We start from the raw sequence: 55,529 nt of genomic DNA, 5'->3' as shown, positions 1-55,529 counted from the left end.
CTTCTTTGACTCGCTTCAAGTTATCCCGGAATTTCGCCCCGCGACGCAAAGTGAATCCGGTCGCCAGCACATCAATGACCGTCAGTTGCGCAAGCCGGGACACCATCGGCATATAGATATCTGTATCTTCAGGGACATCTAGCGTGATAGCAAGGGTTGCTTCGCGCGCCAGCGGCGTTCCCGCCGAGGTCAGCGCAATCACCATGGCATCATTTTCACGCGCCAGATGCGCCAGCTCCACCAGGCTTTTTGTGCGGCCGGTGTGGGAAATCAGCATAACGACGTCATCATCGCTACAATTCATACAGCTCATGCGTTGCAGCACAATGTCATCGGAGTAGACCACCGGCACGTTGAAGCGGAAAAACTTGTTCATCGCATCGTGGGCGACGGCCGCGGAAGAGCCCAGACCGAAGAAGGCTATTTTTTTCGCCTGCGTCAGCAGATCGACGGCGCGATTAACCGCTGCCATATCAAGGGACTGACGCACATGATCGAGGCTTGCCATCGCCGACTCGAAGATTTTGCCGGTGTAGGCTTCTACACTGTCATCTTCATCGACATTTCGATTAACATAGGGCGTGCCGTTGGCGAGGCTCTGGGCCAGATGCAGTTTAAAGTCAGGGAAGCCGCGCGTGTCCAGACTGCGGCAAAAGCGGTTTACCGTCGGTTCGCTGACCTCCGCTTGTTGCGCAAGTGCGGCGATGCTGGAGTGGATAGCCAGCTGCGGCGCGGTGAGGATCACTTCCGCGACTTTTCGTTCTGATTTGCTAAGGTGTTCCAGTCGGGACTGGATTTTTTCCAGCATATTCATAGGCGTTAATGCGCTCCTGGTGAAACGATTACACTGATTGCGCGAATCGTTACGCAGTTTGCGTCGATATTACGCCTGCGCAGGGTAGAAAGGTAAGTGATACGCTGAAATGTTGTTGTTTTTTTTCATAACATGATCAGAGTCGGATTTTCGCCAGCGGCTGGTGGGCAAATAAGCCGCGCAAACGGCGCAAATATGCGCATTTTTCATGACAACCCAATAACGCACTTCCTGACAAGGCCTGATAGTTTCGGGAATTACGTAAAAGCAGTACAGTGCAGTGTAATAAAATTACAACTGAAGCGGATGACAGCTTCAGGATAGCTAACTGAGGAGAGTGACATGGCGGTAGTCCAAACAGCCCAGGCGTGTGACCTGGTCATTTTCGGCGCGAAAGGCGATCTCGCACGCCGGAAATTGCTGCCTTCCCTGTACCAGCTGGAAAAAGCCGGTCAAATTCATGATGAGACGCGGATTCTCGGGGTCGGCCGCGCCGACTGGGATAAAGCAGCCTACACCAAAGTGGTCCGTGAAGCGCTCGAAACCTTTATGAAAGAGAAGATCGACGAGAGCTTGTGGGACAAGCTGAGCGGTCGTCTCGATTTCTGCAATCTCGATGTCAACGACACTCCCGCCTTCAAACGCCTCGGCGCGATGCTGGATCAGAAAAACCGTACCACCATCAACTACTTCGCGATGCCGCCGGATACCTTTGGTGCCATCTGTAAAGGGCTGGGCGCCGCGAAACTTAACGCCAAACCGGCTCGCGTCGTGATGGAGAAACCGCTCGGTAACTCCCTTGAGACCTCCCGTCAGATCAACGATCAGGTGGGCGAGTATTTTGAAGAGTGCCAGGTTTACCGTATTGACCACTACCTCGGTAAAGAGACGGTGCTCAACCTGCTGGCGCTGCGTTTTGCCAACTCCCTGTTCGTCAATAACTGGGATAACCGCACCATTGATCATGTGGAGATCACCGTGGCGGAAGAGGTGGGTATCGAAGGGCGCTGGGGCTATTTTGACCAGGCCGGACAGATGCGCGATATGATCCAGAACCACCTGCTGCAGGTGCTCTGCATGATCGCCATGTCACCGCCGTCCGATCTCACTGCTGACAGTATTCGCGACGCGAAAGTGAAGGTGCTTAAATCCCTGCGCCGTATCGATCGTACTAACGTGCGTGAAAAAACCGTACGCGGTCAGTACACCGCCGGTTTCGCCCAGGGCAAGAAAGTGCCGGGCTACCTGGAAGAAGAGGGCGCGAACAAGTCGAGCCATACCGAAACATTTGTCGCGATCCGCGTGGATATCGACGACTGGCGCTGGGCGGGCGTGCCGTTCTACCTGCGCACCGGTAAACGTCTGCCAACCAAGTGTTCAGAAGTAGTGGTCTACTTCAAAAACCCGGAACTCAATCTGTTTAAGGAGTCCTGGCAGGAGCTGCCGCAGAACAAGCTGACCATTCGCCTGCAGCCGGATGAAGGGGTGGATATCCAGATCCTCAATAAAGTGCCGGGGCTGGATCATAAACACAATCTGCAGACCACTAAGCTTGATCTGAGCTACTCCGAAACCTTCAACGAGACCCATCTGGCGGATGCTTACGAGCGCCTGCTGCTGGAATCCATGCGCGGTATTCAGGCGCTGTTTGTACGCCGCGATGAAGTGGAAGAGGCGTGGAAATGGGTCGACTCCATTACCGAAGCCTGGGCTGCGGATAACGACTCACCGAAACCGTATCAGGCCGGCACCTGGGGCCCGGTAGCCTCGGTTGCGATGATCACCCGTGATGGCCGTTCCTGGAACGAGTTCGAGTAAGCATCGGGGCTCATGTTGCGCAATTTTACCGGTAACATGATCTAACACAGCTCTGCGAACAATTTTTCTTTTTCAAAGCCCTGCTGGATTCACCAGCGGGGCTTTTTTTATTACACTGGCTGCAGTGATTTTGCCTTTGGGGCGCGGCGCTCGGGTGTTTTCAGCTTGTTACGTATAATGAAAAACACGGTTAGCGCGGTGTACCCGAACAGATAAATTTCAGGAGCCTCTATGAATCCAGTAATGTTACGCGTAACAAATCGCATTATTGAACGTTCACGCGAAACCCGCTCAGCCTACCTGGCGCGCATTGAGCAAGCGAAAAGTAACACCGTGCGTCGTTCGACGCTCGCCTGCGGTAACCTGGCGCACGGTTTTGCCGCCTGCCAGCCTGAGGATAAAGCCTCGCTAAAAAGCATGTTGCGTAACAACATCGCCATCATCACCTCCTACAACGACATGCTCTCCGCGCATCAGCCTTATGAAGTCTATCCCGACATTATTCGCAAAGCGCTGCACTCGGTGAATACAGTCGGCCAGGTGGCGGGTGGCGTACCGGCAATGTGCGATGGCGTGACCCAGGGTCAGGATGGGATGGAGCTGTCGCTGCTGAGCCGCGAAGTGATCGCCATGTCCGCCGCGGTGGGGCTGTCACACAATATGTTCGACGGCGCGCTCTATCTTGGCGTTTGCGACAAAATTGTCCCGGGGCTGGCGATGGCGGCGCTGTCGTTTGGTCACTTGCCCGCGCTGTTCGTGCCGTCAGGCCCGATGGCGAGCGGTCTGGCTAACAAAGAGAAGGTGCGTATTCGTCAGCTTTATGCAGAAGGTAAAGTGGATCGCATGGCGCTGCTGGAGTCGGAAGCCGCTTCCTATCATGCGCCAGGCACCTGTACCTTTTACGGCACCGCCAACACTAACCAGATGGTGATTGAGTTTATGGGCATGCAGTTGCCCGGCTCCTCCTTTATTCACCCGGATGCGCCGCTGCGTAAAGCGCTGACTGAAGCTGCTGCCCGCCAGGTAACGCGTTTGACCGGCAACGGCAACGAGTGGATGCCGCTCGGCAAAATGATCGATGAAAAAGTGGTGGTTAACGGCATCGTCTCACTGCTGGCAACCGGCGGTTCGACTAACCACACTATGCACCTGGTGGCGATGGCGCGCGCGGCAGGCATTATCATCAACTGGGATGACTTCTCCGAACTCTCTGAAGTGGTGCCGCTGCTTGCCCGTCTCTACCCGAACGGCCCGGCAGACATCAACCACTTCCAGGCGGCGGGCGGTGTGCCGGTATTGATGCGTGAACTGCTGAAGGGCGGTTTACTGCATGAAGAGGTGAATACGGTGGCCGGTTTCGGTCTGACGCGCTACACCCAGGAGCCGTGGCTCAACAATGGCGAGCTCGACTGGCGTGAAGGCGCTGCTGCGTCGCTGGATGATTCGATTATCGCCACCATTGATAAACCGTTCTCGCAGCATGGCGGCACCAAAGTGCTGAGCGGCAACCTTGGGCGCGCGGTGATGAAGACCTCCGCCGTGCCGGTAGAGAACCAGGTTATTGAAGCGCCTGCGGTAGTGTTTGAGAGTCAGCATGACGTGTTACCGGCCTTTGAGGCGGGTCTGCTGGATCGCGATTGCGTGGTGGTAGTTCGTCACCAGGGGCCGAAAGCCAATGGCATGCCAGAATTACATAAACTGATGCCGCCACTTGGTGTATTATTGGACCGCCGTTTCAAAATTGCCTTAGTTACCGATGGACGGCTGTCAGGGGCATCAGGTAAAGTGCCGTCGGCAATCCATGTGACACCTGAAGCTTACGACGGTGGGTTGCTGGCAAAAGTGCGTGATGGCGACATTATCCGGGTTAACGGGCAGACAGGTGAGTTGACCCTACTGGTTGCTGACAATGAACTTGCCGCACGTCAGCCGCATATTCCTGACCTTAGCGCGATGCGCGTGGGCACAGGCCGTGAAATGTTCGGCGCGCTGCGAGAGAAGCTCTCCGGCGCAGAGCAGGGCGCAACCTGTATCACTTTTTAAGACGACAAGATTTTATTCTGGCGAGAGAAAAGATTGATGAAAAACTGGAAAACAAGTGCAGAAGCCATCCTGAAAACCGGCCCGGTTGTACCGGTGATCGTGGTAAACAAACTGGAGCACGCTGTTCCGATGGCGAAAGCGCTGGTTGCAGGTGGCGTTCGCGTCCTGGAAGTGACGCTGCGCACCGCATGCGCGATTGACGCTATCCGCGCTATTGCAAAAGAAGTTCCTGACGCCATTATTGGTGCCGGCACCGTGCTGAATCCGCAACAGCTGGCGGAAGTTACCGAAGCGGGCGCGCAGTTCGCCATCAGCCCGGGTCTGACCGAGCCGCTGCTGAAAGCCGCCACCGAAGGTACCATCCCGCTGATCCCGGGGATCAGCACCGTTTCTGAACTGATGCTGGGCATGGATTACGGCCTGAAAGAGTTCAAATTCTTCCCGGCGGAAGCGAATGGCGGCACCAAAGCGCTGCAGGCGATTGCCGGCCCCTTCTCCCAGGTGCGTTTCTGCCCGACCGGCGGCATCTCTCCGGCTAACTACCGCGACTACCTGGCGCTGAAAAGCGTGCTCTGCATCGGCGGCTCCTGGCTGGTTCCGGCCGACGCGCTGGAAGCAGGCGATTACGATCGCATCACCAAACTGGCGCGCGAAGCCGTTGAAGGTGCGAAGCAGTAATCAGCAGGCGGGTATGAAACCCGCCTGATAACAAGCCCGGACGCACTGCGCACCGGGCTTTTTTTATCCGTTGACCTGCACCGCGTTAGCTGAGGCCACGGCGCGGGCGACCGCAATCTCAACATCCTCAGCAACCGCCAGCGCTACGCCCAGACGGCGCGATCCTTCAATCTCCGGCTTGCCGAACAAGCGCAACTGCACACCTGCATCAACGGCGTGGTGCAGATTATCAAAGGTGACATTCTGGCTATGCATGCGCGGCAAAATCACCGCAGAGGCGGCCGGGCCGTACTGGCGGATCGCGCCAATCGGCAGGCCTAAAAAGGCGCGCACATGCAGGGCAAACTCGGAGAGATCCTGCGAAATCAGCGTCACCATTCCGGTGTCGTGCGGGCGCGGAGAGACCTCGCTGAAAATGACCTCATCGCCGCAGACAAAGAGTTCGACGCCGAACAGGCCATATCCGCCGAGTGCCAGCACCACCTCGCGGGCAATCTGCTGGGCGCGCTCAAGCGCGGTCGCCGACATTTGCTGCGGCTGCCAGGACTCACGATAATCACCATCCTCCTGGCGGTGGCCAACCGGCGCGCAGAAGTGAACGCCATCCACTGCGCTGATGGTCAAAAGGGTTATCTCAAAATCAAACTTCACTACGCCTTCGACAATCACGCGACCGGCACCGGCGCGGCCACCCTGTTGCGCATAGGCCCACGCGCTTGCCAGCTGGTCGGCAGATTTAATAAAGCTCTGCCCTTTACCTGAGGAGCTCATTACCGGCTTCACAATGCAGGGCAGGCCGATTTCGCTCACCGCCAGGCGGAAGCTCTCTTCGCTATCGGCAAAACGGTAGCTCGACGTGGGAAGCTGCAACTCCTCAGCCGCGAGGCGACGGATCCCTTCGCGGTTCATGGTCAGTTTTGTGGCGCGCGCGCAGGGAACCACACGCTGACCGGCGGCTTCCAGCTCAATCAGCGCATCGGTGGCGATGGCTTCGATCTCCGGTACGATAAAGTGTGGCTTCTCCTCGGCGACCAGCGCTTTTAACGCTTCGCCATCCAGCATGTTAATCACATGGGATCGGTGTGCCACCTGCATCGCGGGTGCGTCCGCATAGCGGTCAACCGCAATCACTTCGATACCGAGCCGCTGACATTCGATAGCCACTTCTTTGCCCAGCTCGCCTGAGCCTAATAACATCACACGCGTGGCTGCCGGACGCAGCGCAGTTCCTAAAAGAGTCATAGCGAAGTACCATTAGAAAAAAGTGGGCGCAGTATAACGAAAACGTTTGCGTCTGTCTTTTTCACTTGCGGTGGTTTTTTCATCGCGCTATTATACTGTACAAATACACAGTAAAACGAGGCTGCATCATGGCGGTAGAAGTTAAATACGTAGTCATTCGCGAAGGTGAGGAAAAGATGTCTTTTGCCAGCAAAAAGGAAGCCGATGCTTACGACAAAATGCTCGACCTGGCGGAAGTGCTGGGCGACTGGTTAGGCACCGGTCCGGTAGCTCTGGAAGAGGAGACCCGTGAACGCATGGCGATGTGGCTCGCCGAGCAAAAAGATGCGCTTAACGGCATTCTGAAATCCGGCAAACTGCCCGGCACAGAGAGCGAAGAGGGCGCACCCTCGGCAAAATCCGCTGAGGATGAATCCTCTGACGCAGTCGATATTAAAAGCGCCAGCAAGCGGGCGAAAGTCGCCTGATCTTGCACCGCCAGCAATTTGTACCATGCTTTGAATGGGTATTAACCAGGAGATAAGCATGAAAATAGCAGGGGTAGTAACCGGTCTGTTTTTGCTGGCGGGCAGTATGGCGGCTCATGCCGCCACAGAGAAGGTGGTGAAGTTTCCTTCCTGTGAAGGGCTTAACGCTGAGGGCATTTCCGCCAGCGTTAAGCGCGACTATCTGCAAAACCGCATTGTGCGTTGGGCAGACGATCAGAAAAAAATTGGTCAGGCGGATCCTGTGGTATGGGTTAATCCGCAAGAGGTGACTGGCAAAGGTGATAAGTGGACGGTGCCGCTCACCGTGCGGGGTAAAAGCGCGGATATACACTACCGCGTAATGGTCGACTGTCCGGCAGGCAGCGCGGAGTACAAACCGCAGTCGTAGCGCCGAAATTTTCCTGATCTTTCCAGATACAGACACTTCCTGACATCCCCCTCGCTTACTCTTGCCTGACAACAGAGCTTAAGCGAGGGAAAATTATGAACTGGTTAAATCAATTACAGTCGCTGCTGGGTCAGAAAGGCGGTGCGTCGACCTCATCCTCCTCAGAAGGACAGGGGCTAAATAAACTTCTGATGCCCGGAGCACTGGGCGGCCTTGCCGGTCTGCTGGTTGCCAATAAATCATCACGCAAACTGCTCGCCAAATATGGCACGGGCGCGCTGCTGGTGGGCGGCGGGGCGGTTGCCGGTACGGTGCTGTGGAATAAATATAAAGATCGTATTCGCGAAACCCATCAGGATGAGCCGCAGTTTGGGCAGCAGCAGTCGCCGCTGGATGTACGCACCGAGCGCCTGATTCTGGCGCTGGTCTTTGCGGCGAAAAGCGACGGTCATATTGATGAGCAGGAGCAGGCGGCAATCGAGTCGCAGTTGCGCGAAGCGGGCATTGAAGACCAGGGGCGCGAGCTGGTGGCGAAAGCGCTGGAGCAGCCCCTCGATCCGGCGCGGCTGGCGCAGGGCGTTAAAAATGAGGAGGAGGCGCTGGAACTCTACTTCCTCAGCTGTGCGGTTATCGACATCGATCACTTTATGGAGCGCAGCTATCTTAACGCGCTGGGCGATGCGCTGAAGGTACCGCAGGACGTCCGCGAGGGCATCGAACAGGATCTTCAGCAGCAAAAACGCGCCCTTACATCCTGAGCGCCATAACGTTTCGCTTGCAACGCGCGTTTGTTTTGCCACCCTTATAGGTATGGAAAACAGAAAAAAGATAAGTGCTATGTTGCCGAAAGCAAAACAGATCCCCCACGCCATGACCGTTCATGGCGATACCCGCGTCGATAATTACTACTGGCTGCGGGACGACACGCGCTCCCACTCAGAGGTGCTTGATTATCTGCATCAGGAGAATGACTACGGACGGGAAGTGATGGCCTCCCAGCAAGCCCTGCAGGATGACCTGCTGCAGGAGATCATCTCCCGTATTCCGCAGCGCGAAGTCTCCGCGCCCTATATTCGTAACGGCTATCGTTACCGGCACATTTATGAGCCGGGCAATGAGTACGCCATCTATCAGCGCCAGTCGATGCTCAGCTCCGAATGGGATGACTGGATCACTCTGCTGGATGCCAACCAGCGCGCCTCGCACAGCGAGTTCTACACCATGGCTGGCCTCGACATCTCGCCCGACAACACCATTATGGCGTTGGCGGAGGATTTCCTCTCAAGGCGGCAGTATGGTTTACGTTTTCGCAATCTGGAGACCGGCAACTGGTATCCGGAGGTGCTGGATAACGTCTCGCCAGATTTTGTCTGGGTGAACGATTCCGAGACCGTCTACTACGTGCGTAAACATGCCACGACGCTGCTGCCTTACCAGGTCTGGCGGCACACGGTTGGCTCGCCGATGCAGCAGGATGAGCTGGTTTACGAAGAGAAAGATGACACCTTTTATGTGGGGCTGAGCAAAACTACTTCGCAGCACTACATCACCATTCACCTTGCCAGCGCCACCACCAGCGAAGTTCTGCTGCTTGACGCGGAACTGCCGGATGCGCAGCCGCTCTGCTTTCTACCGCGGCGCAAAGAGCATGAGTACAGCCTCGATCACTACCAGCACACCTTCTATCTGCGCTCCAACCGCGATGGCAAAAACTTCGGCCTCTATCGCACCAAAGTGCGCGATGAGCGGCGCTGGGAAGCGCTAATCCCCGCCCGCGATCACATTATGCTCGAAGGCTTCACGCTGTTTACCGACTGGCTGGTGGTTGAAGAGCGACAGCGCGGTCTGACAAGCCTGCGGCAGATCAACCGTAAAACCCGGGAGGTGATCGGCATCGCTTTTGACGATCCCGCCTACGTTACCTGGCTGGCCTACAATCCCGAGCCGGAAACCTCGCGGCTGCGATACGGTTACTCCTCGATGACCACGCCAGATACCCTTTTCGAGTTGGATATGGACACCGGCGAGCGGCGCGTGCTGAAGCAGACGGAAGTGGCGGGCTTTGATGCGAGCGACTATCGTAGTGAGCATCTTTGGGTGGTGGCACGGGACGGCGTGGAAGTGCCCGTCTCGCTGGTATACAACCACAACCATTTCCGCAAAGGCGAGAATCCGCTGCTGGTCTACGGCTACGGCTCCTACGGGGCGAGTATTGATGCCGACTTCAGCAGCAGCCGCCTGAGTTTGCTGGATCGCGGCTTTGTCTGCGCGATAGCGCATATTCGCGGCGGCGGCGAGCTGGGTCATGCCTGGTACGAAGAGGGGAAATTCCTCAACAAGCAAAACACCTTCAATGACTTTATTGACGTTACCGACAGTTTGCTGGAGCAGGGCTACGGCTCGCCGCAATACTGCTATGCGATGGGCGGCAGCGCAGGCGGTATGCTGATGGGCGCGGTGATCAATATGCGCCCCGCTCTCTACCATGGCGTGATCGCCCAGGTGCCCTTTGTCGATGTGGTGACCACCATGCTCGATGAGTCGATCCCCTTAACGACCGGCGAGTTCGAGGAGTGGGGTAATCCGCAGGATGAGACCTATTACCACTATATGAAGGGCTACAGCCCGTACGACAATATTGGCGCGCACCCCTATCCGCATATGCTGGTGACCACCGGCCTGCATGATTCGCAGGTGCAGTACTGGGAGCCGGCAAAATGGGTGGCGAAACTGCGGGAATACAAGACCGACGATAATCTGCTGCTGCTCTGCACCGATATGGATTCCGGGCACGGCGGTAAATCGGGGCGTTTTAAATCCTATGAAGGCGTGGCGCTGGAGTACGCGTTTCTGATCGCGCTGGCGCAGGGGACGCTGCCCGGCAAAGGGTAATTACCCCTCGCCAAGGTAGTGTTTGAGCGTTAAACGCAGCTCCGGACTCATGCTGTTAAGGTTGTTAAACAGCCAGCGCAGGTAGCCCGGATCGCGGTCAGCGATCTCGGCAACCGGTTTGCCGCGGTATTTACCAAAGGTAAAAGTGGTCATCAGCGCCGGGCGTCCGGTGATGGTGGCCATCTGTTCCGCTGTCCAGCCAGAGACCTGCATAATGTCAATCAGCAGGGCGGCGGTGATATAGCAATCATAGAGCGCGCGGTGGTGATGCAGACCGGCAGGCGTTTCTACGCTGAGCTTGCGCGAGTTATAGAGCGCCATATTGCTGTATTTGATCCCCGGCCATAAACGACGTGCCAGCTTCATGGTGCAGATCCACTCACCTGACATCTCTGGCAGCACGCGGCGGTCAAAGCTGGCGTTGTGTGCCACATACCACTCACTGCCGTGATAATAGGGGACAACTTCTTCGATCCAGGGCTGATCCGCCACCATCGCTTCTGTGATGCGGTGGATGGCCATCGCCTGCGGGCTGATGGGGCGATCCGGGCGAACCAGGTGGCTCTGCGGGTTCACGATTTTTCCGTCGACCACGTCCACCGAGGCGATCTCGACGATACCTCCCTGCAAATCGCAGGTTTCTGTATCGATAACACGTAACATAGTCGGCTCCATTATTTCACTTTCGGCTCATAGGGGAGGCGAGAGAGCGATACGGAGGCCAGCCGGTGGGCAATCAGACGCTCGCGAAACCAGCCGCGCAGATGTTCGGGCTGTTCGCGCTCAACCGCTTCGGCAATCACCGGCATATTGTAGCGCTCTTTGAAGGCAACGCCTGCGGCGGCCAGATCGACATTCACCTTATCCATCTCTTCTTGTTCGAGCTGCGCAAGATTGGTCATTATGATGTTCTCCTCAGTTCAGGCGGCAAAAGTTACTAAGGCTGTCGCAGAAAGACAAGCGTGGCGGCGATGAGACTCGACTCAACTATTGTACAGGTTTATCCTCTATATCGTATGCATAACAAAAAGGAATGATTCTATGCTTATCTCCCCGACGCAGCGCTTACGCGCTTTTGCCCTCATTACCACACTTTTTGTCGCCCCGGCGGTGCTGGCGCATGCCCACCTCAAAGGGCAGTACCCGGCTGCGGATGCCGATGTGACGGCGGCACCGCAGGCATTAACGCTCAACTTTTCAGAAGGGATTGAGCCTGCGTTTAGCGGCATTAAAGTGACAGACGCGCAGCAGAAGCCGATCAAAACCGGGGCGGTAAAGCGCAACGAAAAAGATAAGACCCAGATGATTGTGCCGCTTGAACAGCCCCTGACTTCCGGTAAGTACACCGTCAGCTGGCATGTGGTCTCGGTCGACGGCCATAAAACTCACGGGCAATACAGCTTTTCTGTGAAGTAACATGCTGTCATCGCTCTTTGTCGGGCTGCGCTTTCTCCACTTCGCCGCCCTGATGCTGTTATTTGGCAGCGCGCTGTTCAGCGCCTGGCTGGCCCCGCACGATCTGCGCCGGACACTTACCCAACACTTCCTGCCTCTACAGCGCGTCTGCCTGATTTTGACAGCATTGAGCGCGCTGTTTCTCTATGCGGTGCAGGGCGGGATGATGGCTGGCGGCTGGCCGGAGGTGTGGCAGCCCGCGATATGGCGCGCGGTTGTCGGTACGCAAGCAGGCTCGCTGCTGGCCTGGCAAATCTTCCTCGCGCTACTGACCCTCTTTGCCGGGCTGTTGCAGCCAGCGCAGCAAAGAAAGCTGCTGCTGCTGACGGCGCTACAGTTTTTGCTGGCGGCGGGTCTCGGTCACGCAGCGATGCGCGAAGGGCTTGCCGGTGTGCTGCAACACCTCAACCATGCGCTGCATCTGCTGTGTGCGGCGATGTGGCTGGGCGGCCTGCTGCCGGTGCTGTTTTGCATGCAGCTGACGCGTGATGGGAGCCAGCCTGCGGCTATTGGCGCGATGATGCGCTTCTCCCGTTATGGTCACCTGGCGGTGGCGGGCGTTATCCTTACCGGCATGATGAATGCGGTGTTGATTCAGGGGCTGGCGTGGCCGTGGCAGAGCGCCTGGGGGCGCATGCTGTTGCTCAAATGTGCGCTTGTCGCGTTGATGGTGGCAATCGCGCTTGTGAACCGGTATGTTCTGGTGCCACGCTTGAGCCTGGGCGATATAAGTGCGCGGCAGCGCTTTATAACGTTAACCCGGGCAGAATTGATAATCGGTGCGCTGGTGCTGGCGGCGGTAAGCCTGTTTGCCACCTGGGAGCCTTTTTGAATAAATCTGGTGAAAAGAATGAAAAAGAGTGTGATTGCAGTATTAATGCTGACCAGCTCAGCCGCCGCGCTGGCTGCGCCGCAGGTGATAACCGTCAGCCGGTTCGAGGTTGGCAAAGAGAAATGGGCCTTTAATCGCGAAGAGATAATGCTGACCTGCCGACCGGGCAATGCCCTGTTCGCCATCAATCCCAGTACGCTGGTGCAGTATCCGCTCAATGATATCGCGCAGAAGCAGGTCGACAGCGGTAAAAGCACCGGTCAGCCGATCAGCATCATTCAGGTTGATGACCCAGACCATCCCGGCCAGAAAATGAGCCTCGCCCCCTTTATTGAGCGCGCGAAATCCCTCTGCACGGGCTGATGAAAATCGCCTGATCCAGCATAAAAAAACGCAGGTCCGGTTAACACCGCCTGCGTTTTTTTATGATAAACGTGACAATTACCGGATTTTTCTGACCACATTTGTCGCGGACTGGAAAAGCTGGTGTCGTCATCTATTCTTAAGATGCAAGGCGACTTAGCCTGCATTAATGCCAACTTTTAGCGCACGGCTCTCTCCCAAGAGCCATTTCCCTGGACCGAATACAGGAATCGTATTCGGTCTTTTTTTATATTGTTGAATAATAAGGTTTTTTTAGGTGTTCACACTAAAATCCACCAAAATTCCACCAATTCTCTATATTCAGTCTAAACCCTAACATACTCAGCCCCACGGGAGTCCAAGTATTTTTTGGTCATTGATAAATTTTTATGGCCCAATAGCCGCTGCGCAAATTCTTCGCCTTTTTCCTTCTCATAAAGCCTACTGGCCAGACTTCTAATTTCGTGAAATGACGGCGGGTAAGGGCCAAATTTAAGCACAGTGACATCACGGGTATCTGAGAATGCCTGGGTTAACCCATCCGGCGTCAGTGGTCCGGGCTTTCTTCCACCCCGACGCACCGGCGAGTAAAGCAGGAACTCAGATGGATTGTTCGCTCTGCAACGTTCTATCACTTCTTTTAAATGAAGATCGGCCGCTTCCAGTTTCAGGTCTAAAGGGATGGCTAATTTATTCCCTGTTTTCTCCTGTATGACAAACAGTCTGTCTTCCCGGATATCAGTGAATTTCATCATGGCAATATCCTCGCGTCGCTGAGCCGTGACCAGCGCAAGATCAAATGCATTTGCCGCCCATACTGAATTAGCAGCGGCTGTTTCTCGAATCGTAAAATACGCTTCGAGCAGTAGACGTTCCCGCTTAACTTTTGGTGCCGGGGTGCGAGTAGGTTCTGCCGGGTTCCTTTCTATATGGCCCTCCACGAGCGCCTCTCTGAATACATCGAGTAGGACAGATCTCAGACCTGCAGCCATGCTTTTTTTATCGCAGGCAATGTATGTTTCCAAAAATTCCGCAATGTCTTTTGTTGTAACTGCGCTAAGAGCGATGGTGCCGAACTCTTTTCTGATCGTCTCAATCTGGTTCCTGCGAACTTTCATTGTGTTTGGTTTTAATTCCCTTCGCTCGAGAATAACGTCATACCTCTCCAGCCATTTAGCCATAGTCAGGGTGGGCATTTCTTTTATGCGCTGAAGTAGACTGGAGGGGATGTAGTTCTGATCAAGATAGCTGTTGGCTTCAATAGCCTGGGCTATCGCTTCCCTGCGATCAATGCGGCCCAGATAGATTACCTGGCCGGTTATTGGGTTGCGCCAGGAATAAAGCTTATCTCTCTTGCGAAAGGTCAGGTTACGGGGCAGGTTAGCGTCGTAACGGGCTGGCCTCTGCATTCTGTAATCTCTCCAGTAAAGTCCCTTTGGACGGAATTTTTAGATGCTGCGGTTTTAAGCGCAAATTCTTCTTGCTCGGATCAACATAGATAGCATCCGGGCGGAGCTTATACTCTTTACCGTGTAGCTCGGGGGCAGGATAGATCTTGCCTTCACGTACCCATCTGCGGAGGGTAGATAGTGAGGGAGGGGTGGAATATACGCTGGCTGCCCATTCCACCAAATTAAGAAGCTTTGCCATTCTGTTCTCCTGCGCCCACCACCCGATTATAGGGACGGAAGGCGCTGTTTGATGATAATTCGATATCAAGACATCCGGCCGGCGAGTGCACGCAGACGTCGAGCGCCGATGATCGCTGTGGCCACGTAGCTGGTGCTGCGGTTTTCCACCTCTACCTTCACCTTCATTCCGTCAACCAGCACTATGTACACGCTGCTCGTGGCCCGGCTGGCATACGCACCGAACCGTTCAACATGCCGTGCCAACGCTGCATCGCACGCCCTGCGGGCCAGCGGGGAATCTTTACTGCTTCGGTTAATCAGTCTCATTCGGCACGCTCCTGGTAAAACACATCCCAGCAGTTCCGCTCGGTGTTCGCCAGCAGGCGGGGATCTTCTATCTCGCTCATCTCATTATCGGGAGGGGTGCCCCTCCCGCCTCCCTCATGCCACGTATTCAGGCTTCATATCGAGCAGGGTAACGGCAAACTGGTCATACAGCTCGTCGCCCAGATGGCGCTTCGCAGCAGCCAGTGCCTGCTCTGCTTTGGTGAACTGCTCTGCAGCATCCGGTTCGTCAGGCTGGGGCAGGGAGTTGATCGCCGCTTCCACCTTGTTGCGGGCGTCTACCAGGTAGTAGCGCCGTACGGCTTTGTTTTTCAGCTCAGTGAATAGCGCCGAACCGAGAGCAGTTTTGGCCGCTTCGATATCCACCCGCACTGCTTTGGCGTTGTCGACGTACTGAGCCGCTTCAATGCGATCCCGAAATTCATCGGCCAGCACGTCGATATTGGCAGTCGACTCCTGTGCTGCATTTGCCACCTCAGGTTTGTCAGAGTTGACGTCTGCGGTTATCACATCCAACGTGGCTCGCGGCGGGGTAATGTCCTTTTCTTTTTGCCATACCATTTCGGTACCACGCTCCAGCATTTCCATAATTTCAGAATTATTAGGCAGGCGGCGGCAAAGGCGATGTGCGGCGGACTTTCTGGACATTGACTCATACCAGTCGACCCACGGACCGCTGTCGCTGTTACGGCTGGCCGCACGGACTTTATTGATGTCGTCAATGTTGAGCCATTCATATTGAAGCTCGCCGGATTTCATTTTCGCGTATGCAAAAGCGCCCCGCATAGTTCCGCGCTCACCGAGGCATGGCTCGTAAAGAACATGCTCTCCTTCATCGTCCAGCCAGACGCGAAATGTGTCGTTTTCATACACTACGCGGGTGGCGATAACCGATATTTCTCCTGACTGGCGTGCACGCTTCATTACCCCATCGATCATCGGCATGTACTGAGCTACCGGGATTTTACTTCCGTCAGGTTGCTTCTTTTTAAACGTTACCAGAGCAGCTTCCCTGCCATCAGGGATCAGTCCATCCTTAGCGCATGCGGTTAATGCATTGATGACAGACTGACGATCTGCGTTGAAAAGATCCCGGTTCGTTGCAAGCGCCACCGCTGCAGCATTAGTGAATCGGTCATAACTGACATGTGCCGGAAGGAGTGACTTTACCGGTACCAGTTCGGTATCAAGATTTGCTTTGATGTTAATCAGTTCGTTTGCCATGTTTCTATCCCTATGCCTGGTCGCGCAGCGCTTCGAGGCGGCGCAGATCGTAATCAGTCAGTTCGTCGGTGTAATCGTCAGTGATCGGCGCTGGCCACTCGCCAGTATCGAAAGCATTGGCAATGGCGCGCATCGTGGCGCGGTACTCCATGATGCCCAGCTCCACCAGCTCCGGAGAGGCCTCAACAATGGCAATCCAGTGATATCCTTCGTCCTTGTTGACGAAGATCCAGAAGAACTGGTCGAGGCTTGCCGTCTCCATGTACATACCGGCGCTCAGGTGGTAATCGCGATCGATGATTTCACGGTGCAGCTTCGTCCGCAGACCTGACTGCTTGATGTTCCACATAGAAATCGTTTTGAGGTCGGCACCGATACGCACGCCATCTACGTCCAGCTCAAGGTCAGGGCGCACACGGATTTCGAGGCCGGTCTCTTCGTCGATGCCGAAATAGCTAGTCTCAACGGCGCGATCAGGATGCTGCAGCAGTTTCCCTGCGGTTGCGTGAGCATGCAGCGCTGCCTGGATGTTCAGCGCGGTGGCGTACTGCTGGCGGGTCACCAGTACCTTGCCTTCCGGATTCTCGCGCCAGGCGTCCAGCAGTTCGTCGGCGAACACGGCATCCGGGCGAACCGCTTTGAGCGCCTGAATCAGATCCGTTTTGGTACCGGATACTTTCAGCGGTGACGGTTTCTGCGCTTCCTGCGCTACCAGGTCGGGATTAATAATTGCCAACTGCTCGAGGAGTGCGTCACGGCTGCCGCTGGTTTTCACCGGAGCGAGCAGGGTGGCGTTGTACTCTTTGATACAGGCTTTCATAGCTGCAGCGGTCTGCTTCTTATCAGACTCGATGCGCTGGAACTCTTCCGGCAGCGCCATATAGCTTTCTGCGGTTTCGTCTACTGCTGCGCCCAGCGGCAGCGGCGCGGGCAGGGTGGCGTTATGGGCCTCCAGCAGCGCTTTGATATCGTCAGCGCTCAGCTGCGGCGGCAGGCTGGCGTTGTACTCATCAATGCACTCGCGGATCGTCGCCGTGGTGGTGAATGCACCTTCCGGGATCTCCGGCTCAATGCTGAACTCGGCGGCCAGCGTCTCCGGCTGCAGCGCAAGCGCATGCACCAGATTGCCCATGTCGAGAACCTTCGACCGCTCCTTCTGGATGGTCTTAGAGACGTGGCGCGCTTCGAAATACATCAGGGAGACACGGGCATCCTTCACCTGTGTGCTGCTGATGCCATTAGCGGCGTGGTAAACGTCGTTCGGCAGACCTTCATAACGGCCTGGCTCGAAGTAAGCTGGCCATTCCTTAGCAGCAGCCTCTGGCTCGGAAATATCCGCTACCGGTTCTATTTCTGTCGTTTCTGGTTCGGTTGGAGGTAATTCCGGCTCATCCTGGCTAAGAGCATCGATATTCTGGTCCAGATCGGCGGCAACGTTGCTCGTCAGTTCCGGTGTGGCAGCGGCGAGGATACCCGCCGGGCTTACGCAAACTGTTTGCGCAGCAGCTTCATCAGCGACTTCGACTGCTGGTAACGCATTACAAGCTTCGACTTTGCTCGGGTCAGTCTCTTCCATCTGCACATGATCGACGTTCTCCACTTCCTGTTTTTCGACTTCATTTGAGGGGGTATTGATGACCGGGTTTGCTTTTTCACCCAGCAGACCATGGATGGAGAACATGCCGCCGCCGAGGTTGGATACTTCTGGCTGTGCGGTGGTGACAAGTTGGTGTGACGGCTCGGTGCCCTCAATGGCTCGGGCATCCACGGCCGCGCTGTCAATCTGACGCGCAGCGGCGAGGATTCTGGCCTCAGGTGTATCATGCTTATATTCATTGAGCGTCGCGCTGATATAGGCAGTCATGCGGTCCGGAAACGGTGTTATGCCTGAGGATGCTTCACGAATGAGCGCAAAAATTGCAGCGCGCGAGTAATCCAGGATACCTGCAGTTTTACGCAGTGCTGCGGACCACTCCTTCCAGGGACTTTCTTTTGCAGCAACAATATCTTTAGCCCGGCGGTGAATAGAGCCGGGGATATTGTAGATATCAAAATCCATCGGCAGAGTTGCGCAGGCGATCTCAATATCCAGTGTGTCCAACGTATGCTCATAGTCTGCATTACGGTCTGTTTTGATGCCGCCGCCCGCGTTCGTGCCGGTGTCGGTGCGCTGAATAGTTGAAACCCGGTTACCGTTAATCCATTCCTTAGCGAGCAGGCCGCGATCGATATAGTCCGTTGTTTTCCATGCCTTCATGAACTGGAGCATCAGGGATAAATCAGGCGTCGCTTTGTCAGAAGGAAATACGCGCTTAACAGCATCGGTAAGCCTCCAGAACTCGAAGTCACGAAGACTTTTCATCCCCTCGACATTCTCGGCGGCCAGCAGCAGGTTTTGCACGTAGGAGTTATCGGTGTCCATTTCCAGCTGGCGCACAGTACTCAGTTGTTCATTGTCGATGTGGTACGCGTATTCCTTCTCGGTAATAAACTGCGCGAGGAGGCGGTGACGGAACGACAGCGTAGGAACAGCGTGCAGTTCAGTAATGTCCCTATCGCGAAATGCCTGTACGTGGGCCTGGGCAACCTCTTCGGGCGTAGCATCTTGCTGATCTTCTGCATTGGAAACAGGCGCATCATCACCAAGATCGCTGGTGGTGATGAGTTCAGGGACTGGCAGTCTGCCGCCGAGCCAGTCTTCAATAAGCTGGGCGCGCTCGCTGACTTCTGTTTTTACCCAGCTCGACATGAAAGCAGCCAGCAGCGCGGGTTCGTGTTCTTTATCCTGCGGGAAAACGTCTTTAACGACCTGAACCAGTTTCCACTCAGCGTTCAGGCTGAGTTCGGCAATTTCAGGGATGTCGTTCTTCGCCAGCAGCAGGTTATGGAGATAGGTGTTGCCTTCATCCAGTGACATTTCGCTTGCAGCTAGCTGCTGCTCTTTAGTGATATGCGTCTGATATTTGTCGCTGGTCAGGTGGAAGGCAAAACGGACCGCTGGAGTGCGGTTTTCAAGCGTGACACTCTCGTCGGTAGTTTCGACTTTAACGGTCGTTACCGGTGCGGTAGTGTTGCCCACGACTTCATTCGACTCAGCACCAGCTTTTGGCAGCCATGTGCGGCCGTCTTCCTGCAATTCGTAGCGTTCACACCAGGTGTAATCCACGGTGCCTTCTTCAGGTAGGTCGCTAACCACCGGAAAATCGGTGCGGATCGGTTTTGCGTAATCTTTACCGCGGCCGGTTTCTTCAATGCCTGCTTCTTCCAGCGCCACATCGAGCTGGAGATTGGCGCGCGCTGCACTTTTCGCAGTGAACCAAATCACAGCGTCCTTCTTGCCAGACTTCTGACTGGCTTTAAGCAGATGGAAAAATTCCATGTCAGATCCTCATTTTTGGATGTAAGATCCCCGGGCCATAGATAGCGCCCATTGGGTGTCGTTTTGGTTTGGTAAAAATTCCGGTGGAACTTTGGTCGGTGTCACCGGACGTAGAGCCCGCTTCGGCGGGTTTTTTCGTTACAGGGTCACGGCTGGTTGTTCGCCGTTACGGACAATGCGCTCCACTTCGAAACACTCGCCCGCCACATGCTGCTCAACGGCAGCCGCTTCACACTGGCGCTGGTCTTCATAAACGCCCAGTACCACATCCTGAAAATCGCCGTTGGTCATACCCACGGTCAGCACTAACGCGAATAACGTATTCATCAGTGTGTGCCCGCCGGCACCAGGTGCGGCTCAATCTGGCGCGAGGCGTACGGGCGACGAATGTGACGCAGGTTGCCCAGCGGCTCGTGCCAGTAAAGTCCCTCGGTATAGCTGAACGAAACAAGCCATGCTGCGCCGGTGCGCTGGTTACGCATCGCTACTGCTTTCCCGCTGTTTGGTACTGCATGATTGGTAGTTGCCATCTCATCCTCCCGGTCTTTCCCGGCGTCAGAACGTTTGTTTAACCTGATGCGCGTTAATCACTCCACCTCATCCGACTATTCGTATGCCGTCGGCGGCTACTTCATGGGCTCCATGCCTGGGTGGTTCGTGGTGCGTCTTGGTGAGTTAGATTAAATCACTGGTTTATATCTGTGTCAACTCAGGGTTAATGTTAATTGTAAATCTGAGGTTTATATGGCTGGTTTTTGTGACGCGTCTGCCTAAACGCAGGCAAAAAAAATCCCGACGCTAAGGTCGGGATCAGAGAGTTCGGCGGGGGGGCTGCTTGGCTGCGGAGCTAGTGGGTAAGAATCTCGGCGCAGAGCTCTGATTAATGTCAGTATTAGAACATAAATTTTGCGAGGCCAAGAATCGCAACACCTGTTGCGACTGTCCAAGCTATTTGTTTGTTCACTGCTGATGAAATCGCGCTATTCATTTCACTAACGCTAGGTTTTTTTGACAATTTCTCATCAATATCAACCTGTTTTTGGAGGATGACAGCAACATCACGTTTAGTATCAGTAGAATGATTACGCAAATCCCGAATATCAGATCTTACTTCGGCGAGATTTGCTTTAATATCCTCAACGTTAGCTTCTAGCTTAGCTACTCGAGCTTCGAACATCCCACCATCTCCACCATTGCCGTTACCTGTAGGTTTAGTATCAGCGTTTTTTATGGAAGTGTCCATGCTGCTAGGTTTGATTCTAATTACATCACCCACCTAAATTACCTCCTTCAATGACTTGCACAGGTAAAACTTAGTCTGCATCTCATCCAGAATGTCATCATCTTCGCTTCTTAATGTGGCGCGTACAATATAGACGCCGGGAGTATATGCAATGTGTTGTTCGGGGGTGAGGCGTACCTCGAAAATTATAGTCCCATCATCAGACACGAAGACATTTTCGTAATCAGGCTCAAATTCATGCAGGACTTCATCTAGCTCATTTCCACTAGGCGAAAAAATGTCAAATCGTAAATCGAACTCTGGAGCATCGCGCATGAACATTACTGTTGCACCAATCGAAAAATCAAGCTTAAAGGGGAATTTTTCGACGGTGAAGGCATGGGTGATTCTTGTATCTTTGGTTGTTTTATTGATAATTCTCCCTGTATTAACAGAGAGTATTTTTAGATCCTTCATATTATCCTCTAATTTAGGCTGCTTATAGATACCTACAATCAGATCAAAATATTCAAATACCAAGTAGGTTGCACAGGCGTTAAAATTTTCACTGCTTTTGCGTATATAGCCTCACTGTATGCCTACACATATTAGATCGAAGTGATATAAATCTAATCTCCATGCGACCGAATCCGCCCCTTCATGTACTTCTCATACAGCTCATCCAGTTCCTTCAGGCGAATCGCGAAGATGCGGAGCATGTTCTGTTGCTCTTCTTCCGGCAACTGGCGGTAGAGCTCCAGCAGGCGCTGTTCGTCCGGCTTGAGCCCGTCTTTTTCGCCAACTTCCTCACCGAGTAACCAGGCGACAGAAATGCCTACAGCGTCGGCTATGGCCAGCGCCGATTTCTTACTAATCACGCCTTTTTTGAACCAGCCGTTTACCGCCTGAGGGGTGACTCCAGCTATTCGTGCCATGTCTGCTTTGGTAACGCCGCGATCAGTGATCTCAGTAAGGCGCTCTACCAGAACGAGGTTGGGTTCTTCTTTTCTCATAGGGCCATTGTAAATATTTGGTTTATACACACAATAAATCCAAAGTTTGCATGAAGTATAAATCTGTGGTTTACTTCTGCTATCAATAAGCAGGAGAAGCACATGTCCGCACTCGATAAAGCTATTAAAGCCGCTGGCTCAGCCAGAAAGCTCAGCATCGCGCTTGGTGTGACGAGTATGTCTGTAAGTCATTGGAAGAATCGTGACCAAGGGATCGTCCCGCCAAGCTACATCTTCCCGATTTTCAAAATGACAGGCGTAACCCCCCACGAACTGCGCCCTGATCTCTACCCGAACCCCACTGATGGTTTACCTAAGTAGGAGAACTGACCATGCAAACACTTACATATCAACAGAGTAATCCTTTATTGCAGGCAGCGATGATAAATCGCTCTCAAGCCGTTGACGCTTTGCCGGACCCTGGCGACATCCGCGACGCCGTGCGCGCCTGGGCAGCAGCTGCAGGGCAGGATGTTGTCGCCGCTCATATCGTGGATCAATGGCGCAGCTGCGGCGGGGAAGGAATCGAGTTTTCGGCAGATATCAGCCGCGCCCGGCAGAAGTTATTCCGTTGGCTCGATAACCGTTTCGATACCGACGACTGCCGCGAACGGGTGCGCCAGCTGACGCCTGCGATTCTGGCCGTTTTGCCGCTGGAGCATCGTGGCTCGCTGGTTGGCGGTGAATGCAAGCTGACGCGTCTGGCGCTTGCCGAAAAGGAGGTGGCTGAGGCGAAGCAGGCCATTTTACTGGATGCGCCCAGGCATCAGAAGCTGAAGGAAATGAGCGAGGGGATCGTGTCGATGTTTCGGCTTGAGCCTGATCTGGCCGGGCCGCTAATAGCAATGGTAACAACGATGCTGGGGGTTGTATGACAGGTCTGAAAAGGGTGAAAGCCGCGCTGGTGGAACAGCAACGGCTTTCGGTTGCAAAAACTGAGCGTGATTGCGGAGAACAGTATGTCAAACACCGCTGAAATATACAAATTTCCTGCGCCAGAACCGGCGCAACAGGAGAGTCGCATGGCTGATCTGGATAAGGGCTATCTGCGTTTAGCCAATCAGATCCAGGACGCCTTATGTATCGTCGAGTTATCGGGTCGTGAGTTCCGGGTGCTGAACGCTATCGTTCGTCTGACGTATGGCTGGTCGAAAAAATCCGACCGTATCGCCAACAGCCTCATCGCAGACAAAACAACGATTAAAGTGAAGCATGTTTCTGAGGCGGTGCTAAGCCTCGCGTACCGGAACATCATTATCCTGCGCCGGATCGGGCAAACCAGATACATCGGGATCAATACCAGTCTGGATAAGTGGGCTTATACCAAGCCAAACTGCATGAAATGCCCGGCGGATTTTCCGCGTGCTGAAGCTGGTATATGGGTAATTTCTACCCCTGAAAGCAGGGATAACCATCCCCAAAATCAGGGAAGAAAATCCCTGAAAACAGGTATAGCTATCCCTGAAAACGGGGATGGTAAAAACACCCCTCAAACCATCCCTGAAAACGGGGATGGTTATCCCCGAAAACAGGGAAAGGTATCCCCGAAAACAGGGAACACCAAAGACATTCTTCCAAAGACAAATATAAATACAGATCTAACCCCCTCTAATCCCCCAAGGGGGAAGGTGAAGTTTGATCCGCTTAGCATCCCGGTTCCTGTATGGCTGAATGCTGCGGCGTGGAATGAGTGGATCGCTTATCGCCGCCAGTCTGGTAAGCCCATTAAAACCGAGCTGACCGTTACCAAGGCGTTCAACCTGCTGAAAGAATGCCTGAACGAAGGCCATGATCCGATAGCCGTGATTAACGCCAGCATCGCTAACGGATACCAGGGCCTGTTCAAGCCAAAGTTTGCTCTTCAGAGCCGCAATGGTGCGCGCGATGTGAATCAAATTTCTCGGCCAGGTAACGACATTCCAGACGGGTTCAGGGGGTAGGCGTGAAAAATATTATTGGTACTGGCAGCGCCCTTGAGCGCCTGAAAAAAATCATCCCGGCTAACGTGCAGCCAAAATTCAGCAATGCCCAGGAGTGGCAGGCATGGCAGGAGTCCGAGGGCCGAAAACGCTCCGAGGAAATCGACAGGATGAATCAGCGCGCACGGTCAGAAAAGATTTTTGGCAGGGCTGGCATACAGGCCCTTCACCGCAACTGCTCGTTTGCAAACTACGACGTGTTATGCCCGGAACAGCGCCAAGCGTACAGCATGGCGAAAAGCTACGCCCAGAACTTCGGTGGTGGGTTCGCAAGCTTCGTCTTCAGCGGCGCGCCGGGCACCGGGAAGAACCATCTGGCTGCGGCCATTGGCAACCACCTGCTGGCAGTCGGGCACTCCGTTCTGGTGGTGACCATCCCTGATCTCATGCTGCGCGTTCGCGAGTGCTACGACGACGGGCAGTCCGAATCGTCACTGCTGAATGAGCTCTGCAACGTCGATCTCCTGGTGCTGGACGAGGTGGGGATTCAGCGCGGCTCCAGCGGCGAGAAGGTGATCATCAACCAGGTTATCGACCGCCGGCTTTCAGCCATGCGGCCAGTGGGCATCCTGACCAACCTGAATCATGGCGAGCTGGTCACCACTCTTGGCGCACGCGTTATGGATCGCCTTCAGATGGACGGCGGTATCTGGGTCAATTTTGGCTGGGCGAGTTATCGCAAAAACGTCAGCCATCTGCGCATCGCGAAGTGAGGTGACTATGTGCAATCGCTTAAAACCGAAGCAAAAAGCCATCGTTGATTTCATCGAGACAAACGGACCGGCAACGCCCCGCCAGATCCGCAAGCTGCTCGGCTGCGACATCCGTGAGGCCTACGACCGTCTCAAGCGCCTGGGTACGGCCGGGATCGTCAAAAATATCGGCAAACCGAAGCATCCGGAATACCAGCTGGTACAGCGCTGGCAGGAAAAAATCAAACAGCCAAAGCCGCGGTTACCAGCAGCACCTTCAGCGGCCGATGTATGCCGCCAGAACTGGCAGGGCTATCAGATCCACAAAATTATCGGGAGTGTACGGGCATGAGTGATTCACTGAGCAACAAAGAACTGGTGGCCGTTGGTCATCAGTAGGAGCAGGCAAATAGCTATCCCCCGCGGATTTGAAAAGTCGCTAAGGGATTGTGATTAAAAGTTACTACTTATAAGTTGAATAGTTAACGATTATATTTAGGTTATCACCTATTGCATTAAGAGAAGATGTGATTGTGCCACTGCCTGTAGGAATTGGGCGATTGGAGTAGGGTTCGTAAGCTCCGACCTCCTCAAGCGTGGAAGCTATCAGATTCATGTGCTGAGATGCATCGATAACATTTTTATAATTGGGCACCATGCGCATTCTGGCGAAGAAATCATAGCAAGGGATTGCTTTTGATTTTGCTATTAATAGACCAGAAGATGACTTTAACTCATTAACGAGTTCACTGCTCAGTTTAACGTTCATTATCTTACTCTGCTCGCGAAGAAAAAGAGATGATATTCTCCCTAAGTGCTCCTTGAATGAAACGTAAGGATCTAGTACGCATTTGACTAAAATTTGTCCTAAGACATATACGATTACACCTGAAAAAACCGTTGTGAAAACAGTTGCCCACATAACGAAAATCTCCCTTGTCAGAAAAATTTATGTAATATATAGCATGAGGAATTCTGCAGGAAAATGTTTATGAAGAAGTTGAACAGTACAGTCAGAACCCATGAAGATCAGGACACGGTTAACGTTGACCTTACGGCTTCCGGACTTGCCTACAAATAGCGCCTTAACATATCGGTTATCGCTGAGGTGGTGATGCTCGAGCAGTCAGAGCAATTGCGAGATTACTTCCTTAGGTGCCTGAAGTTTTATCGTGAGAAGTCGATAACTATACCGAAAGGTAGCGATGCGGTTTACCTGAAACAAGAGGAAGGGAAGTGAGCACTCATTTTTTAGCTTGCGATAAAGTCCGTAAATATAAGATTGCAACACTTGAGAACTATAACGGAGAGTCCATAATTCAGTTGCCAACCGAGGCACTTGCTTCAGATCAGACACAAACGCCGATTATGAAAGATTATTTTGTTGTTAGACATATTTTTGGTGGGGCAACATACTTGATCGCAACTCGAGATGGTGTTTTCCCTGATAATCCTCAAGACGCGATCGCAAGGCACCAAATTCCTCCATATCAGTATTGATTGATTTTTAATAGTCAACCAGCAATAATTAAATCGCAGTCGGCCTGAACACCCGATTGCGGCTTCAGCGCATTTAAGGGGACTTAAATGCGACCACAATATGAACTCCTCACCTTGTCACAGATGCAGAAATGCACCTGCGATTTCATGCATTCTGCGTTCCATCACGTAAGGGCGCATGCTCCAGCCCCACGAGCTGTACCGGGCGCAGAGCTTCCCGGAGTGGTACATCATCGACCGCGATTACATGGGCACTCGCTACGCCAAAGACAAACAGGTTGCGCGCTGCGGTAACGCGGTACCGCCGCCGTTCGCTGAGGCGCTGGTTCGTGCAAATCTGCCTGAAATGTGTCTGGTAGGGGAGAGGGCGGCTTAATTCGAACTGCCATATAAGCTATATGGGGATACCAATATCGACACCAGGGGCCTCTCCGGAGGTCTTTTTATACGCGTGGTAGGGTGACTTAAACATAATCGATATTACCGATTGATAGGGGCAAATCCTTCTATTAAGCCGATTAATTAACGGGGGCGTCGTAGCAACAAACTACCTACCTTAGGCAGCGAAATAAGAGACGGCCCACACTATCGACTTCGACATAAGCGTCCAACAGTATGATGAGTGATTGCCGATCCGGTATTTACAATCGACATTTTTGACGCTGGCATCTATTCAATAAAACGATCGCTCCTTAAGCGTTTTTTTCAAAAATAATCATTTAAATCAAATATATAATTTCATTTCTTTAAAAGTGTCTTTCTTGTGCATATTTGAGCCAAAACTATAAATGCTGTTTGTTCATACAGTAATTTAATGTAAGGTTATATCACGCCAGAAAAAATTTTCATTTTTCTTCCGGCGAACCTATTAGGAAATTTGCGCGATTTGTTATTTTGGCTCTATGGAATGGATTTCTCCCCGCCGGGAGGACGTATCTGTTGATAGCAAAGAAGGGGGTTTTTGTGAAAGAAAGTCAGGACCAAGGCGATTGGTACGATATTGTCAGGCGTTCAGACGGCAAGCTTATCGGGTCAATGCCGCTCGAAAGCCGCAACCTCGTCTACATCAAAAATGGCATGGTTTCATGTCGCCCTTTGATGGAGGATGAAGGTATTTTCAATCTGTCGTCCGGAACGCGTTTTCTTCGCCGCCTCGGCTACCGCCTCGAACAACCCTCTGATATTATGATATCAACGGACTGAACAACCGTTGACCTGATGCGCCACGGAGAATCCCATGGCGCAGTTACAACTCATTAAGCATTCTTCCAATATCCTGATCCCCGCCACGCCGGAGACCAGCGATTTCCTGCAATCAAAATGTAAGCTTGGCGCCGTGCTGGTGGCCGATTTCAAACAGGTCCGCAACCCGGCCTTTCACCGCCGTTTCTTCGCTCTGTTGAATCTCGGCTTCGAATACTGGGAGCCCACTGGCGGAGCGATCTCCTCAAATGAGCGCAGGTTGGTTACTGGCTATGCCAAATACCTGGCATCGTTCGGCGGGAGCGAAACCGCGCTGCTGGATGCTGCTGAGCAGTACCTCGATCGTATCGCCGATAAGCGCACGGGCAGCATCAGCGCCTGCAAATCCTTCGACGCCTATCGTGCCTGGGTGACTATCGAGTCCGGGCACTATGACGCCATCCAGTTGCCTGACGGAACCCTCCGGAAACATCCCCGCAGCATCGCCTTCGCCAATATGGACGAATCCGAGTTTCAGCAGCTCTATAAAGCTGCGCTCGATGTTCTGTGGCGCTGGATCCTGTCCAGGGCATTCAGAGACCAGCGCGAGGCTGAGAACGCTGCTGCGCAGCTGCTGAGCTTCGGGGGCTGAGTCGATGAAAGAGACCTGGTTTTATCACATGGAATGCACCACGGAGCAGGCAGAAGAGCTGCTGGCACAATACCGCCGCCGCGGCGTTAAGGTCGATCGCAGCCTCAACCCTGATCTCATCACCTGGACCGTCAGCGCCCAGCTGCCGGAGGGCAATCATCCTCCGCGCCCGAGCCGGGTATGGCAAAGCAAGGCGTGGGGTTGAGCATGGCTAAGAAACCTCGTCGTAAATGCGCAAACCTGAGCTGCCGCGAGTGGTTCAACCCGGTCCGCGAAGGGCAGGTGGTTTGCAGCTTCGAGTGTGCCAGCGCCATCGGTAAAGAACAGACAGCAAAAGCCCGTGAAGCCGCTAAGCAGAAGGAACTACAGCGGCAGCGCACTGAAGAGAAGGCTGGCCGTCAGCGGCGCGCTGCGCGTCGTAAGGAGCTGAAGCCGATCCGGCACTGGGTGCAGATGACTCAGCGCGCTTTCAATGACTGGCGGCGCGAAATGCTGCTGGGCGCCGGGCACGGATGTATCTCTTGCGGTACCAAAACCGCTTTTGCCTGGCATGCCGGGCATTACCGCACCACGGCCGCCGCACCGCAACTTCGCTTTAATCCGGACAATATATGGCTCCAGTGCTCTGCCTGCAACGTCCACAAATCAGGCAACATCGAGGCATACCGCGCCGCTCTTGTCGAACTGATTGGCGAAGACCGCGTGCTGGCGCTCGAGTCCAACAATGAAACCCACCAATACACCCGGGAAGAACTGGACGGCATCCGCGCCAAGGCCAGGGCAGATCTTCGAGTACTGAAACAGCAGGAGGCCGCATGAAACTTGAATCTTCACTAAAACACTTCAGCCCTCAGGGTATGAACATCAGCGACAGCGTTAAAGGCACCTCTCCTGACAGGCTGACTGGTACAGATGTAATGGCAGCGATTGGCACAACCAGCAGCCGCGCGCGCTTCGGTCTTGCTGCGTTCTTCGGGAAAGCAGGGATCAGCAAAACGGATGAGCAGCTCGCAGTACAGGCGCTGGCACGGCACGCGATGGATGTTGCGCCGAAGAATGTGCGTAAAGCTGCTGGTGGCGAGTTTGGCTGGTGCATGCAGATGCTGGCGCAGTTTGCCTTTGCTGAGTATGCCCGTTCGGCAGCCAGCAGCAGCACCTGCACCACCTGCAGCGGTACGGGTTTTTTCTCCCGGATTGAGGATGTGATCAAACATCCGGGTATTTTCGATGCTGACGGTGTCGAGCTGGTTGCCCCGAAGATTAAGCATGAGCAGGTAAAACATGCATGCACAGCCTGTGGCGGTAAGGGCATCATTCCTGCGCGCTGCCGCTGCGGCGGGAAGGGGGAAGTACTCGATCGAGTGGCGACGAAAGAGCGGGGCGCGCCGGTATTCAAAACCTGTGAGCGATGCTCCGGCATTGGCTTCTCTTCAGTGCCATCAACGGCTGCACACAAGGCAATCATTCGGCGCCTGCCGGATCTGCATGTCAGAACATGGACCCGCAACTGGAAGCCATTTATTGAATCGCTGGTGGAGATTTGTAAGCAGGAAGAGGCCAAAGCTGAAAAAGAATTCCAGTCTGCAACCAAATATCACGACGAAGACAACATAATTTAGCACTTTAACGACATAAAGCTTGATTTTGTCCGAACTTGTCGATTATGCTTCAAATCGTGGCATATAGCGCCTGTACGAAAACAAACTTAAGACCTCGCTTTCGCGGGGTTTTTTATTTCTTGAAATAGTCGATTCTGTAACTGTTAAAATAACTATCTATCTTCATGTTTTTTGAAAATTGTTGATTTTAATGCTGATTCATAATCGTTGATTTCAGTGATTGAAAGGCTATTTTCATACCTTTCTACATACATTTCTTGAAGTATTTTTATGAGTTGCTCTCGATTAAATTCTTCACGGGGGTGATTTTTCATTAAGCGCAAATTGCTTCGCCTACAATAGTGTCAACATTTTTCACAATGGTTCCTTAGTAATAATCATTGGTCGGAACCTAGGGAAAAGTTGTTTTTTATCAGTAGGTTTTTGAGTAAATAATTTTTGAGTTAAGTGATATAGATTGCTCAAGCATACACGCTTAAACTTAAAAATAATTTTTTTTAAAGAAAAGATTAACTTCTCAGATATTTCTGTCCCCTTTAAATGGAGTTTTTTTCTCGTGCTGCCCTTAGCGCATCAGTCGGAAAAACTCAGATAGCGTACTAAACCTTCTAATTCTTATTTTTAAAGGCTGCAATCTGGCGGCTTTCTTCATTTCAGTCCACAGGAAAAGCATCAAGCCCAAGCTGTCGCATGCAACCCTGTCTCCTGACCTTTTAAATCACACAGCACCGACCCGTTACAGGCGGAGGTGGAGATGAAACGTATGCCGGACAAAGACGCTGGTTTCTGGGCAGGTCTTATCGCCTGGCTATACAGCCATAAAACAGAATGGGGATATGCGGGCGTAGCGGGCATGTTTTCTCTGCTGCGCAGCGCCTATGCACAGTCCTCATGGAGTAAGCGTGTTCTCGACGCTGTATCGTGCAGCGCGCTGGCATTCTTCGCCGCGCCGACGCTTCAGGTTGTCGGTGGTGTTCTTAACTGGAACGTGCCTGATACAGCCGCTCAGGTTTTTGCGGTGTACATCGGGTATGTCGGCAATGACTACATCAGCGAGAAGCTGCGCGGCTGGATTAACCGCAGAACGGGAGATAACAGTGAAAATCAGTCCTGACGGTATTGCCCTGATTAAGCGCGAAGAAGGCGAGCGCCTGAAAGCGTATCGCGACACCAAAGGCGTTCTGACGATCGGCGTCGGTCACACCGGGCCGGTGGATGGCCGGGCAATTACTCCCACGCTGACTATCAGCAAAGAAAAATCAACCGCACAGCTTCTGGCTGATATCGCCTGGGTTGAGAAAACTATTAACGTCAGCGTTAAGGTGCCGCTTACCCAGAATCAGTACGACGCGCTATGCAGCCTGGTCTTCAATATCGGCAAAACTGCCTTTGAAGATTCCACCGTCCTTAAGCGGCTTAATGCCCATGAATATCACGGCGCGGCCGATGCTTTCCTGATGTGGAAACGCTCCGGTAACGATCCGGATATTCTCCTGCCACGCCGTCAGCGTGAAAGAGAGGTGTTTCTGACATGAACCTGATCAACCTCATCAAGAACTACTCACACGTCATTGTTATCGGTCTGATTTGCGTGGCGCTGTGGGGGCTGAATACCCGTAACGCCCAGTTAACAGCCACTAATGAGCGGCTGGAAAAGCTGGCGAACAGCAAAGACGACCAGATTAACGATCTGCGCTCAAAGAATGACGGTCTGGCCGCCAGCGTGGGCGCGCTGGTCACCGCCGTCAGGCAGCAGAACGAAGTGATGAGTCAGGTCACTGAACAGCGCGCTGTAACCGCACAGAAGAACCGGAAGCTACAGAATGAAATTAAGCAATACCTTGAAGCTGATAAGTGTGCCCAGTCTCGCGTGCCTGACAATGCTGCTGACCGGCTGCGCGCCGCAGCAAAAGCCGCTGGTGGAGTACCGGACAATAAGCCAGCCGCAAATCAGCCTGCCGGCAGAACTGACATCCCGCATTGATGCGCCTGAGCCGCCGGACGGAATGACGTTCGGTGACAGTGTTCAGCTCAGTGCGCAGCTATACGGGCTGGTGGGGCAGTGCAATATCGACCGCGCTGCCATCCGGCAGATTGAAGAGGGCAGGCAGCATGAAAAATGAAATGACTCAGGGCTTCGACGATCCGGTTAAATTCCGCGAAGAGTGGGATAAGCAGACAGAAGGGAAGTAGTCATTACAAAGCTCATCTGCGGGTGGGCTTGAAAATGAAAAAAATGCCCTCTAAATGAGGGCAACAGGAATAATGCGGGTCTTTACAGCTATTTAATCTTCTTGACGCGCTCATCCATGAGCTATCCCCTGGTGTGGGTAGGAGCCACAGTGAGGAGATTTAACTGTCGCACACAATTACTAAACAACAAGCGTGAGCGGCTGTGATTGAGAAAAAACTCGAGGTGTCCACACTTAAGAACAGAATCGAGACAAGTTGCCAGATAGTGTGGGATGCAGGGCTGAGCGTTAGGGGTGCTTACGTAAATATCCTTCATCATATTAAAGATGAAGGATTCTCATATTAGGTATCCTGCAAGCTCAGCTGATTAGAGCCTTCTATGGCTTTTAAGCACGCCATTGCTGTCGAAGATGAATAATATGTTTGCCCCCAGGCCATTCTGGCATATTACCCCATCTGTATTGACTTTGTCAGTTATACCCTGGCAAGCCATGTTACTGACGTAAGGTCTGATCTGGCATTTGAGAGTTTTACCATCCTCAATCTTGAGGTGACCTTTATCAATTTCGCTCGCAGTCGGGGCCGGGCATGTTCCGTCGCCCCAGTTAACACCATGATGTTTGTCAAAAGCTGAACATCCCTGGAGCAATAATGCGCTAGCTATCAGAGTTACAATGTGAATCTTCATTTTTAACTTCCTGTTGTGAAATGCCAGAGTATTGTTTGCACCGTGCGCTGAGCATTTTAGGCCTGACTTTACTATCGTCATTTAAGATGAATCTTAGTTGGGGGGCGTCTATGACAAAGCTACGCGGTTACAGCATTTAAGAAAGGTGGGGCAGGTCACTCCGTTTCAAAAAGGCTGTACAGTGTCAGAACTGGTTGCAATGGCAAAGCATATGCGCTGGTGGATACGATAAGAGAAATGCTAAAACATACGTCATAAACTAGCTGATTACACTCTTCCTGCAGGCTTATTGCACTCAAACATGCTATCAAACAATACAATTGCGATTATTTCTCTTTCGAGGGTATTTAATTTTTTTTTTACGTATAGACTCAGTAACCTCTTGAGAAAGATTCATCAGGATGTGTATCGCTTGTTTATTAACAGGCGGTCTCGTTATGCTTCTGGATCCATATGGGCTGAACTCTAAGTACTATTACAATGCTCATGCAGTTGCATAACCCTCTCTTGATATTTGCGTTTAAAGTTTAAGTAACATTTTACTTAACTCACATGCATGACCGGATCGAGGTAAGTTTATGAGAAAAGTTTTGGTTTTCTTTAACTCGCAGCGTGTAGAAGCAGTTAATGTGCCCAAATCTCTAACCTGCGTGATGCGAAGTTATCCTAACGGCGATGAAGTGTCGCTAAAAATAATGCTTACAGGAATTCATTCATTAACTGGCGATCATACCGAGATTTATGTCGCTTCAGATCGTGAGCTTACACAAGAAGAAGTTATCTCTGCAGTGAACAGTTCACTGTGATCCGACCTTGATCAGGCTCGATAACTGGCGTCAGAATATCGAGAAGAAAGCTGAATGCATGGCTTACCTTGTTTACAAATTATGGTGAATCCCCCTTAGCGGCGGGGCTAAGTAACCTGATGGCTCTTCTTCACTAGCGCTAATCGTGATCAATTGAAGCAGCGGGTCACAGGTGGTTAACCTAAAGGCTCACCGGGAGGCACCCGGCACCATATGCCCAAGCCCTTACAGAGATGTAGGGGCTTTTTTTCGTGATGAATGCGAGACCGCTTATGGAGTAAGAGTCTTTACCGCAACAGCTACAGTAGTGTATCTCCATCGAGCGTCTGTTATGCAGATAGTCTATAATTTATAAACAGTTATGGTTCTGGACAGTTAATCAACACTTGTCACCTTGCATGCAAATGGGAATAGTAGACATACCAGAAGAGGTAAAGATGAAAGATGACGCTCTGATACAAAAGGCAGAAGAAGAGATCTCCGCCCTGATAGCTAAGAAGATTGCAGAATTAAGAAAAAAAACAGGAAAAGAAGTCTCTGAAATCCAGTTTGTTGGTCGCGAGTCGATGACGGGTCTCGAAGGTTATGACGTGAAAATCAAACTCCTCTAATCAGCCCGTTTTTTCATTGTCAGGTCGCTAAGGCGGCCTTTTTTATTGCGCTTCACACGCCTCAAACTTTTGAACGTCGTTCGGTCGCAGTCTGAGGAAAACTGGTTTCTCGGTCGAATTCACCATGCGGCCGTCTCTCATCTAAAAGGAAGCTTTATGCAGGTCACTATTGATAGTGTCCCGTATCGCGACGTTCAGCATATCGCCTACACCGGCCAGCGCGGCGTGATGCTTTATAACCACCGCAGCACAATTGAGCGCGAAGAGGCCCGCCTCATTCGCCGCCTGTTAAAAAAATAAAGTGACATTTGTTAAGGGTTAATTATGGCAAAGCCGGACTGGGGAGACCTACAACGTCGGTTCCTGTCTGAGCACGCCAAAAGCGGTGTATCGCCAAAAGAATGGTGTGAAGCGCAGGGACTGAATTATTCATCTGCGCGCCGGTACATTAAAAAGCACGCAGCGCAAAGTGCGCAAAAATCTGCGCAGAAAAAAGTGCGCAATGCGCAGAAGGAAAAAGACGTTAATGCACTGGTTGAAAACGACGGATTGACAGCGCAGCAGCGAATCTTTGTGGCGGAATACTTGAAAGACCGCAACGCCACCCAGGCCGCTATACGTGCCGGATACAGTGCAAAGACTGCTGAGCAAATTGGTTATCAGCTCCTTCAGAAAACTTCAGTTGCCGTTGCTATTGAGAAACAGCAAAAGGCCTCCCTGATGCGAACGCTTGCCAGTGCTGATGAGGTGCTGGCACAGATGTGGCAGCTCGCTACTTTTGACGCAAACGAGCTCTCGCAATATCGCCGTGGTGCGTGCCGCTACTGTCATGGCTTCGGCCATAACTATCAATGGCGCGATATGGTTGAGTTTGAAGAGCATCGGCTTAAAGCAATCGAGAAAAAGGGTAAAGAGCCTGTGGACGTTGGCGGTTACGGCTATGACCACAACCGGGAACCTAACCCGGCATGCCCTCGCTGTAATGGTGACGGCATCGGCCAGCCGTATTTCGCTGATACCCGTAAGCTGCCGCCTGTTTCCCGTCTGGCGTATTCCGGCATCAAGCTCGGTAAAAACGGCGTTGAGATTACAGCTATCAGCCGTGAGCGCATGTATGAAGCCGTGATGAAGCGGCTTGGCCTGGCGGATAGCGAGTTTGCGCAGCAGCTGCAGCAGATCGAAATCGAACGTCGCCAGCTGGAAGTGGAAAGACTCCGCAAAGAGCTGGCAGCAGATCCGGAAGATGAGGTACCGATGCCCGTGGCAATAAACATTAACGTCGCGGATGCTCGCGTAAGGAAAGACGATGACGGGGATATCGCCGACCCTTAACGTACCGCAGGCGCAGTTTCTGGCGATGCCGCATAAATTCAAGGCCTACGTGGCGGGCTTCGGTTCCGGTAAAACGTGGGTGGGCTGCGGGGGCATCTGCAAGGGGATGTGGGAACACCCTAAGATCAACCAGGGCTACTTCGCTCCGACCTATCCGCAAATCCGCGACATCTTCTATCCGACGGTTGAGGAGGTGGCGTTCGACTGGGGCCTTAAGGTCCAGATCAACGAGAGCAATAAAGAGGTCCATTTCTACGCCGGGAGGCAGTACCGCGGCACTACCATCTGCCGCTCAATGGAGAAACCGGCCACGATTGTCGGCTTTAAAATCGGCAACGCGCTGGTGGATGAGCTCGACGTGATGCCCGCCCTCAAAGCGCAGCAGGCCTGGCGGAAAATCATCGCCCGTATGCGCTATAAGGTCGCTGGACTGCGTAACGGCATTGACGTTATCCGTAACGGCTGCACGGTGCTGGCACTGACCAGCCCGGCGCAGGCATTCCAGATCACCGCCATCAACAGCGCGACCAGCCTCACGGTGACGCCGGCAGCCAGCCCGGCGGTGCCCCCGGGCACGAAGTTCGCCATTCTGCTGAGCGACAGCCTTTCGGTTGACGGCCTGGCACAGGATATTGCGGAGACCTTCACCATGTATCAGCGTTACATGGGTGGCTTTGCTGATGTAATGGCCGGTACCGGCGATGTGACCATCACCATCAACGGGCAGCCTGTAACTGTTCCCGCGCAGAAAGCACTGGCGAAAAAAGGGGCTAACTCGGACATAACCTCTCTGAGCGGACTCACTACAGCGCTCAGCATTGAACAGGGCGGTACCGGGGGAAAGACTAAAGTCGAAGCGCGCGCGTCTTTGTCAGCAGCGTCCTCGGGCGCGAACACAGATATAACCAGTATTTCCGGACTGACCACGCCTCTGGCTGTTTCGCAGGGTGGAACGGGTGCGACCACCGAATCCGGCGTGCGCCAGAAGATCGGCGCAGCAGCATCTGGTATCAATTCAGATATTAGTCAAATCAGCGGGCTGCAGATTCCCGTCACGTCGATCACATCCATTCCCGGCAACGGTAGTCGCGGTATTTTTGCTGAGTCTTTGTCGCCAGCGAATTATGACGTCGTGACCAAGACGCTGCTGTCAGGCCTTAAAACGAATAACTGGTCGCTGTACAGTTCCTTCGGCATGTATGGCGGCGGGTCAGGAACTGCGGCGCAGGCGGGACCTGCCGTTTGCGTCACTGACGGCGGTTCATTCGGCGCGCGCTGGTTTTTCAGGGTAAACGGCAGCGTAATTTCTACCGCTAACGGCGACATCACGCCATCAGTATCAGACGAACGGGTCAAAAACATCATCCGCGAAATAACAGAGGAGGAGGCAGTCGCCTTTATAACTGGCGTCAGACCCATCCGCTACGCATTAAAATGGACGCCGGAGCAGGTCAAGGTCGGGTACAGCGCGCAGAATATTGAATCCCTTGATCCGGAAATCATCTCCACCTCGGCTCTGAGTGTTTACAATCCCGACGATGGCAGCACTGTAACGTATGAAGACGGAAAGATTCTCGACCCGGGTGAAGTAGGGGCGGCATACCTGGTGCCTGTCGTGCAACAACTGCTGCGGCGGGTCAGCGAGCTTGAAGCCGAGATTAAAACTTTGAACCTGCAGGGGTCGTAAAAAAGCCCCGGCGACGGGGCAGTTAGATTCCGTGCCTGTCTGGTGCAGGCGACGGGCTGTACTGATTTTAGACGATTTTTAAATTTCACTTTAGTAAATTCGATTACGGCTCAGCCCGATGACAAATCTTCTTGCCGCTTCGCCTTGATAAGCTCCGGAATTCAAAATACTGTATATAAAAACAGTATTAAGGAGGTGCACATTATGCCAAGAAGAGACGATATCGAGACAGCATTCAGGCAGTCTATGGTGATGGAACCGAGCGGGCGGCGCACCGTTACCACGGAGAATTTCGTGAAAACGCTGCTGACATTCAACTGGGATTGGTCACCAAAGCAGGCTAACGAGTGGATTGAGGGTCACGTCAGCACGTTCAAAGATATCTCCCAGCAAGAGGGTGAGCTACGTACCTTTATGATGTACAACCCGAACGGAGGTCTGTGATGGGATTTCCTTCGCCAGCTGCTGACTACATGGATGAAAAGATATCGCTCGACCATGAGCTGATACGTGTACCTTCCGCTACATACTTCCTGCGCGCCGGCACCGAGTCCCGCCGTGAAGCGATAAAGAAAGGGGCTTTGCTGATCCTGGACATGTCGGCCACGCCGGTAGACGGGTCGATAGTGATGTGCCATCTGGATGAGCAGATGCGTATGCTGCGATTGCGTCTTCACCCGCGACCGAGGCTTGAGGAACTGGATCGACCAGAAATCACTTACCCGATGACCACCGATGATTACGATGGGCGTCTGGTTTTCAAAGGGGTGATCACCTATATCATCAATGACGCCAGGACGGGGGAGTTTGACGACTATCCGGTGATGTAATTTGTCAGGGGTTTTACCTTCATTTTATCTTAGAAAAATTTCAGGCATAAAAAACCAGCCGTAACAGGCTGGTTTAATTGGGGAATTTTGGTCGGCGTGAGAGGATTTGAACCTCCGCCCCCTAACACCCCATGACCGAGGTTCCTATCTTAAGAGCCGCTTAGTGCCAGAAGCGGACGTTGATGCTCGGAATGAACAGGAATGTGCTGACAAAGCGAGGCTTTATTGTACTCCACAGCACCGAAACCTATCGGATAGAATCATGTTTTCAATTGCTTATTAATTAAAGCCAGCGAGAACGTTTGAGTCGCAGCCACAGTAACACACAGGCTCCCAGCGTGACCGCAATCGTTGCCGGATAGCCATAGAGCGTCTTCAGTTCCGGCATATTCTCAAAGTTCATACCATACATGCTAAAGACTACCGTCGGGATCACGAGTATGGCCCCCCAACCGGCCAGTTTCTTCACGACTTCGTTTTGCTGTACTGAAACCAGTGCCAGGTTAACGTGCATCGCGCTGCTAAGCAGCTCACGCATGTCATTTACATCCGTTACTACATGGCTTGCATGATCCTGAATATCCCTAAAATACGCCCTGAGAGATTTTGGGATAAGTTCTTCATGAATGCGGATAAGCTCTGTACAGATTTCTTCTACTGGCTGAGCAGCGTTGCGAAGTCCGAGTAGATTACGGCGGAGGGAATACACGATCTGAATAGCTTCACGGTCAAATTCACTGTGAAAGAGTGTCGCTTCTATATCACCAATTTTTGTGTTGAGTCGCGCAGTCAGCTCTGCATAACTGTCAACAATGAAATCCAGAATACAGTAAAGGGGATAAGCCGGACCGTACGAAAGCATGTCAGGGGCCTCAGCAGCGCGGGCGCGTATAGGAGCATAGCTCTCTGAAGCACCATGGCGCACCGTAATAAGGAAGTTTCGGCCCACAAACAAATGCGTTTCGCCAAACTCAATATTGTCTCCCTGTCCACTGACAGTTTTTACAACGATAAATGCCGAGCTGCCATAACGCTCTATCTTAGGCCGTTGATGTGCGTTAAGAGCATCCTCAACTGCCAGATCGTGCAGACCGAACTCCTCCTGGACTTTATACATAAACGCAGGTTCAGGCTGCCAAAGCCCCAGCCAGATAAATGCATCGGTATCCCGGATGACTTCACTGATATCCTCAATGTCTACGGTTTCGGCGGGTTTGCCTGAACGGTAGACCATACAGTTAACAATCATTTCCTGACCATCCCATAAGCATCTTTCTAAGAATCTTAACCATTTCCGTTAAATTTCCAAATTTTTAAGCCGGCAGTTTATAACATGTGGAATTGTGTTATTTATTCCTCATTCATAGCGGACCTTCAGTTCAGTGAGCCTGTCCGCTCCGTGCCAGGGGCGGACGCTGCCCGCATGATAGCGTGTGTATTGCTTACGTAATCCATGATGAATTGAACTTGTTTAAGGAGTCACTGTTGAAATTTCAATCGATTATGCTAACAAGTATATTAATGTTAACCGGTTGCGTGGTCGCTGATATGGATTCTTCTAATTACGACTATGTCCCCTGGATCCAGTTATTCCAGAAACCAGATGTTTCTGGCTTAACCAATGTTGTCCAGCGTAAGGCCGATCTGTACACCTGTGGTGTAAATCCCCGGACAAACCTTGACGATCCCATGTGGAGCCTGAATGGGCAGGCACCAGGAGAAACCAGTGAGCATGCTAATGCTAAACGCAACCACATCCTGCGTTGCATGAAAGAAAAGGGCTATAAGGTTTATGGTTTTTCTGAGTGTGGTCCGAAAAAATCTCCGACAGGACTTTGCCCGAATTAGCCGGCACCGTGATGCTGAGTCGCCAAGTCTAATCTAAACTCAGTACAGCGTGAGGTTTTCTTACTAACGCATACAAAGGGATATGGCTCATTTCCGCTCCTGGCACATAGCAGACCTTGTAGCTATTCAGGAGGTCCGCTATGTGCCAGAAGCGGACGTTATCAGGCCCGGTTACGATAACCTCAGACCTCTCGCTTTCTCGCTTCCCAGTGGTATCTGCCTGATTTTCTGAAAACGATAACCCCGGCCAGTAATAATCCAGTGATACACAGAATGATACTGCACATAAATAAACCGCTGTTATCTTTTATACCGGTAAAGTAGCCTCCCGCAACAGCTCCCGACCCGATGCCAGTATTGAACGACATAACATATAGAGCAGATGCGAATTCAGGATAATCCCGTGACGCTTCGATTACCCAGGACTGGAGGCCGACGATAACTACTGAGATGGCACAGCCCCAGAAAAACATCACTCCGCCAGCGCTGAGAGGGCCCGGCAGCCTTATCAGCAGAAAAACCTGTGCAAGCGCGATACCTGTTCCTCCCGCCAGTGTCAGTAAAGACGGTCTGAGGGAAAACCGACTTATCAGCAGCGTACCGCAGGCACCTCCCACGCCGAAAACAAAAAGCAATATGGTCAGAACGCCAGCATTAACACCCGGTATTGTCCTTAGTAAAACAGTAACATAGGTATAACTCGTAAAGTGTGCCGTAATAATTAAAAACGTTACGCCTGCCAGCAGACAGAGCACCCCGGAAATGGCAGATTTTTGCCGGCCAGAGGGTCCCGCTTTCGCTGTGGGTTCATGAACGCGAGGTAGCCATCTGACAGCAAGGCACATAATAATCAGTGAAAACAGGCCGAACAGACCAAACCCCTTTTGCCATCCGTAATAATTTCCCGTTGCAGTCGACAGCGGCACTCCCATAACTATCGCCAGCGATATGCCTGAGAAGACGATCGCTGTCGCCCTGCTTGCGGACATGGTGCCGGCCATTCTGATGGCATAAGAGGCGATTCCTGCCCAGAACACACCGTGTCCCAGTGCTGCAATTACCCGCAGTAAAAGCAGCGTAACGAAACTGTCTGTCAGCATGACCGAGCCATTACATATTGCGATAAGGCCGAGCAAAAAAATGAAAAGCTTTTTTCTGTCAATTGATTGCGTGAGCAACGTGACGGGTATGACGGACAGGGTTATTACCCATGCATATACGGTAATCAGCACGCCAGCCTTCGCCCCGCTAATCCCGAGATGCTCTGCTATCTGATTTAACAGTCCGACTGGCAAATATTCGGTTGTCTGCGAAACAAACGCGCCTGCAGCGAGAACAGATAATGCCTTAATCATGATATCTGGCCTCCTGGCTGTTGTATCTGTATACATCTTCTTCGGTCTCATCAGCGATGCGTTTTATCCACGCTACGGCTGGCACAAATCGCCAGCATGCCGGGATAATAGTTCTTCCCTTCAGGTTGAATAACTCTTGTCTCATTCTGCGCCTCACAGCCTGTCATAACATTGCATTACTCTGCAAAATTCTGCATATTAACGCAATATAAATTGCAAAATGGCGCACTTAAATGAAATTACCTGATGCAAGACGGCAGAAAATTCTCGATTTATTAAGCCATCATGGCGAACTGCAGGCCTCCGCACTGGCTGAAAAGCTGGGTATATCAGAGGACACGATTCGTCGCGATCTGATACGCCTTGAGTCTACAGGCATGCTGCGTCGCGTCCGTGGCGGCGCGATTCCCCGCTCACAGGTACCGCTTCATCACCAGGAAAGGCTGGGCAGAACGGGTACGTCAAAAAGCGCTATCGCTTCGATGGCAGTTTCTCTTATCCGGCAGGATGATGTCGTCGGACTGGACGGAGGAACCACCACGCTTGCCATCGCACAGGCTATCCCGCCCGGATTGCGTTGCACCGTCGTCACAAACAACCTGCCCGCCGCCATGGCGCTGGCCGTTCATCCGGATGTGGAGGTCATTGTGCTGGGCGGTAAATTATTTAAGCCCGCGATGGATATGACAGGCCATAAAGTGTGTGAAGAGTTACGCACCATGGCTTTTGATATCTGCTTTATTGGTGCAGCGGCGGCGAATATCACAACAGGCTTCAGCAGTATCGACTATGAAGAAACGCAGGTTAAGCGAGGTCTCGCACAAGCCGCTGAGCGCAGCGTGTGCGTTATTTCGGGAGAGAAGATGGGAAAACATTCCCCCTTTTCTTATGCATCATCCGGAGAAATTAGCGACATCATTACTGATGACGATGCGCCCGCTGACTATATTGCGCTGTTCAGGGGCGAAGGCATTAACGTTATCGTGGCAGAGCAACAGGCAAAGAAATAAGGAGGTTATCGTGAAGACAGAGATCAAAACACTAGAATCAAGACAAATTTACCGTAACCGCTGGATGTCGCTTAAGGAGGACCGGATTCTGAGAGCCGATGGCAGCGAGGGGCTCTATTCCGTTATTGAAAAAGATGATTTTGTGGTCGTCATTCCGGTTGAGAATGATGAAGTCTACCTGGTTGAGCAATACCGTTACCCCCTGGGCCAGAGAACCACGGAATTGCCACAGGGAAGCTGGGAATGTTCCCACGATGCTGCACCTGAAGACGTTGCCAGAGGCGAACTTAAAGAAGAAACCGGGTTGAGCGCTGGCAAAATGGTGTATGTCGGGTATCAGAAGCTCGCGCAGGGCTATTCAGCCCAGGGTTATCATATTTACCTTGCCACGGAACTGACGTTTACCGGCCAGCAGCTTGAGGAGGAAGAGTATGGCCTGACGGTGAAAAAAATTAAAATCAGCGCCTTTGCTCAATTAATACGTGACGGCGAAATCACTGACGCCACCTCGGTTACCGCTTTCCTGCTGGCAATAGCTAAAAATATGCTCTGAAAGCTGCCCGGCATAAACAACATGAGAACGGTGTCCGCTTTTCGCTCAAAGTGGCATGTCAGAACGTTGTCAGGTTACTGTCAGGTTATGATCGTGGTCGTGCAGGATTGTTTGGACAACACTGTGCGCTGACCACCTTCCATTCGGAGACATAATATGAGTAATACAAACAAATTCAGATCGCTGCGTCTTGCGCGAGCCTGGTCCCAGGAGCAGCTTGCCCAACTGTCCGGGCTGAGTGTGCGCACGGTGCAGCGTATCGAGAATGGCGATCAGCCCAGCCTGGAAACACTGAGCGCCCTGGCAGCTGTATTTGAGGTAAGCGTTGCGGATCTTTCTGGCCCTGATGCGCCTGGCGATGACGCGCTCGACCAGAGAATTGCCGAAGCGAAGAGCAACCTCGCTGAGGAAGGCCGTTTTTACCGGTCAGTTATTACAGCTATCGTTGTTTGTGCGCTGCTGCTTGTTCTTAACCACTTTACGGCCCCGGCCAGCGTATGGTCATTGTGGGTAGCGGGGATCTGGTTTGCACTGCTGGTTCTTCGTGGCATGAGGACGTTTGTTTTTCGCGGGCTGATCAGCCGTTGGCAACAGAAGCGGCTACGGCAGATGCTACGGCGGTAACAGCGATTCGCAACAGAGATGTTACGTTTAAAATGATGAAAATATTTAGTAGTCATCAGTAAACGTCCGCTCTTCGCTCAAAGCGGACCTTCAGCCTTAGACGTGTCGCTTCGTATCAGAAGCATACGTCGTTGAAATAAGTTTGTGTTCAATACCGGGCGGACAGGCTCCGGTATTAAACAATTCTTATGATATTGAATGAAATGTAAATTTCTAATGGTAGACAGCTAACTCTATGAGATTCAAATCTGGATCGCGGATATACACAGAAATTATTTCGCCTCTTGCACCTGTTCTGGTTACAGGCCCTTCGAGCACATGAACATTCTTCTCTTTAAGATGTGACAGAACCTCGTCGATTGATTTGTTAACTATAAAGCACAGGTCAAGAGATCCAGGTACCGGCAGGTGAGCCTTAGGTTCAATCTCCTTACCATACTCATGAATATTGATTTTTTGGTCACCAAAAAGCAGAGCCCAACGGTTCTTGTTGAACATTAAGGCCTCCATACCCAAAACACGGGTATAGAAATCCATACATTGCTCAATTGAGCGACATGTGAGTACTAAGTGATCGATTTTATTTATCAAAAGTATGCTCCATGTTTGCTAATGTTATGCGAAATCAAGATCATGTCTTGCCTGTTTACTCAGCAATAATAACTGTAGCAGGGATGTAAGGTTTTGTTAGACAGACATCTGCTCATAGCGGATGTCACCTGCGCACAGTGCAATTTGTGACAGAACGGGCGTTAAATACTGGCCAGAATATTTAAACTTTAAACCGTGCGGGGGTGGTGCCCAATACCCTGCGAAACAGTGCAATAAAAGCACTGACATTGTCATATCCAAGTTCCAGGGCTACTGTCGTCACTTGCTTTCCCGCAGCCAGAAGTTCAAGGGCCTTGAGTAGCCTTATGCGCTGTCGCCACTCATTAAAGCTAAAGCCGGTTTCAGCCCTGAATCGCCGTGTAAGTGTGCGCGATGACACTCCCGCCCAGGATGCCCATTCCTCCAGTCTGCGGTCGTCATCTGGGCTATCAGACAATGCCTGAGCAACCCTGAGGAGACGGGAATCCTGCGGCATTGGCAGCCCAAGGTTAACCTCGGGCAGCGATCCTATTTCATCGAGAATAACGTCTGACAGACGTTTTTGAGCCGCATTAAGCTCTGCATTTTTCCATGAGGCTGCTCGTGTTATCGCCTCACGTAGCAGATTTGTAATAGAGAGAACAGCAGGCTGATCAGGTAATTCGCTGCAGGCAGCGGGAGATATATACACACTCCATCCTGAATATGGGCCATGCGAGCGTAGACCATGCGGAACCTCCGGTGGTATCCACACGGCATGCGTTGCCGGTACGACCCAGCGACAATTTCCGGCATCGATGGTGAGTAGACCGTGCTCAGCTCCAAGTAACTGTCCGCAAGTGTGATGATGACGTGGAGTTTCCCTTATTGCACCAGACTGAAGAGCCGTGACAATCAAAGTGTGTCCGTTTAAAGAGAGAGTCTCAGGAAATAGCATCAGAGGGTCGGTCATGTTGGCGGATTTAAGGTATTTAATGTCTTTTATACCGTACCGAAGACATTGCGTCGACTGTAGAGTACTCATAACTTTCAATGAGGACTGACCATGCAAATGATTTCTATTACTAAAGTACTGGATGAGATTATCAACCGCCAGGATATGGCCCTGGAGGGTATACTCAATCGCTATTTTAGCCCCGGTTACCGGCAGCGCACTAATAATCAGTGGGAGGGCTTAGAGAACTTTGCTCACCATGCACGTAAACTTCGTGAAATCATAGCTTCCGGCAAAATTGAAGTGCACGACGAACTTCGAGACGGCAATCTCTATGCTACCAGGCATCTTGTTATGTGTACTAAACGCAATGGTGACGAGATAGATATGGAAGTTTACATGTTCGCTGAAACAGATGATTCAGGGCGATTTATTCGTATTGAAGAAGCCACACTTATGCTTAAAGGTCTTGAAAGTGACCGAGACTTGGGTAACGCCAGGTGATAACGTTTTAAACGTCCGTTTGTGCCAAAAGCGGACGTTGCTAACATCAGTTTGTATTGGTTTACGGGGAGCAGGGCAACTTCGCTGATTAAGGGAAACATGCTTTCGCCGCGCTACACCACACGGTTGTCAGATCTACCGATCATCAAAGCTAATTTATAGTGATTATGCCCGTCAGGATGGCGGGTATTTTATTCATTGAGTTTCACCACTAAAATTCCACGTCGAGCCCACTAATAAAGTAACAAGTGTTTGATCGCAAAAGTATCTAATGGTAAGTGTTGGAAAGTTAAAAATGGGCAAAAGGTTCTGGTAAGATCATGATATGTAAAGGAAAATCATCCGTAGACCATAAACAGGAATCGTATTCGGTCTTTTTTTATCTCTCTGGAATATGGCGTTTTTAGCGAGAGTTTCCCGAAAACATCATATTCGCTGCAAACCATAACATAACCCGCTATATGAGCGTCTAGCTATTTTTGTCATTGATGAATTGCAGCGGACTGCCCCTCCTTCTCAGTCAGATAACTGACAACTTCATGCTTTTTCGCAACGCTACTCTCAAAACGTTTATTCGTTCAGGGGGATTTCGTCGCCTGTTTTCTATACTGAAAAGAGGGGGAGTAATTATGTATCAACGTATCGACGGCGCGCAGTGGCGGCATATCTGGCTGGTCGGCGATCTGCACGGCTGCTATCAACGCTTAATGCAGGCGCTGCGGGAGCGTCACTTTGACCCTTACGAGGATCTGCTGATCTGCGTCGGCGACCTGATTGACCGCGGCCCACAGAGTTTGCAGTGCCTGGCGCTGCTTAATCAACGCTGGTTTATCACCGTACGTGGCAATCATGAACAGATGGCCATCGACGCCCTGCGGGAAAACAACCGCACGCTGTGGCAGATGAACGGCGGCGGCTGGTTTGCAAAGCTTAGCGAAGAGGAGCAACAGCAGGCGCTTGATGCCCTGCGCAAATGCGCGCAGTTGCCCTATATTCTCGAGCTTCAGACGTCCGGCGGGCTGAATGTCATTGCGCACGCCGATTATCCGGCGAGTGAGTATGGCTGGCAAAAAGAGGTGGATAGCGAGTCGGTGCTGTGGCGGCGGGAGCGGCTTAACCAGCTTCTGTGCGGGAAAGGGGAGCGCATTATGGGGGCGGATGAGTTCTGGTTTGGGCATACGCCGCTAAAAACGCGCTTCGATGCCCATAACCAGCACTATATCGACACCGGCGCGGTGTTCGGCGGTGAGTTAACGCTGGTGCAATTGCAGTAGTTAAAAGTCGCTATAGTCGCGCGCCGGATGCCAGAAGCCATCGATAAAATCTTCTACGGGAAAACAACCGCCGTGACGCATACGCTGATCGTCCATCGCAGCCAGGCACTGTTGCTCACTATTAAAGACATCAACCACGATGTCGTCACATCCACCGTCCAGGTAGCAAACAAATAAGACCAGCGCGAACATTCCATCCTCGGTTCTGTACAACGTAACGATAAGTGTAGGGGATGAATGGGGGCAGGGGAAATCAGGCAGGTAAATAACCCGTCTCACGGACGGGTTCCCATAGGATCAGGCAAGACGCATGATCCAGGTATCAGACTGCTCGTCATAATGTTCGCGATAAAGGACAGAATGCTCGCCGTTAAGGATCGCAGGAATGCTGGTTTCCGCGTCCCAGGCATCAAGCTGCATACATAAATCGGGGTCTGAACTGCATGGAATATGCAGTTTGCGCTCACCCTGACTCTCTCCCTGCAACTCGGCATCATCGATTTCGAATGCGCCAATGCGCACGCTGGTTTTCGTCATAATGCTCTCCGTCGATCGTTAAAATGTGGTACGACCAGTAAAGCCGCCCACATTTCAGCCTGGTACAACAGCCGGAAAGTCGCCAGTCAAAAAATGCGTTTTTTATGCGCTCCGTCACGCCTTTCCGGCGAAAAGCTGACCGTCGCGCACCAGCTCGCGCGGATAGCTGTTTTTCAGCCGCGAACCCACCTTTTTCGCAAGCCCCAGCGCTTGCCCCTGGAAGGTCACAATCGCTTCATCCCCGGCTGGCAAGGCCTGCGGGTAGATATCGCGGCCCCGATACCACTCTTCCGCTTCCTCTGACGTCAGCTCAAAGGCCAGCGGATTATTATCACCTGCCAGGGCGATCACCGCCTCATGCTGCCAGCGGTAGCCCTTGTTATGGGTCTCCGCGAGGCGCATGCCGAGGCGGGAAAAGCGGACTTTTCCGATCAGATCTTCAATGGCGGCAGGGAATAACCAGATCTCTTTATCACGCTGCCACAGACGCAGAGAATCGCCCCAGCGTAAGCCGACCTCAGCCGCTGCGGCGGTAACGGCAGCACTTTCGCGCGCTTTCAGCGGCGCAAATGGAAATTGACCGACTTTGTAGGTCGGGGCCGGTAAGCGCTCTACCGCTGCGGTTTTACGCAGCCGGGCGACGAAGAACCCTTCGCAGTCAAAAATTTGCGGAAAGACATGCAGAAAACCCTCAGCCGTCAGCGCCTGATCTGCACCGTCGAACAGATTGCCGAGCGGTTCGAACTCAACGGCATCTGGATATTGCTGCGCTAACCAGTGACAGACGGTTTCGTTTTCGTCGCGGTTAAGCGTACAGGTAGAGTAGACCAGCACGCCGCCGGGGCGCAGGGCATGAAAGGCGCTGTCGATAAGCTCGCGCTGGGTGGCGGCAATCTCCAGGTTGCTGGCGTGGGACCAGTTTTTCAGCGCATCGGCATCTTTGCGCACCACCCCTTCGCCGGAGCAGGGCGCATCCAGCAGAATGGCGTCAAACATTTCGGGTAACGCAGCACCAAACACGCGGCCGTCGAAATGGGTCAACGCCACATTCTGGATGCCACAGCGGCTGATATTCGCATGCAGCACTTTTACCCGGCTGGCAGAGAACTCATTCGCAAGGATGGCACCCTGATTCCCCATCCGGGCGGCAATCTGCGTGGTTTTCGAACCCGGCGCAGCGGCGACATCCATTACGCGCAGCGGCATCGCTTCCCCGGCAAACAGCGCGGCAACGGGCAGCATTGAGCTCGCTTCCTGGATGTAGAACAGGCCGCTCAGATGCTCCGCCGTGCTGCCTAAAGGCAGGCTCTCCTCCTCGTCGCGTTCGATCCAGAAGCCCTCCGCGCACCACGGCACTGGCGTTAACTGCCAGCCATAGGGCGCGACCAGCTCGAGAAATGCATCGACGGAAATTTTCAGCGTATTGACGCGAATACTGCGGCGCAGCGGGCGCTGGCAGGCGGCAATAAACTCATCAAAATCGAGATGCTCAGGCATCGCCAGGCGCATCTGGGCGAGAAATTCTTCAGGAGGGTAAACAGCGTTTTGAGCCACGGGGCGCCCCAGAAGGAAAAAAAAGAGGCGCGCAGTGTAGCATAAAGGCTCCGGCGCGGGCACGCCGGAGCACTCAGGTTAACGTGGCAGCGCGGTACCCCACTGTCGCCACTCTTTCGGTTCGCTCTCCAGCAGCAGGAAGTGTTTGCCCGGCTGCGCTTTCGGTGCCAGCGGCGTTTCCGGTGGCGTCGCGAAGGCGATCCCGCCGCGAATAAACTGATTAAAGGTGCCGGTTTTCACCACCCCGCCGGTCAGGCCAAAGTCCAGCGTATAACCGGAGGCTAACCAGAAGACCGAGTTATTGCGCACCAGATGCTGGTAACGCTTACTGACGCGCATGGCGATCATCACGCGGTCGGAGAGGGTACCCAGCGCAAGGCCGGTCACCGTTCCCACTTCAATACCGCGGAACAGCACCGGTGTGCCGATATTCATTGAACCCACTTCCGGCGCTTCAACCACAATGTTCAACCCATCAAGGTAACGGGAATCAGTAATCGTCGCTTCGGCGAGTTCAAAATCGCGGCGCGCATCGCCATGTCCAGGCTCAACGTTGATATAGGGCTGCAAAATGGTGTCGAGATGTTCAACACCACCGGCGGAGATCTGCGGCGTGATCACCGAGAAACGCGATCCGGCGCGGGCAAAGTTGCGCACATATTCCGGATAGAGCACGGCGCTGGCCTGCACTTCGTTTTTATCCGTCAGCAGATGCAGCTCCTGCACCTGGCCGATATCGATGCCGAGGTAGCGAATCGGCATCCCTTCTGCCAGCTTGCCGGCGTCGAAAGCATGCAAAGTGATCTTGCCGCCGACGGCGCGCGCTTCGGTTTCTGAGGCGTAAAGGATACGTTTATCGCCTTTACGCAACCGCGCACCCGCACCGCTGCGGTTATCGAAGCTGATGGCACCCTTGATCGCGCGCGAAAGGGGCGAAGCCTGCACCGTTAATCCGCTGCCGTTAAGCTGCACCTTCGCGCCGCCTTCCGCCCAGAAGACGCTGTCGGCGGTGAGCAAGTTGCGATACTCCGGCTTGATATGCAGATCGATATCAAAGGCATTGGCGCGCGGACGCACGGTGATCACTTCACCCACTTCAAATTTACGATAGAGCACCACCGATCCCGCCTGCACATCCGGCAGGGTATCCGCCGTCAGCGTCAGGGTGGTGGTAGGCAGATCGCTAAGGCTGTTCTCCAGCGCTTTATCAAGGTTGGCGAAGAGCGGGTAGGTGGGTTTCATCTCCCCTTTATCACCCGGAAGAATGCGGATGCCGCCGCTGATCCACTCACTGGCGCTGGCGGCGAGGAATTCCACGCCATCCAGCCCCAGCTTCACATCTACGCGACTGTTGACCACAAACTTGCTGTCGCCATGCACCAGATCGCGATATTGCGGATCGATGGCAACGGCAAACGAGACGCCTTTGTTGGTTAGCTTACGCTCCAGTACCTGGCCGACCTGCACACCGTGCAGCACCAGCGGCTGCCCGGCATCGATGCCATAACTCTCCGGCGCGGTGAGCGTCAGGGTGATGACGCCCGGCTCCTGCAGCAGATTTTTATCCGCGGGCAGCACAACGAACTGATCGCGCGGCTGGCCTTCGCCGGGAATAAGCTCCAGCGTGCTGCCGGTCAGTAGCGAGCTGAGATTGGTATTGCTTAGCGAGACTTTCGGGTTGCGCATCTCAATGCGCGTATTATCACGCAGGAGATTGACGACACCCGGATCGACGGTCAATTCACCGGTTACTTTGCCACCCGGATTAAGGGTGATGTCTGTCAGTTCGCCCACTTCCAGCCCCTGATACATCAGCGGCGTTGAGCCGGCTTTCAGCCCCTGACCGCCCGGCAGATCGAGCTTGATGATCACGCCGCGCTGGCTGTGGGCCAAATCTTTGTATAAGCCAAATTCATCATCGACTGACGCCGGTTCCGAGTTATCCGGCGAGTCGAAGGCAATAGCGCCGTTAACCAGCGCAGCCAGGCTCTCCAGCTCCACTTTCGCCCCGCTCAGACCGACGTCCGCTTTCACACCCGAGATATTCCAGAAGCGGCTGCCTTTTTTCACCAGATTGGTAAAACGGCGCTCAATCAGCACATCTACTGTGACGCCCTGTTTATTTTTGTTGATGGCGTAATCATAAACGCGGCCAACGGGGATCTTGCGGAAATAGACCAGCGAGCCGCTGTTGAGCGAACCAAGATCCGGTGCGTGCAGATGAATCATCAAATCGCCATTATTGAGGCGGTATTTCGGCTGCGTGTCGAGGGCAGTGAAGTGATCCTGCGGTTCACCTTTGCCTGGCATCATACCGATATAGTTACCGCCGACCAGCGCATCCAGCCCCGAGACGCCCGCCAGCGACGCTTTCGGCGTCACCAGCCAGAACTGCGTTTCGTTGCGTAGCGCATCTTTCATATCGGCTTTGATGCTGGCGCGCACCTGAATCTTCTTCAGATCGTCGCTCAGGCTAATATCCTGCACCGTCCCGACTTCCACCCCCTGATAGCGAATGGGCGTACGTCCGGCGACGATGCCGTCAGCGGACATAAAGTCGATGGTGATAGTGTTGGCGCGATCTTCATAGCTACTCCAGACCAGCCAGCCGGCGATCAGCAAAGCGATCACCGGCAGCAACCAGAACGGTGAAATGCGTCGTTTTGTTTTAATGCGCGCTTCAGTCGGCGAAGCGTGGTTTTCCTGACTCATGTGCATCCCAAAGTAAGCGGCTGTCCAGCCATTCCACAGCAAGAATAGTCAAAATAACCGCCGCGCCGAAATAAAACGCAGCGGGTCCCATAGTAAAGGCGAGAAGCTGGTCGCGATTGATCAGTGACATTGTCAGCGAGATGACAAACAGATCGAGCATCGACCAGCGCCCAATCCAGGTCACAAAGCGCAGAAGAAGGATGCGAGTGCGTAGCCCCTGTTCAAATTTGAAATGAATACTGACCAGCAAAGTGAACAGTACGATCACCTTGGTAAACGGCACCAGAATACTGGCGATAAAAACGATTCCCGCCACGGCGATATTGCTGTTACCGAGTGAAATAATGCCCGACATAATGGTATCGGCCTGCCGCGAACCGTTGATGTAGACCACCGAAATCGGTAGCAGGTTAGCGGGCAGCAGAAAAATCATCGAGGCAATCAGCGCCGCCCAGCACTTCTGCAGGCTGTGTCGGCGGCGATACCGCAGCGGAATATGGCAGCGTGGGCATCTGCCGCGGGCATCAGGCAAGCCGGTGAAGTGGCAGCCGAGGCAGGCACGCAGTTGCGGGTCGGGGCGCTTAGCCGGACGCTGCGGGTAAAAACGCTCCCACAGCTGCTCAACGTTCAGATGGATAAGCGTCATCACGCTGAGAATGGTTAACGCCACAAAGGCGACAAGCCCGACGCCTGGCTGCAGGTAAGCGTAATCCTGCACTTTGATTGAGGCGACGCCAATCCCGACCAGATAGATATCGAGCATCACCCACTCTTTCAGGCGCTCAAGCATCAGCAAAACCGGGCGCAGATTCATCCCGAGCCGGTTGCCGAACCATAAATAGGCGATTGCACTGACCAGCACCAGCGGCGCGCCAACGGTACAGAAGAGCACCATCGCCCCGGTAAGCGCATCGCCCTGGGCGGTCATTTGCCAGATCCCCTGCAACAAGTTGGCGTCTATACGCACGCCCAGCAGGTAAAAGTGAAGCAGCGGTTCGCCCCAGGCGAAAGGCATCAGCATCAGCATCGTCACCGCCATAGCAGCGAGACGGGTTAATGACCAGTCGCGGCCATCGCGGATTTTGGCATCGCAGCAGGGACAAAATGCACTTTGGTGCGATTTCATAACCGGTAACGCAAAAAGCGTATCGCATTGCGGGCAGCGCTGATAATGTGCCCGTGGCAAAGCTTCGCCGACATGATGGATCGCAATTTTTTTGTTAAGCGAAATGTGTTGTATCTTTAGTGCCATCGGCCGGATCAGAAAAGGGTTAGATGCATCTATATTAACTCATGATGAGAACATCTTGAGCATCAACGCATTTAATGCTTATTTTATTAGGCTTAGCCGTTTACTCAGTAAGACACCAAAGTGGTTGGATAATGAACAAAGCAGAGTTTTACGCGGACTTAAACCGCGATTTTCAGGCATTAATGGCAGGTGAAACCAGTTTTTTAGCGACGCTGTCTAATACCAGCGCGCTGCTGTTTGAACGTCTGGATGGGGTCAACTGGGCCGGTTTCTATTTACTGGAAGGCGACACGCTGGTGTTAGGGCCGTTCCAGGGCAAAATCGCCTGTGTTCGCATTCCTGTCGGGCGCGGTGTCTGTGGAAGCGCGGTCGCGCAAAACCGTGTGCAGCGGGTTGAAGACGTTCATCAATTTGACGGGCATATCGCCTGCGATGCGGCCAGCAACTCTGAAATTGTGCTGCCGATCACAGTAAGTGGTCAGATCATTGGCGTGCTGGACATCGACAGCGTCGAATTTTCGCGCTTTAGCGAAGAGGATGAAAAGGGCCTGCGCGAGCTGGTTTCTCATCTGGAACAGTGCCTTGCGGCAACCGATTATCAAAAATTCTTTGCGACTGTCGCAGGATAATCAACGGATAACGTAGCATTTACTGTTAGCGTCATTATAATGACGCCTGTTCATGCCTGCGCTTGTTGGCAACGTCCGTTGTAATCAGGAAATTTCATGGAAAATCAACCTAAGTTGAATAGCAGTAAAGAAGTGATCGCTTTTTTGGCCGAACGTTTCCCTCACTGTTTCAGTGCTGAAGGCGAGGCACGCCCCCTGAAAATCGGTATCTTTCAGGATTTAGTGGCGCGTGTTGAGGGTGAGATGAATCTCAGTAAAACCCAGCTTCGTTCCGCTTTACGTCTTTATACTTCGAGCTGGCGTTACCTGTACGGTATCAAAGCTGGCGCGACGCGTGTCGATCTCGACGGCAACGCCTGTGGCGTGCTGGATGAGCAACACGTTGAGCATGCCCGCAAGCAGCTTGAAGAAGCGAAAGCCCGTGTTCAGGCGCAACGCGCTGAACAGCAAGCCAAAAAACGTGAAGCTGCCGCTGCTGCTGGTCAGGAAGACGCACCGCGTCGTGAGCGCAAACCTCGTCCGGCTCCGCGCCGTAAAGAGGGCGCAGAACAACGCAAGCCTCGCGCTGATAAGCCGGCGGCAAAACCGCAGCGCGAACGCGCACCGCAGCAGGAAGAGCGCCATACGCCAGTTTCTGACATCTCCGTGCTGAGCGTGGGTCAGGACCTGAAAGTGAAAGCGGGTAATAACGCGATGAGCGCAACCGTGCTTGAAATCACTAAAGACGGCGTTCGCGTACAGCTTAGCTCGGGTATGTCGATGATTGTACGCGCAGAACATCTCTTGTTCTGAAACGGAGGCCTGGCCTGGCATGAACACTTTGTTTAAGCGCACAGCGTTGGCAGGCCTGTTATTCGTAACAGGCCACGCCCTGGCTGTGGAAGATATTACCCGGGCCGATCAAATCCCGGTGTTAAAAGAAGAGACGCAGCACGCCACGGTGAGCGAGCGCGTCACTTCGCGTTTCACTCGCTCCCACTACCGTCAGTTCGATCTGGACAACGCCTTCTCTGCGAAGATTTTCACCCGCTATCTTAATCTGCTTGATTACAGCCACAACGTCCTGCTGGCCAGCGATGTTGAGCAGTTCTCGCAGAAGAAAAATGAGATTGGTGACGAGCTGCGCAGCGGCAAGCTGGACGTCTTTTACGACCTCTACAATAAAGCGCAGCAGCGCCGTTTTGAGCGCTACCAGTACGCTCTTAAAGTGCTGGAGCGGCCGATGGATTTCACCGGTAACGACTCGTTTAACCTCGATCGCAGTAAAGCACCATGGCCTAAAGATGAGGCCGAGCTGAATGCGCTGTGGGACAGCAAGGTTAAATATGACGAACTGAGCCTTAAGCTCACCGGTAAAGATGAGAAAGAGATCCGCGAGACCCTCTCTCGTCGCTATAAGTTCGCCATTCGCCGTCTGGCGCAAACCAACAGCGAAGATGTCTTCTCGCTGGCGATGACCGCCTTTGCGCGTGAAATCGATCCGCACACCAACTACCTGTCGCCGCGCAATACCGAGCAGTTCAACACCGAAATGAGTCTCTCGCTTGAGGGGATTGGCGCGGTGTTGCAGGGCGATGATGACTATACGGTCATCAACTCAATGGTTGCCGGTGGTCCGGCGGCGAAGAGCAAAGCCATTAGCGTCGGCGATCGCATCGTTGGTGTCGGTCAGACCGGGCAGAATATGGTCGATGTGATCGGCTGGCGTCTTGACGACGTCGTTGCGCTGATTAAAGGGCCGAAAGGCAGCAAAGTGCGTCTTGAGATCCTGCCTGCGGGCAAGGGGACGAAAACGCGCATTGTTACGCTGACGCGCGAGCGCATCCGTCTTGAAGATCGCGCAGTGAAAATGTCGGTTAAAACCATCGGCAAAGAAAAAGTCGGCGTGCTGGATATTCCTGGCTTCTACGTTGGCCTGACCGATGACGTGAAAGTGCAGCTGCAAAAGCTGGAAAAACAGAACGTCAAGAGCGTGATTATCGATCTGCGTGCTAACGGTGGCGGGGCGCTGACGGAAGCAGTGTCGCTCTCCGGCCTGTTTATCCCGTCCGGCCCGGTAGTGCAGGTACGCGATAATAACGGCAAAGTGCGTGAAGATAGCGATACCGACGGTGTGGTTTATTACAAAGGACCGCTGGTGGTGCTGGTTGACCGCTTCAGCGCCTCGGCATCGGAGATCTTCGCGGCGGCAATGCAGGATTATGGTCGTGCGCTGATAGTCGGCGAACCGACTTTCGGTAAAGGCACCGTGCAGCAGTACCGCTCCCTTAACCGTATCTACGATCAGATGTTGCGCCCGGAATGGCCAGCGCTGGGTTCGGTGCAGTACACCATCCAGAAATTCTATCGTGTGAACGGCGGCAGTACTCAGCGTAAAGGCGTAACGCCGGATATCATCATGCCGACCGGCACGCAGGTAACGGAAACCGGGGAGAAATTCGAGGATAACGCACTGCCGTGGGACAGCATCAATGCTGCCACTTTTGTGCGCGCCGGCGATTTGAAACCTTTCGGTCCTGAGCTGCTGAAAAAGCACGATGAGCGTATCGCCAAA

At 52.9% G+C, this 55,529-nt stretch carries 65 protein-coding genes and 3 pseudogenes (2 of these 68 running past the window's edge); 45 read left to right on the top strand and 23 right to left on the bottom strand.

Annotated features, from left to right (window positions below):
- Positions 1–814: the 5' portion of a MurR/RpiR family transcriptional regulator gene (locus ACWPW2_RS11755; RefSeq protein WP_023480183.1), read on the bottom strand. Its footprint begins 56 nt before the window's first position; only the first 814 of its 870 coding nucleotides appear in the window; it begins with the start codon at positions 812–814; its stop codon lies off the left edge, out of view.
- 342 nt (positions 815–1,156) lie between these two features.
- On the opposite strand from ACWPW2_RS11755, the gene zwf reads away from it, so the two are divergent.
- The 3 genes from zwf to kdgA all read left to right on the top strand — a co-directional run bounded on the left by zwf (position 1,157) and on the right by kdgA (position 5,353).
- A complete protein-coding gene (zwf, locus tag ACWPW2_RS11750; RefSeq protein ID WP_023480117.1) occupies positions 1,157–2,632 on the top strand; it encodes a glucose-6-phosphate dehydrogenase in 1,476 nt (491 codons plus the stop codon).
- Between the two features lie 231 nt (positions 2,633–2,863).
- On the top strand, positions 2,864–4,675 hold the full coding sequence (gene edd / locus ACWPW2_RS11745) for a phosphogluconate dehydratase (RefSeq protein WP_454123144.1): 1,812 nt from the start codon (positions 2,864–2,866) through the stop codon (positions 4,673–4,675).
- Positions 4,676–4,711: 36 nt separating this feature from the next.
- Positions 4,712–5,353 carry a bifunctional 4-hydroxy-2-oxoglutarate aldolase/2-dehydro-3-deoxy-phosphogluconate aldolase gene (gene kdgA / locus ACWPW2_RS11740; protein WP_279793238.1) on the top strand — a complete coding sequence of 214 codons (642 nt, stop codon included), beginning with the start codon at positions 4,712–4,714 and terminating at the stop codon, positions 5,351–5,353.
- Between the two features lie 63 nt (positions 5,354–5,416).
- Here kdgA and purT read toward each other — a convergent pair whose 3' ends face one another.
- On the bottom strand, positions 5,417–6,595 hold the full coding sequence (gene purT, locus ACWPW2_RS11735; protein ID WP_454123142.1) for a formate-dependent phosphoribosylglycinamide formyltransferase: 1,179 nt from the start codon (positions 6,593–6,595) through the stop codon (positions 5,417–5,419).
- Positions 6,596–6,723: 128 nt separating this feature from the next.
- Here purT and ACWPW2_RS11730 point away from each other — a divergent pair, with 128 nt between their 5' ends.
- The 4 genes from ACWPW2_RS11730 (at position 6,724) to ptrB (ending at position 10,363) form a co-directional block, all read left to right on the top strand.
- The gene (locus ACWPW2_RS11730) at positions 6,724–7,062 is read left to right on the top strand and encodes a YebG family protein (RefSeq protein ID WP_023480125.1); all 339 of its coding nucleotides are present in this window, start codon (positions 6,724–6,726) and stop codon (positions 7,060–7,062) included.
- A gap of 58 nt (positions 7,063–7,120) precedes the next feature.
- Positions 7,121–7,471, top strand: coding sequence for a protein YebF (gene yebF, locus ACWPW2_RS11725; RefSeq protein WP_312119367.1), 351 nt, complete (start codon positions 7,121–7,123; stop codon positions 7,469–7,471).
- Positions 7,472–7,563: 92 nt separating this feature from the next.
- Positions 7,564–8,229, top strand: a complete 666-nt coding sequence (locus ACWPW2_RS11720; RefSeq protein ID WP_454123648.1) for a tellurite resistance TerB family protein — start codon at positions 7,564–7,566, stop codon at positions 8,227–8,229.
- Positions 8,230–8,308: 79 nt separating this feature from the next.
- Complete coding sequence (ptrB, locus tag ACWPW2_RS11715) at positions 8,309–10,363, top strand: oligopeptidase B (protein ID WP_454123139.1); 2,055 nt, start codon at positions 8,309–8,311, stop codon at positions 10,361–10,363.
- On the opposite strand, the gene exoX is transcribed toward ptrB, so the two are convergent.
- Positions 10,364–11,026, bottom strand: a complete 663-nt coding sequence (exoX, locus tag ACWPW2_RS11710; protein ID WP_023480129.1) for an exodeoxyribonuclease X — start codon at positions 11,024–11,026, stop codon at positions 10,364–10,366. It lies immediately after the preceding gene.
- Positions 11,027–11,037: 11 nt separating this feature from the next.
- Positions 11,038–11,268: a DNA polymerase III subunit theta gene (locus tag ACWPW2_RS11705; RefSeq protein ID WP_034813210.1), complete on the bottom strand. Its 231-nt coding sequence runs from the start codon at positions 11,266–11,268 to the stop codon at positions 11,038–11,040.
- A gap of 136 nt (positions 11,269–11,404) precedes the next feature.
- Here ACWPW2_RS11705 and yobA point away from each other — a divergent pair, with 136 nt between their 5' ends.
- From yobA to ACWPW2_RS11690, 3 genes are read left to right on the top strand one after another with little or no spacing between them, the layout of a single operon-like run.
- Positions 11,405–11,779 (top strand): CopC domain-containing protein YobA, encoded by a 375-nt coding sequence (gene yobA / locus ACWPW2_RS11700; RefSeq protein ID WP_023480070.1) that lies wholly within the window; start codon positions 11,405–11,407, stop codon positions 11,777–11,779.
- Position 11,780: 1 nt separating this feature from the next.
- Positions 11,781–12,650 carry a copper homeostasis membrane protein CopD gene (copD, locus tag ACWPW2_RS11695; protein WP_454123137.1) on the top strand — a complete coding sequence of 290 codons (870 nt, stop codon included), beginning with the start codon at positions 11,781–11,783 and terminating at the stop codon, positions 12,648–12,650.
- Positions 12,651–12,668: 18 nt separating this feature from the next.
- Positions 12,669–13,013: a YebY family protein gene (locus tag ACWPW2_RS11690; RefSeq protein WP_023480140.1), complete on the top strand. Its 345-nt coding sequence runs from the start codon at positions 12,669–12,671 to the stop codon at positions 13,011–13,013.
- A gap of 326 nt (positions 13,014–13,339) precedes the next feature.
- Here ACWPW2_RS11690 and ACWPW2_RS11685 read toward each other — a convergent pair whose 3' ends face one another.
- The 10 genes from ACWPW2_RS11685 to ACWPW2_RS11640 form a co-directional block, all read right to left on the bottom strand.
- Positions 13,340–14,422, bottom strand: coding sequence for a tyrosine-type recombinase/integrase (locus ACWPW2_RS11685; RefSeq protein WP_454123135.1), 1,083 nt, complete (start codon positions 14,420–14,422; stop codon positions 13,340–13,342).
- The gene (locus ACWPW2_RS11680) at positions 14,394–14,663 is read right to left on the bottom strand and encodes an excisionase (RefSeq protein WP_312466747.1); all 270 of its coding nucleotides are present in this window, start codon (positions 14,661–14,663) and stop codon (positions 14,394–14,396) included. Before ACWPW2_RS11680 ends, ACWPW2_RS11685 begins: the two co-directional genes overlap by 29 nt.
- 65 nt (positions 14,664–14,728) lie before the next feature.
- Positions 14,729–14,971 (bottom strand): DUF4060 family protein, encoded by a 243-nt coding sequence (locus tag ACWPW2_RS11675; protein WP_420778245.1) that lies wholly within the window; start codon positions 14,969–14,971, stop codon positions 14,729–14,731.
- Positions 14,972–15,085: 114 nt separating this feature from the next.
- Positions 15,086–16,213 (bottom strand): recombinase RecT, encoded by a 1,128-nt coding sequence (locus ACWPW2_RS11670; protein ID WP_454123132.1) that lies wholly within the window; start codon positions 16,211–16,213, stop codon positions 15,086–15,088.
- Between the two features lie 10 nt (positions 16,214–16,223).
- A complete protein-coding gene (locus ACWPW2_RS11665) occupies positions 16,224–19,592 on the bottom strand; it encodes a RecE family exodeoxyribonuclease (protein ID WP_454123130.1) in 3,369 nt (1,122 codons plus the stop codon).
- Positions 19,593–19,730: 138 nt separating this feature from the next.
- Positions 19,731–19,919, bottom strand: a complete 189-nt coding sequence (locus ACWPW2_RS11660; RefSeq protein ID WP_312209728.1) for a DUF1482 family protein — start codon at positions 19,917–19,919, stop codon at positions 19,731–19,733.
- A complete protein-coding gene (locus ACWPW2_RS11655; protein WP_420778248.1) occupies positions 19,919–20,122 on the bottom strand; it encodes a hypothetical protein in 204 nt (67 codons plus the stop codon). The genes ACWPW2_RS11660 and ACWPW2_RS11655 overlap by 1 nt, the downstream gene beginning before the upstream one ends.
- 362 nt (positions 20,123–20,484) lie before the next feature.
- Entirely contained in the window at positions 20,485–20,868 is a 384-nt protein-coding gene (locus ACWPW2_RS11650; RefSeq protein ID WP_420778249.1) for a hypothetical protein, read from the bottom strand.
- On the bottom strand, positions 20,869–21,291 hold the full coding sequence (locus ACWPW2_RS11645; RefSeq protein WP_420778250.1) for a hypothetical protein: 423 nt from the start codon (positions 21,289–21,291) through the stop codon (positions 20,869–20,871).
- 152 nt (positions 21,292–21,443) lie between these two features.
- Positions 21,444–21,857: a helix-turn-helix domain-containing protein gene (locus ACWPW2_RS11640; protein WP_420778251.1), complete on the bottom strand. Its 414-nt coding sequence runs from the start codon at positions 21,855–21,857 to the stop codon at positions 21,444–21,446.
- A 72-nt stretch (positions 21,858–21,929) separates the two neighbouring features.
- Between ACWPW2_RS11640 and ACWPW2_RS11635 the strand changes: the two genes are divergently transcribed.
- The 25 genes and pseudogenes from ACWPW2_RS11635 (at position 21,930) to ACWPW2_RS11515 (ending at position 37,598) form a co-directional block, all read left to right on the top strand.
- Positions 21,930–22,148, top strand: a complete 219-nt coding sequence (locus ACWPW2_RS11635) for a transcriptional regulator (protein ID WP_001568772.1) — start codon at positions 21,930–21,932, stop codon at positions 22,146–22,148.
- 11 nt (positions 22,149–22,159) lie between these two features.
- Complete coding sequence (locus tag ACWPW2_RS11630) at positions 22,160–22,702, top strand: toxin YdaT domain-containing protein (RefSeq protein ID WP_454123126.1); 543 nt, start codon at positions 22,160–22,162, stop codon at positions 22,700–22,702.
- Positions 22,703–22,786: 84 nt separating this feature from the next.
- A complete protein-coding gene (locus ACWPW2_RS11625; RefSeq protein ID WP_420778253.1) occupies positions 22,787–23,767 on the top strand; it encodes a replication protein in 981 nt (326 codons plus the stop codon).
- A gap of 2 nt (positions 23,768–23,769) precedes the next feature.
- Entirely contained in the window at positions 23,770–24,519 is a 750-nt protein-coding gene (locus tag ACWPW2_RS11620) for an ATP-binding protein (protein WP_420778254.1), read from the top strand.
- Positions 24,520–24,526: 7 nt separating this feature from the next.
- The gene (locus ACWPW2_RS11615) at positions 24,527–24,850 is read left to right on the top strand and encodes a hypothetical protein (protein ID WP_420778255.1); all 324 of its coding nucleotides are present in this window, start codon (positions 24,527–24,529) and stop codon (positions 24,848–24,850) included.
- A 639-nt stretch (positions 24,851–25,489) separates the two neighbouring features.
- Positions 25,490–25,738, top strand: a pseudogene (locus ACWPW2_RS11610) (DNA polymerase III subunit theta).
- A complete protein-coding gene (locus ACWPW2_RS11605; protein ID WP_454123123.1) occupies positions 25,735–25,998 on the top strand; it encodes a hypothetical protein in 264 nt (87 codons plus the stop codon). Before ACWPW2_RS11610 ends, ACWPW2_RS11605 begins: the two are co-directional and overlap by 4 nt.
- 175 nt (positions 25,999–26,173) lie before the next feature.
- Positions 26,174–26,374: pseudogene (locus ACWPW2_RS11600) on the top strand (DNA cytosine methyltransferase); the annotation flags it as partial.
- Between the two features lie 587 nt (positions 26,375–26,961).
- The gene (locus ACWPW2_RS11595; RefSeq protein ID WP_042395679.1) at positions 26,962–27,201 is read left to right on the top strand and encodes a hypothetical protein; all 240 of its coding nucleotides are present in this window, start codon (positions 26,962–26,964) and stop codon (positions 27,199–27,201) included.
- Positions 27,202–27,235: 34 nt separating this feature from the next.
- The gene (locus ACWPW2_RS11590) at positions 27,236–27,832 is read left to right on the top strand and encodes a DUF1367 family protein (RefSeq protein ID WP_420778257.1); all 597 of its coding nucleotides are present in this window, start codon (positions 27,236–27,238) and stop codon (positions 27,830–27,832) included.
- Between the two features lie 4 nt (positions 27,833–27,836).
- Positions 27,837–28,037: a hypothetical protein gene (locus ACWPW2_RS11585; protein ID WP_420778258.1), complete on the top strand. Its 201-nt coding sequence runs from the start codon at positions 27,837–27,839 to the stop codon at positions 28,035–28,037.
- A gap of 2 nt (positions 28,038–28,039) precedes the next feature.
- Positions 28,040–28,651 carry a recombination protein NinG gene (locus ACWPW2_RS11580; RefSeq protein WP_420778259.1) on the top strand — a complete coding sequence of 204 codons (612 nt, stop codon included), beginning with the start codon at positions 28,040–28,042 and terminating at the stop codon, positions 28,649–28,651.
- Positions 28,648–29,451, top strand: a complete 804-nt coding sequence (locus tag ACWPW2_RS11575; RefSeq protein ID WP_420778260.1) for an antitermination protein Q — start codon at positions 28,648–28,650, stop codon at positions 29,449–29,451. The genes ACWPW2_RS11580 and ACWPW2_RS11575 overlap by 4 nt, the downstream gene beginning before the upstream one ends.
- Before the next feature lie 754 nt (positions 29,452–30,205).
- Entirely contained in the window at positions 30,206–30,565 is a 360-nt protein-coding gene (locus ACWPW2_RS11570; RefSeq protein ID WP_312277249.1) for a phage holin, lambda family, read from the top strand.
- Complete coding sequence (locus ACWPW2_RS11565; protein ID WP_420778262.1) at positions 30,549–30,986, top strand: lysozyme; 438 nt, start codon at positions 30,549–30,551, stop codon at positions 30,984–30,986. Before ACWPW2_RS11570 ends, ACWPW2_RS11565 begins: the two co-directional genes overlap by 17 nt.
- Positions 30,983–31,435 (top strand): Rz lytic protein, encoded by a 453-nt coding sequence (locus ACWPW2_RS11560; RefSeq protein WP_420778263.1) that lies wholly within the window; start codon positions 30,983–30,985, stop codon positions 31,433–31,435. The genes ACWPW2_RS11565 and ACWPW2_RS11560 overlap by 4 nt, the downstream gene beginning before the upstream one ends.
- Entirely contained in the window at positions 31,332–31,574 is a 243-nt protein-coding gene (lysC, locus tag ACWPW2_RS11555; protein ID WP_420778264.1) for an Rz1-like lysis system protein LysC, read from the top strand. The genes ACWPW2_RS11560 and lysC overlap by 104 nt, the downstream gene beginning before the upstream one ends.
- Positions 31,575–32,910: 1,336 nt before the next feature.
- A complete protein-coding gene (locus ACWPW2_RS11550) occupies positions 32,911–33,138 on the top strand; it encodes a hypothetical protein (protein ID WP_454123118.1) in 228 nt (75 codons plus the stop codon).
- Positions 33,139–33,575: 437 nt separating this feature from the next.
- Positions 33,576–33,749, top strand: coding sequence for a GnsA/GnsB family addiction module toxin (locus ACWPW2_RS11545; RefSeq protein ID WP_420778267.1), 174 nt, complete (start codon positions 33,576–33,578; stop codon positions 33,747–33,749).
- A gap of 156 nt (positions 33,750–33,905) precedes the next feature.
- On the top strand, positions 33,906–34,049 hold the full coding sequence (locus ACWPW2_RS11540; RefSeq protein ID WP_420778315.1) for a hypothetical protein: 144 nt from the start codon (positions 33,906–33,908) through the stop codon (positions 34,047–34,049).
- 24 nt (positions 34,050–34,073) lie between these two features.
- Positions 34,074–35,081, top strand: a complete 1,008-nt coding sequence (locus ACWPW2_RS11535) for a terminase small subunit (protein ID WP_454123115.1) — start codon at positions 34,074–34,076, stop codon at positions 35,079–35,081.
- Positions 35,056–35,532: pseudogene (locus tag ACWPW2_RS11530) on the top strand (terminase large subunit domain-containing protein); the annotation flags it as partial. The gene ACWPW2_RS11535 and the pseudogene ACWPW2_RS11530, both read left to right, overlap by 26 nt.
- A gap of 198 nt (positions 35,533–35,730) precedes the next feature.
- Positions 35,731–36,768: a tail fiber domain-containing protein gene (locus tag ACWPW2_RS11525; RefSeq protein WP_454123646.1), complete on the top strand. Its 1,038-nt coding sequence runs from the start codon at positions 35,731–35,733 to the stop codon at positions 36,766–36,768.
- A gap of 204 nt (positions 36,769–36,972) precedes the next feature.
- Positions 36,973–37,212: a DNA polymerase V gene (locus tag ACWPW2_RS11520; protein ID WP_454123113.1), complete on the top strand. Its 240-nt coding sequence runs from the start codon at positions 36,973–36,975 to the stop codon at positions 37,210–37,212.
- Entirely contained in the window at positions 37,212–37,598 is a 387-nt protein-coding gene (locus ACWPW2_RS11515; RefSeq protein ID WP_454123111.1) for a HumD family translesion DNA polymerase, read from the top strand. The genes ACWPW2_RS11520 and ACWPW2_RS11515 overlap by 1 nt, the downstream gene beginning before the upstream one ends.
- Positions 37,599–37,881: 283 nt before the next feature.
- Here ACWPW2_RS11515 and ACWPW2_RS11510 read toward each other — a convergent pair whose 3' ends face one another.
- Positions 37,882–38,847 (bottom strand): magnesium and cobalt transport protein CorA, encoded by a 966-nt coding sequence (locus tag ACWPW2_RS11510; RefSeq protein ID WP_454123109.1) that lies wholly within the window; start codon positions 38,845–38,847, stop codon positions 37,882–37,884.
- Positions 38,848–39,083: 236 nt separating this feature from the next.
- Between ACWPW2_RS11510 and ACWPW2_RS11505 the strand changes: the two genes are divergently transcribed.
- Positions 39,084–39,446, top strand: a complete 363-nt coding sequence (locus ACWPW2_RS11505) for a hypothetical protein (RefSeq protein WP_454123107.1) — start codon at positions 39,084–39,086, stop codon at positions 39,444–39,446.
- Between the two features lie 182 nt (positions 39,447–39,628).
- Here the strand turns inward: ACWPW2_RS11505 and ACWPW2_RS11500 are convergent, their stop codons facing one another.
- Positions 39,629–40,801: an MFS transporter gene (locus tag ACWPW2_RS11500; protein WP_454123105.1), complete on the bottom strand. Its 1,173-nt coding sequence runs from the start codon at positions 40,799–40,801 to the stop codon at positions 39,629–39,631.
- A 233-nt stretch (positions 40,802–41,034) separates the two neighbouring features.
- Between ACWPW2_RS11500 and ACWPW2_RS11495 the strand changes: the two genes are divergently transcribed.
- From ACWPW2_RS11495 to ACWPW2_RS11485, 3 genes are all read left to right on the top strand, one after another.
- Positions 41,035–41,811 carry a DeoR/GlpR family DNA-binding transcription regulator gene (locus ACWPW2_RS11495; protein WP_454123103.1) on the top strand — a complete coding sequence of 259 codons (777 nt, stop codon included), beginning with the start codon at positions 41,035–41,037 and terminating at the stop codon, positions 41,809–41,811.
- Between the two features lie 10 nt (positions 41,812–41,821).
- Entirely contained in the window at positions 41,822–42,364 is a 543-nt protein-coding gene (locus ACWPW2_RS11490; protein WP_454123101.1) for an NUDIX domain-containing protein, read from the top strand.
- Between the two features lie 156 nt (positions 42,365–42,520).
- The gene (locus ACWPW2_RS11485) at positions 42,521–42,988 is read left to right on the top strand and encodes a helix-turn-helix domain-containing protein (RefSeq protein ID WP_454123099.1); all 468 of its coding nucleotides are present in this window, start codon (positions 42,521–42,523) and stop codon (positions 42,986–42,988) included.
- A 213-nt stretch (positions 42,989–43,201) separates the two neighbouring features.
- Here the strand turns inward: ACWPW2_RS11485 and ACWPW2_RS11480 are convergent, their stop codons facing one another.
- Positions 43,202–43,579: a VOC family protein gene (locus ACWPW2_RS11480; RefSeq protein ID WP_454123097.1), complete on the bottom strand. Its 378-nt coding sequence runs from the start codon at positions 43,577–43,579 to the stop codon at positions 43,202–43,204.
- 181 nt (positions 43,580–43,760) lie between these two features.
- A complete protein-coding gene (locus ACWPW2_RS11475) occupies positions 43,761–44,516 on the bottom strand; it encodes an AraC family transcriptional regulator (RefSeq protein WP_454123644.1) in 756 nt (251 codons plus the stop codon).
- A 114-nt stretch (positions 44,517–44,630) separates the two neighbouring features.
- On the opposite strand from ACWPW2_RS11475, the gene ACWPW2_RS11470 reads away from it, so the two are divergent.
- The 3 genes from ACWPW2_RS11470 to pphA all read left to right on the top strand — a co-directional run bounded on the left by ACWPW2_RS11470 (position 44,631) and on the right by pphA (position 46,291).
- On the top strand, positions 44,631–45,017 hold the full coding sequence (locus ACWPW2_RS11470; protein ID WP_454123642.1) for a nuclear transport factor 2 family protein: 387 nt from the start codon (positions 44,631–44,633) through the stop codon (positions 45,015–45,017).
- A gap of 21 nt (positions 45,018–45,038) precedes the next feature.
- Positions 45,039–45,179 (top strand): DUF4113 domain-containing protein, encoded by a 141-nt coding sequence (locus ACWPW2_RS11465; protein WP_454123095.1) that lies wholly within the window; start codon positions 45,039–45,041, stop codon positions 45,177–45,179.
- A 467-nt stretch (positions 45,180–45,646) separates the two neighbouring features.
- The gene (pphA, locus tag ACWPW2_RS11460; RefSeq protein ID WP_454123093.1) at positions 45,647–46,291 is read left to right on the top strand and encodes a protein-serine/threonine phosphatase; all 645 of its coding nucleotides are present in this window, start codon (positions 45,647–45,649) and stop codon (positions 46,289–46,291) included.
- On the opposite strand, the gene ACWPW2_RS11455 is transcribed toward pphA, so the two are convergent.
- The 5 genes from ACWPW2_RS11455 to yebS form a co-directional block, all read right to left on the bottom strand.
- On the bottom strand, positions 46,292–46,483 hold the full coding sequence (locus ACWPW2_RS11455; protein ID WP_023480173.1) for a YdfD/YebW family protein: 192 nt from the start codon (positions 46,481–46,483) through the stop codon (positions 46,292–46,294).
- Positions 46,484–46,588: 105 nt separating this feature from the next.
- The gene (locus ACWPW2_RS11450; protein ID WP_023480127.1) at positions 46,589–46,828 is read right to left on the bottom strand and encodes a YebV family protein; all 240 of its coding nucleotides are present in this window, start codon (positions 46,826–46,828) and stop codon (positions 46,589–46,591) included.
- 114 nt (positions 46,829–46,942) lie between these two features.
- Positions 46,943–48,382, bottom strand: coding sequence for a 16S rRNA (cytosine(1407)-C(5))-methyltransferase RsmF (gene rsmF, locus ACWPW2_RS11445; protein ID WP_454123090.1), 1,440 nt, complete (start codon positions 48,380–48,382; stop codon positions 46,943–46,945).
- A gap of 78 nt (positions 48,383–48,460) precedes the next feature.
- Positions 48,461–51,094, bottom strand: coding sequence for a PqiB family protein (locus ACWPW2_RS11440; protein WP_279793249.1), 2,634 nt, complete (start codon positions 51,092–51,094; stop codon positions 48,461–48,463).
- The gene (gene yebS, locus ACWPW2_RS11435) at positions 51,063–52,346 is read right to left on the bottom strand and encodes a membrane integrity lipid transport subunit YebS (protein ID WP_124968062.1); all 1,284 of its coding nucleotides are present in this window, start codon (positions 52,344–52,346) and stop codon (positions 51,063–51,065) included. The genes ACWPW2_RS11440 and yebS overlap by 32 nt, the downstream gene beginning before the upstream one ends.
- Positions 52,347–52,477: 131 nt before the next feature.
- On the opposite strand from yebS, the gene ACWPW2_RS11430 reads away from it, so the two are divergent.
- The 3 genes from ACWPW2_RS11430 to prc form a co-directional block, all read left to right on the top strand.
- Positions 52,478–52,975: a GAF domain-containing protein gene (locus tag ACWPW2_RS11430; protein ID WP_054803637.1), complete on the top strand. Its 498-nt coding sequence runs from the start codon at positions 52,478–52,480 to the stop codon at positions 52,973–52,975.
- 96 nt (positions 52,976–53,071) lie between these two features.
- Entirely contained in the window at positions 53,072–53,767 is a 696-nt protein-coding gene (proQ, locus tag ACWPW2_RS11425; protein ID WP_023480122.1) for an RNA chaperone ProQ, read from the top strand.
- Positions 53,768–53,786: 19 nt separating this feature from the next.
- Positions 53,787–55,529, top strand: partial view of a carboxy terminal-processing peptidase gene (prc, locus tag ACWPW2_RS11420; protein WP_454123086.1) — the 5' portion only. It continues 306 nt past the right edge of the window; 1,743 of the gene's 2,049 nt are visible here — the first part of the coding sequence; its start codon is at positions 53,787–53,789; its stop codon lies off the right edge, out of view.

The organism is Kosakonia sp. Marseille-Q7440, assembly GCF_965119485.1.
The sequence above is the reverse complement of the archived record's forward strand: the minus strand, read 5'-3'. Positions and strand labels throughout refer to the sequence as shown.

Coding starts and splice junctions, on each gene's coding strand:
- yebF (WP_312119367.1), top strand. CDS start 7,121: ATGAAAATAGCAGGGGTAGTAACCGGTCTGTTTTTGCTGGCGGGCAGT.
- ACWPW2_RS11430 (WP_054803637.1), top strand. CDS start 52,478: ATGAACAAAGCAGAGTTTTACGCGGACTTAAACCGCGATTTTCAGGCA.
- ACWPW2_RS11470 (WP_454123642.1), top strand. CDS start 44,631: ATGATTTCTATTACTAAAGTACTGGATGAGATTATCAACCGCCAGGAT.
- ACWPW2_RS11580 (WP_420778259.1), top strand. CDS start 28,040: ATGGCTAAGAAACCTCGTCGTAAATGCGCAAACCTGAGCTGCCGCGAG.
- zwf (WP_023480117.1), top strand. CDS start 1,157: ATGGCGGTAGTCCAAACAGCCCAGGCGTGTGACCTGGTCATTTTCGGC.
- ACWPW2_RS11450 (WP_023480127.1), bottom strand. CDS start 46,828: ATGACGAAAACCAGCGTGCGCATTGGCGCATTCGAAATCGATGATGCC.
- ACWPW2_RS11590 (WP_420778257.1), top strand. CDS start 27,236: ATGGCGCAGTTACAACTCATTAAGCATTCTTCCAATATCCTGATCCCC.
- ACWPW2_RS11645 (WP_420778250.1), bottom strand. CDS start 21,291: ATGAAGGATCTAAAAATACTCTCTGTTAATACAGGGAGAATTATCAAT.
- yobA (WP_023480070.1), top strand. CDS start 11,405: ATGCTTATCTCCCCGACGCAGCGCTTACGCGCTTTTGCCCTCATTACC.
- ACWPW2_RS11495 (WP_454123103.1), top strand. CDS start 41,035: ATGAAATTACCTGATGCAAGACGGCAGAAAATTCTCGATTTATTAAGC.
- ACWPW2_RS11670 (WP_454123132.1), bottom strand. CDS start 16,213: ATGGCAAACGAACTGATTAACATCAAAGCAAATCTTGATACCGAACTG.
- proQ (WP_023480122.1), top strand. CDS start 53,072: ATGGAAAATCAACCTAAGTTGAATAGCAGTAAAGAAGTGATCGCTTTT.
- kdgA (WP_279793238.1), top strand. CDS start 4,712: ATGAAAAACTGGAAAACAAGTGCAGAAGCCATCCTGAAAACCGGCCCG.
- ACWPW2_RS11615 (WP_420778255.1), top strand. CDS start 24,527: ATGTGCAATCGCTTAAAACCGAAGCAAAAAGCCATCGTTGATTTCATC.
- ACWPW2_RS11635 (WP_001568772.1), top strand. CDS start 21,930: ATGTCCGCACTCGATAAAGCTATTAAAGCCGCTGGCTCAGCCAGAAAG.
- ACWPW2_RS11485 (WP_454123099.1), top strand. CDS start 42,521: ATGAGTAATACAAACAAATTCAGATCGCTGCGTCTTGCGCGAGCCTGG.
- ACWPW2_RS11560 (WP_420778263.1), top strand. CDS start 30,983: ATGAACCTGATCAACCTCATCAAGAACTACTCACACGTCATTGTTATC.
- edd (WP_454123144.1), top strand. CDS start 2,864: ATGAATCCAGTAATGTTACGCGTAACAAATCGCATTATTGAACGTTCA.
- ACWPW2_RS11500 (WP_454123105.1), bottom strand. CDS start 40,801: ATGATTAAGGCATTATCTGTTCTCGCTGCAGGCGCGTTTGTTTCGCAG.
- pphA (WP_454123093.1), top strand. CDS start 45,647: ATGTATCAACGTATCGACGGCGCGCAGTGGCGGCATATCTGGCTGGTC.
- ACWPW2_RS11540 (WP_420778315.1), top strand. CDS start 33,906: ATGCAGGTCACTATTGATAGTGTCCCGTATCGCGACGTTCAGCATATC.
- ACWPW2_RS11660 (WP_312209728.1), bottom strand. CDS start 19,919: ATGAATACGTTATTCGCGTTAGTGCTGACCGTGGGTATGACCAACGGC.
- ACWPW2_RS11440 (WP_279793249.1), bottom strand. CDS start 51,094: ATGAGTCAGGAAAACCACGCTTCGCCGACTGAAGCGCGCATTAAAACA.
- ACWPW2_RS11585 (WP_420778258.1), top strand. CDS start 27,837: ATGAAAGAGACCTGGTTTTATCACATGGAATGCACCACGGAGCAGGCA.
- ACWPW2_RS11550 (WP_454123118.1), top strand. CDS start 32,911: ATGAGAAAAGTTTTGGTTTTCTTTAACTCGCAGCGTGTAGAAGCAGTT.
- ACWPW2_RS11625 (WP_420778253.1), top strand. CDS start 22,787: ATGTCAAACACCGCTGAAATATACAAATTTCCTGCGCCAGAACCGGCG.
- ACWPW2_RS11545 (WP_420778267.1), top strand. CDS start 33,576: ATGAAAGATGACGCTCTGATACAAAAGGCAGAAGAAGAGATCTCCGCC.
- ACWPW2_RS11675 (WP_420778245.1), bottom strand. CDS start 14,971: ATGAGACTGATTAACCGAAGCAGTAAAGATTCCCCGCTGGCCCGCAGG.
- ACWPW2_RS11685 (WP_454123135.1), bottom strand. CDS start 14,422: ATGCAGAGGCCAGCCCGTTACGACGCTAACCTGCCCCGTAACCTGACC.
- ACWPW2_RS11510 (WP_454123109.1), bottom strand. CDS start 38,847: ATGATTGTTAACTGTATGGTCTACCGTTCAGGCAAACCCGCCGAAACC.
- ACWPW2_RS11665 (WP_454123130.1), bottom strand. CDS start 19,592: ATGGAATTTTTCCATCTGCTTAAAGCCAGTCAGAAGTCTGGCAAGAAG.
- ACWPW2_RS11630 (WP_454123126.1), top strand. CDS start 22,160: ATGCAAACACTTACATATCAACAGAGTAATCCTTTATTGCAGGCAGCG.
- lysC (WP_420778264.1), top strand. CDS start 31,332: ATGCTGCTGACCGGCTGCGCGCCGCAGCAAAAGCCGCTGGTGGAGTAC.
- ACWPW2_RS11515 (WP_454123111.1), top strand. CDS start 37,212: ATGGGATTTCCTTCGCCAGCTGCTGACTACATGGATGAAAAGATATCG.
- purT (WP_454123142.1), bottom strand. CDS start 6,595: ATGACTCTTTTAGGAACTGCGCTGCGTCCGGCAGCCACGCGTGTGATG.
- ACWPW2_RS11690 (WP_023480140.1), top strand. CDS start 12,669: ATGAAAAAGAGTGTGATTGCAGTATTAATGCTGACCAGCTCAGCCGCC.
- ACWPW2_RS11520 (WP_454123113.1), top strand. CDS start 36,973: ATGCCAAGAAGAGACGATATCGAGACAGCATTCAGGCAGTCTATGGTG.
- ACWPW2_RS11535 (WP_454123115.1), top strand. CDS start 34,074: ATGGCAAAGCCGGACTGGGGAGACCTACAACGTCGGTTCCTGTCTGAG.
- ptrB (WP_454123139.1), top strand. CDS start 8,309: ATGTTGCCGAAAGCAAAACAGATCCCCCACGCCATGACCGTTCATGGC.
- ACWPW2_RS11730 (WP_023480125.1), top strand. CDS start 6,724: ATGGCGGTAGAAGTTAAATACGTAGTCATTCGCGAAGGTGAGGAAAAG.
- ACWPW2_RS11475 (WP_454123644.1), bottom strand. CDS start 44,516: ATGCTATTTCCTGAGACTCTCTCTTTAAACGGACACACTTTGATTGTC.
- copD (WP_454123137.1), top strand. CDS start 11,781: ATGCTGTCATCGCTCTTTGTCGGGCTGCGCTTTCTCCACTTCGCCGCC.
- ACWPW2_RS11680 (WP_312466747.1), bottom strand. CDS start 14,663: ATGGCAAAGCTTCTTAATTTGGTGGAATGGGCAGCCAGCGTATATTCC.
- exoX (WP_023480129.1), bottom strand. CDS start 11,026: ATGTTACGTGTTATCGATACAGAAACCTGCGATTTGCAGGGAGGTATC.
- ACWPW2_RS11655 (WP_420778248.1), bottom strand. CDS start 20,122: ATGGCAACTACCAATCATGCAGTACCAAACAGCGGGAAAGCAGTAGCG.
- ACWPW2_RS11455 (WP_023480173.1), bottom strand. CDS start 46,483: ATGTTCGCGCTGGTCTTATTTGTTTGCTACCTGGACGGTGGATGTGAC.
- yebS (WP_124968062.1), bottom strand. CDS start 52,346: ATGGCACTAAAGATACAACACATTTCGCTTAACAAAAAAATTGCGATC.
- ACWPW2_RS11575 (WP_420778260.1), top strand. CDS start 28,648: ATGAAACTTGAATCTTCACTAAAACACTTCAGCCCTCAGGGTATGAAC.
- ACWPW2_RS11570 (WP_312277249.1), top strand. CDS start 30,206: ATGAAACGTATGCCGGACAAAGACGCTGGTTTCTGGGCAGGTCTTATC.
- ACWPW2_RS11525 (WP_454123646.1), top strand. CDS start 35,731: ATGTATCAGCGTTACATGGGTGGCTTTGCTGATGTAATGGCCGGTACC.